Here is a 45,186-nt window from a genome sequence, read left to right as displayed (position 1 = left end):
GTCGCCGCCCGGCGCCACGGGCCGGTCCGCCCGGTCGCGCACGCGGCCCGCGACCCCTCCGCCGGGCCACCCCGCGCTAGGCTGGAGGGCATGTCGGGGCACAGCAAATGGGCGAGCATCAAGCACAAGAAGGCGATCGTCGACTCTCGCCGCGGCAAGATGTTCACGAAGCTCAGCCGCCACATCACCATCGCCGCGAAGGACGGCGGCGGGGACATCATCGGCAACCCGTCGCTCGCGCTGGCCGTCCAGAAGGCCAAGGACGCGTCGATGCCCAAGGACAACATCCAGCGGGCGATCGACAAGGGCACGGGCGCCGGCGCGGACGCCGCGAGCTACGAGAACGTCATGTACGAGGGCTACGGCCCGGGCGGCGTCGCGGTCCTCGTCGAGGCGCTGACCGACAACCGCAACCGCACCGGCGCGGACATCCGCCACATGTTCACGAAGGCCGGCGGCAACCTCGGCGAGCCCGGCTCCGTCGCCTACCTCTTCGACCGCAAGGGCGTCATCGTCGTCGACGGGTCCAAGCACGACGAGGACGCCCTGATGGTCGCCATCGAGGCGGGCGCGGACGACATCGAGGACGAGGACGGCACGTTCGTCGTCGTCACCGAGCCGACGGCCCTGCCCGACGTGCAGAAGGCGCTCGACGCCGACGGCATCGCCTACGAGTCCGCCGAGCTCGTCTACCGCCCCCAGGTCCGCACCCCGCTGGACGAGGAGGCCGCCGAGAAGCTCGCCAAGCTGATCGACGCGCTGGACGACAACGACGACGTCTCCGAGGTCCACGCGAACTTCGACGTCGACGACGACGTCCTCGAGCGGGTCTTCGGCTAGCGGCCGACCCGTGAGCACCGGGGCGCCGCTGCGCGTCCTCGCGATCTCGAGCCTCTACCCGCCGCACCACCTCGGCGGGTACGAGCTCGTCCACCGCGGCGTCGACGAGCTCCTGCGGGCCGAGGGCGCGGCCGTGCGCGTCCTGGCGACGGACCACCGGGAGCCCGCGGCGACCGACCGCGGCCTCGCCGACGACCCCGACGTCCACCGCGAGCTGCGCTGGTACTGGGACGACCACGAGTTCCCGAGGCTCGGGGCCCGCGAGGTCCTCGCGCTGGAGCGTCACAACCACCGGCTCCTGCGCCGCCACCTGGCCGAGCACCGGCCGGACGTCGTCGTCTTCTGGGCGATGGGCGGCATGAGCCTCTCGCTCGTCGGCGCCGTCCGCTCGGCCGGAGTCCCCGCGGTCTTCGTCGTCCACGACCGCTGGCCGATCTACGGCCCGGTGTTCGACCGCTTCGCGCGGCTCGTGCGCCCGCTGCGCCGCGCAGGCGGGCCGATCGCCCGCGCCCTGGGCAGCGACCGTCCGCGGGGCCCCGAAGGGCCCGTCCTCCTCAACTCGCTGCGGCTCGCGGACGAGCTGGTCCGCACGCAGTCGATCCCGCCCGGGTGGGACGTCGTGGCGCCCGGAGTCCCGCTTCCCGATGCCCCGGCCCCCGAGCGCCCGTGGGGCGGCCGGCTGCTCTGCCTCGGGCGGCTGGACCACCGCAAGGGCGTGGACGTCGTCGTCGACGCGCTCCGCCGCCTGCCCCACGACGTGACGCTGACCGTCGTGGGCGGCGGCGACGAGGCCGTCGCGGACGACCTGCGCCGGCGCGCGGACCGCCTGGGGGTGGGGGACCGCCTCGCGCTCCGGGGCGCCGTCGACCGCAGCGCGCTGCCGGCCCTCTTCGCCGCGCACGACGCGCTCGTCTTCCCCGTCCGCTGGTCCGAGCCGTTCGGGCTCGTGCCGGTCGAGGCGATGTCCTTCGGCGTCCCCGTCGTGTCGACGGCGATCGGCGGGCAGGCCGAGTACCTCCGCGACGGCGAGAACGCCCTGGTCGTCCCCGTGGACGATCCCGGCGCCGTCGCCGACGCCGTCACCCGGCTGTCCGGCGACGCGGCCCTGCGCTCCCGCCTGCGCGCCGGCGGCCTGGCCACGGCGGCGGGCCTCGACGAGCGGACGTTCCAGGCCGAGGTCCGGCGCGTGATCCTCCGGGCCGCCGAACGGTGATCGTCGGTACGAACAGCTGTTCGTGGGAAGGCGTCCGACCCTCCGCGCAGAATGGCGGTGTGGTGACCGTCCTCGGCATCGATCCTGGCCTCGCCAACACGGGCTACGGCGTGGTCCAACGACGCGGGAGCGCGATGGTCGCGCTCGACGGCGGCGTGATCACGACCCGTTCAGGCACCGACCTCGGCCTGCGGCTGGAGGACATCCACCGCACCGTCTGCGCGCTGATCGACCACCACGAGCCCGTCGCGCTCGCCATGGAGAGCCTGTACTTCGGCAAGAACGCCTCGAGCGCCCTGGCCGTCGGGCAGGCGCGCGGCGTCGTGCTCCTGGCCGCCGCCCAGCGCGGCGTCGTCTGCCTGGACTACACCCCGCAGCAGATCAAGGGCGCGGTCTGCGGCAGCGGCGCGGCCGACAAGGCGCAGGTCCAGCGGATGGTCCAGATGCTCCTGCGCCTCGCGACCCCGCCGACGCCCGACCACGCCGCCGACGCCCTGGCCGCCGCGATCTGCCACGCCAACCACGCGCCGCTGCGCGCCGCGGTGGCCCGGTGATCGCGCTCCTGCGGGGCGCCGTCCACGAGCGCGGGCAGGGCAGCGTCGTCCTGCTGACCCCCGGCGGCGTCGGCTACGTCCTCAACTGCTCCAACACGACGCTCGCCGCGCTCCCGGCCGCGGGGCAGGACACGACGCTGCTCTGCCACCTCGCGGTGCGCGAGGACGCCCTGACCCTCTTCGGCTTCGGCAGCGAGCCCGAACGCGACCTCTTCCACCTGCTGCTGACGGTCCAGGCGGTGGGCCCGAAGCTCGCGCTGGCCGTGCTCTCCTCCGGCGGCCCGGACGAGGTCGCCACCAGCATCGCGTCGGGCGACGCCAAGCGCCTGCAGCAGGTGCCCGGCGTCGGCAAGCGCACCGCCGAGCGCATCGTCTCGGAGCTGCAGGACAAGCTCGCCGGCCGCTCGGCCGTCGGCACCGGCACGGGCAGCGCGGCCCGCGGCGTCGTGACGGCGACGCCCACGGACGAGGCCCGCGATGGCCTGCTCGGTCTCGGGCTGTCCCCGGAGGAGGTCGAGACCCTCCTCGCCGTCGCCCACGGCGACACGGCCGCGGCGATCATCGCCGACGCGCTGCGCAGGTCCCGCTCGTGACCCCCGGCGGCGACGGGCTCGGGCCGGGCGCGGGGCGGGGGACGCCGGGGGGGCGCGGGGACGCGGACGCGGCCTGGACGCCCGGCGCCGGCATCCGCACGCCCGACGGCGGCGATGCGGGCGACGAGCTGCGCCTGCCGACGCCCGAGCCGCTGCCGGGGGAGGAGGCCGAGGACCTCTCGCTGCGTCCGCGCAGCCTCGACGAGTTCGTCGGCCAGACGCACGTCCGCGAGCAGCTGAAGATCGCCATCGACGCCGCCCGCGGCCGGGGCGAGACGCTCGACCACGTCCTGCTCGCCGGGCCCCCGGGCCTCGGCAAGACGTCCCTGGCCCGGATCATCGCCGAGGAGATGGAGGCCCCGTTCGTCCCGACCGCCGGCCCCACGTTGGAGCGCAAGGCCGACGTCGCCGCGTTCCTGACGGCCCTGCAGCCCGGCAGCGTCTTCTTCGTCGACGAGCTCCACCGGCTGCCGAAGGCGCTGGAGGAGACGCTCTACCCGGCGATGGAGGACCGGCAGCTACCGGTCACGATCGGCCAGGGCATCGGCGCCCGGATCGTCACGCTGGACCTGCCGCCGTTCACGCTCGTCGGCGCCACGACCCGCGCCGGGCTGCTCACGCGGCCGCTGCGGGACCGCTTCGGCCACCAGCAGCGCCTGGAGCCCTACGAGCTCGACGACCTGGTGTCGATCGTCCGCCGCTCGGCCGGGCTGCTCGGGATGCAGGTGGACGACGAGGGGGCGCGGGCGATGGCGCTGCGCGCCCGCGGGACGCCCCGCGTCGCCAACCGCCTGCTGCGCCGGGTCCGCGACTACGTCGAGGTCCGGGCCGGGGGCCTCGTCACCGCCGCCGCCGCCGCGGACGCCCTGGACCTGCTCGGCGTCGACGCGTTGGGCCTGGACCGCCTGGACCGCGAGATCCTCCGGTGCATCTGCGCGATGTTCGCCGGCGGCCCCGTCGGGCTGTCGACGCTGTCCGCCGCGGTCGGCGAGGAGGCCGACACGATCGAGGACGTCTACGAGCCGTACCTGCTCCAGCAGGGCCTGCTGCAGCGCACGCCCCGGGGCCGGACGGCCACGCCGCTGGCCTACGAGCACCTCGGTCTGGAGACGCCCGAATCCTGAAGGATTCCTGAAGATCCGGTGACCGCCGTGCGACCCGCGGCGACACGCCAGACGACGGCCCGGGGGCCGCGGCTCGGCGTTCCCGGCCGCTCGGTACGCTGGCCGCTGCGTTATGACCGATCGTCGCCGCCAGTCCATAATCCTCGTCTTCGTCGCGCTGTTGGTCATCGCGTCGGTGGTCGTCCTGGTGACGAAGCCCACCAAGAAGGGCCTGGACCTGCAGGGCGGCGTCCAGCTCGTCTATCAAGTGAGCGCGATCAAGGGCGCGACCGTCGACGACGACGCGATCCAGCGCACGATCGACGTGATGCAGGACCGCATCAACCAGTTCGGCGTCGGCGAGGCCGAGATCCAGCGCTCCGGCGACGACCAGATCGTCGTCTCGCTGCCGTCGATCTCGAACACCGAGGAGGCCCAGCGCCGCGTCGGCACGACGGCGCAGCTGGCCTTCTACGACTGGGAGGACAACGTCGTCGGCGCGGGCGGCCGGATCGACCCGACCGACCCGCAGGTGACGGGTGCCAACCTGGGCGGCGCGGGCGCCGGCGGCGCCGAGATCAACAACCAGGTCGCGCTGACGCAATATGGCGCCGTCCTGCGGGCGTCGAAGCTCAAGGCGCAGACCAACCCGCCGGGCACGATCCAGACCCAGACCCGCACGCAGTACTACCTCGTCAACGACGAGAAGAAGACGGTCTACAACCCGGTCCCCGCCGAGCGCATCTCCGACCTGCAGGCGGACATCCGCAACGACCCGATCGCCCGGTCGTTCCTGAACGCCCAGGGCCAGCCCGTCGGCAAGCGCCGCTTCGTCGCGGTGCCCGAGGGCTACCGGGTCATTCAGGCGGCGAACAACATCGACGCCAACGGCAAGATCATCCCGGCCGGCAACCGCTGGTTCATCATCCGGGACCGCCCGGGCCTGCTCGGCAAGGACATCAAGAACGCGGCGCAGGGCGTCGACTCGGGCCTCGGCCGCAGCAACCAGCCGAACGTCTCGTTCGACTTCACGAGCGCCGGCCGCAAGCTCTGGAAGAAGGTCACCCGCGCGATCTCCGAGCGCGGCGCCGAGAACTGCGTCCCGACCCGGGGCCTCAACCGCACGGACCAGGCCGCGGCGTGCAACCAGCACTTCACGATCGTCCTGGACCAGCAGGCGATCTCGTCCCCGACGATCGACTTCCAGGAGTACCCGGAGGGCATCGGCGGCAACTCCGGCTCGCAGATCTCCGGCGCGTTCACGTACGACCAGGCCAAGAGCCTCGCGAACCTCCTGAAGTCCGGCTCGCTGCCGCTGCGCCTCGACGTCATCTCGTCGCAGCAGGTCTCCGCGACCCTGGGCCAGGAAGCCCTGGACCAGGCGCTCGTCGCCGGCCTCGTCGGCTTCGGCATCGTCGCCATCTTCCTGATCGGCTACTACCGCGTCCTGGGCCTGATCGCCGTCGGCGGCCTCGCCGTCTACACGATCTTCTTCCTCGCGATCGTCAAGCTCGTCCCGATCGTCCTGACGCTGCCGGGCATCGCCGGCCTGATCCTCACGATCGCCGTGGCGGCCGACGCCAACATCGTCATCTTCGAACGCGTCAAGGACGAGATGCAGGACGGGAGATCGGTCCCTCGAGCGATCAAGGACGGGTACCGCAAGGGCCTGTCCGCGATCATCGACGGCAACGTCATCACCTTCCTCGTCGCGTTCGTCCTCTTCCTGGTGGCGACGGCCGGCCCGAAGGGCTTCGCGTTCAACCTCGGCATCGGCGTCCTGATCTCGATGTTCACGGCCGTGCTGCTGACGCAGGCGGTCCTGGGCATCCTCGGGCGCTCGAAGCTGATGTCCAGCCCGCGCGCGCTCGGCGCCCGCAACCGGCAGCCGATCTGGCACCGGTTCGACTTCAACGGCGCCGGCCGCTGGTTCTTCGCGCTCTCCGGCGTGATCCTCGCCATCGGCGCGATCGCCGTCGGCTCCCGCGGCATGAACTTCGGGATCGACTTCGAGTCGGGCACGCAGATCGTCGCGACGGTCCCCGAGGGCCGGAAGGCCAACGTCGACCAGGTGCGCGACGCGCTGCGGCCCATCGGCCAGGGCGACGCGAAGATCCAGGAGGTCGACGGCGGAAAGAAGCTGCAGATCCAGACCGAGGACCTGACGCCCGCCGAGCAGGGCCGGGTCAACACCGCGCTGCAGAAGTCGCTGGGCATCCAGCCCAAGGACGTCAGCACGACGTCCGTCGGCCCGACGTTCGGCGAGACCGTCGCGAAGACCGCGGTCATCGCGATCATCGCGTCGTTCATCCTGATCGCCTTCGTCATCTGGTTCCGGTTCGGGCTCCGCTACACCGTCCCGATCCTGATCGCCGTCGTCCACGACCTCCTGATCACGGCGGGCATCTACGCCCTCACCGGTGCCGAGGTCACCGCCTCCACGGTCGCGGCGCTCCTGACCATCATCGGCTACTCGCTGTACGACACGATCATCGTGTTCGACCGCGTGCGCGAGAACCTCAAGCGGCTCCCGTCCGCGGCGTTCTCGCAGATCGTCAACCGCTCGATGAGCGAGGTCCTCGGCCGGTCGCTGATCACCTCGTTCTCGGTCGGCCTGCCGACGCTCGCCCTGTTCATCTTCGGCGGCGACACGCTGAAGGACTTCGCGCTGGCGATGCTCGTCGGCACGATCTCCGGCGCCTACTCGTCGGTCTTCATCGCCGCCCCGGTGCTCACCGAGTGGATGGAGCGCGTCCCCGCGTTCAAGGCCCGCAAGGCGCGTCTCGTCGCGGCCAACGGCGGCACGCTGCCGCCGTACCCGGAGAAGGCGTCCGCCAAGGAGATCGACCTCGACGCGGCCAAGAAGCGCCGCGCCGCACGCGTCACCGCGCCGGACGAGGCCGGGCAGCCCGTGTCGGCCGCCGAGTTCAACCAGATGGTGGCCGACCTCGGCATCGACGAGGCCAACGCCCAGACCGCCGGCCGGCCGGCGCCGGCCCCGGCGCCCAAGCCGGCACCCGAGCCCGAGGTGGGCGGCCCCGTCCGTCGCGCCAAGGACCTCTCGCCGGAGGAGGTGACGTTCCGGGACGACCCGGTCCGTCGCGCCAAGCCCGGCAAGCCCGGGAAGAAGAAGCGCTGATGCCCGCCCACGACCAGCACCCCGCCCCGCGCGGCACCACGGAGGTCTGACATGGCGATCCTCGTCTGGGTCCTGATCGCGCTCGCGATCTGGCACTTCACCGTCTTCGTCCCCGACCGCTTCGCGGGCGGCATCGTCGGCGCGTTCGCCGTCGCCATCGCCGGCGGCATCATCGGCGGCCTGGTGCTGTCCGGGTTCGACATGCCCTCGCGGCACGCGACGGACGTCGGCACCGTCCTCCTCGGCATTCCCGGGACCCTGATCGCGCTCGTGCTGCTCTGGCTCGCCGGCGCCCGCCGCGAGGCCCGCGAGGCCGCCGCGACCGACGCCGCCTGAGACGCAGAGGGTCCCGGCGGGCGGGGTCGCATCCGCGCGGCCTGCCGTCCGTCCCGGGGCCTACCCTCCACCGGTGCGCTTCGAGATCCCGCCCGCGCCGGCCGCCCAGGTCGCCGCCCTGCAGCAGGCCCTCGGCGTCGGCCGCATCTGCGCCGAGGTCCTGGTCCGCCGGGGCTTCTCCGAGCCGGCCGCCGCAGCGCACTTCCTCGCGGCGGACGAGCACCCGCCGCTGAGCGCCTTCCGGGGCCTCGAGGACGCGGCCCAGGTGCTCCTGCGCCACGCCCGCCAGGGGTCCCGGATCGTCGTCCACGGCGACTACGACTGCGACGGCGTCTGCGCCACCGCGACCCTCGTCCGCGCGCTGCGCCAGATCGGCGCGCAGGCCGACTGGTTCCTGCCGCACCGCGTCGAGGACGGCTACGGCCTGAACGAGCGCACCGTCCGGCGCCTGGCCGCCGACGGCACCGGGCTCGTCGTCACGGTCGACTGCGGCATCACGTCCGTCGACGAGGCCGCGCTGGCCACGGAGCTGGGCCTCGAGCTCGTCGTCACCGACCACCACCGCCCGCGCGCCGACGGCGTGCTCCCCGCGGTCCCGATCGTCCACCCCGGCGACGGGCGCTACCCGTACCCGCAGCTCTGCGGTGCGGCGGTCGCCTGGCGGCTCGCCGGGGCGCTCCTGCAGGCCGCCGGCCACGACCCCGCGGACGCGGACGTCGATCTCGACATCGTCGCGCTGGCGACCGTCGCCGACGTCGTGCCGCTGACGGGCGAGAACCGCTGGATCGTCCGCCAGGGCCTCCGCGCGATCGCGGACTCGCGCCGCCCCGGCCTGCGCGCGCTGCTCGACGTCTCCCACACCCCGCCGGCCGACATCGACGCGACCGCCGTCGCGTTCCGGCTGGCGCCGCGGGTCAACGCCGCCGGCCGGATCGGCCGCGCCGACGTGGGGGTCGAGCTGTTCCTCGCGGCCGACGAGGACGAGGCGCGCAGGCTGGCCGACCGCCTGGACCGCGCGAACCTCGACCGCCGCGAGGTCGAGCGGCGGATCCTCGACGAGGCCGTCGCCCAGGCCACCGCCCAGGGTCCGCAGCCCGCCTACGTGCTCGCGGGCGAGGACTGGCACCCCGGGGTCGTCGGCATCGTCGCGTCGCGGATCGTCGAGCGCTTCGGCCGCCCCGCGGTGCTGCTGGGCCGCAACGGCGACGAGCTGACCGGCTCGGCCCGCTCCGTCCCGGGCTTCGACCTGCTCGCCGGCCTGGACGCCTGCGCCGAGCACCTGCTCCGCCACGGCGGCCACCGCGCCGCCGCGGGCCTCGCGCTGGACCCCGACCGGCTCCCCGCGTTCACCGCCGCGCTGCGGGCCTACGCGGACGTCCACCTTGACGAGGCCGCGCTGGAGCCCGCCGAGCAGGTCGACGCCGTCGTCGGCGGCGCCCAGCTGGGCATGGCGCTGGCCGACGAGCTCTCCGCGCTCGGGCCGTTCGGCGAGGGCAACCCCGAGCCCGTCCTGCTCGTGCCCTCCGGCCGCGCGGAGGGCGTGCGGCCGCTCGGCGCCGCCGGGGCCCACATCGCCTTCACGCTCGCGTCCGGGTCCTCGCGGATCGCGGCCGTGGCGTTCGGCCGGGACCGGATTCCCGGGGCCAGCGAGGGTGCTGCCTACGCGGGCGGCCCGATCGCCGGGACGTACGTGCTGGAGCGCCATTCCTTCCGCGGCAACGTCACGCCGCGCCTGCGGGTCCGCGAGCTCGCCCCGCCCGCCCCGGACGCGATCGACCGGCTCGACGGCGCCGCCGCCGACGCCGCCCTGGCGGTGCTCGAGGCCGAGGGCGGCCTGCCGCTCGCGCCGGCCGGCGGCGGCCGCGGGGCCTGGGCCGCCCGCTTCACGGACCGCTCGGAGTCCGGGGCCGCGGCGGCCGTCGCGGCGCTGGTCGGCACCGGGGAACCCGTGACGGTGGTCGTCGCCGACGCCGTCCGGCGCGCCGGCCCGCTGGGCCTCGTCGTCGGCGGCTTCGCGCTCACCGACTGGTGGAGCGTGGCCCGCACGCCGCGCTCGCTCGACGGCACGGTGCACCTCGTCGCGCTCGATCCGCCGAGCGACGCGGCCCACGTCGCGGTGCTCGACGTGCTGGCCGGCGTGCAGGCCTGGAGGGCATGGGGGGACCCTGAGCTACGATTCACCGTAGATGCGATCGGACGCGAACACGACCTGCGGAGCGGGGCGACCGCGCTCTACCGCCGCGTGCGCCGCGACGGGCCGACGCCGGTGGGCGCCCTCGCCGAGCCCGACCTCCCCGGCTGGTGGCTCGGGATCCTCCTCCGCGTCCTCGAGGAGTCGGGTGCGCTGGTCGTCGATCGCGCCGAGCGCCTGGTCGCGCTGGGCGACGGACCCGTCCGGCCGCTCGAGGACGGGCCGACGGCCCGCGCGTGGGCCGCTCGCGGCCGGGAGCGTCACGCATGGCTGACCGGGACGCGACCGGACCCGGTGCCGGCGCGGTGACCGCCCCCGGCGACCACGACCTGCACGCGGGCGCCGTGGACCACGCCCGTGGCCGAGTACCGGTCACCGACGAGCGCTCGCGCGACCGCGTGGGCCTGTCCGCCGCCGATCTGGCGTCGGGCCGCGGGGGAGGGCCGGGCCACGAACCACAGATGCCGCCGATCCACGCAGACGACGTCGCCGGGGCCGCCCAGGAGGGCGAGGTCCTGACGGCCGAGGAGCTCTCGCTCCGGGCGGACCTGCACGCCGTGATCGCCGAGCACGCCGAGGAGGACCGCGCGTCGATCGACGTCGATCGGGTCGACGACGCGTTCCGCTTCTCGTGCCTGCACCACCGCGAGCAGCGCCGCAAGTCGGGCGAGCCGTTCATCGCCCACCCCGTCGAGGTCGCGAAGATCTGCGCGGGGATGCACCTCGACACCGAGGCCGTCGTCGCGGCGCTCCTGCACGACACCGTCGAGGACACCGCCGCCGAGCTCGAGGAGATCGAGTCCCGCTACGGCCGCACCGTGCGGCTGCTGGTCGACGGCGTCACGAAGCTCGACGGCATCGCCTTCACCTCGCGAGACGAGGCGCAGGCCGAGAACTACCGCAAGATGGTCGTGGCGATGGCCGCGGACGTCCGCGTCATCCTCATCAAGCTCGCCGACCGGCTGCACAACGCCCGCACGCTCGCGGCGCACAAGCGGCCGAAGCAGCTCGAGATCGCGAAGGAGACCCTCGAGGTCTACGCGCCGATCGCTCACCGCCTCGGCATCCACGCGATCAAGTGGGAGCTCGAGGACCTCGCGTTCGCGACCCTGCACCCGCGCAAGTACCAGGAGATCAAGGGGCTGGTGAACCAGCAGCGCGGCGAGCGCGAGGTCTACGTCGCCGCCGCCGGCGAGTACCTGGCCAAGGAGCTGGAGGGCGTCGGCATCGAGGCCGAGATCTCCGGCCGGGCCAAGCACTTCTACTCGATCTACCAGAAGATGACCCGCAAGGGCCGGGAGTTCAACGAGATCTACGACCTGACGGCGATGCGTGTCGTGGTCGACTCGGTGAACGACTGCTACGGCGCGATCGGCGTCATCCACTCGCTGTGGAAGCCGCTCCCGCGGCGGTTCAAGGACTTCGTCGCGATGCCGAAGGCCAACATGTACCAGTCGCTGCACACGACGGTCGTGGGGCCCGAGGGCCAGCCGCTGGAGATCCAGATCCGCACGCAGGACATGCAGCGGACGGCCGAGTTCGGCGTCGCCGCCCACTGGATCTACAAGCAGCGCTCCCCCCAGGACAGCGCGACGGGCGCGACGAGCACCAACGGCTCGGGCACCCCGTCGGTCGACGAGATCCGCTCCGACGGCGATCGCTTCACGTGGCTGCGGGCGATGCTCGACACGTCGCGGGACAACGACGACCCGCAGGAGTTCATGGACGACCTGAAGGTCGCCCTGTTCGAGGACGAGGTCTACGTCTTCACGCCGAAGGGCGACGTCAAGTCGCTCTCCCGCGGCGCCACGCCCGTCGACTTCGCCTACGAGGTCCACACCGACGTCGGTCACCGCTGCGTCGGCGCCAAGGTCAACGGCAAGATCGTCCCGCTGAGCTACACGCTGCGCTCGGGTGACATCGTCGACGTCCTGACCGCCAACCGCGAGCGCGGCCCGTCCCGCGATTGGCTGACGCTGGCCCAGACCAGCCGGGCGCGGTCGAAGATCAAGGCGTGGTTCAAGGCCGCCGGCCGCGAGGACTCCGAGCACCTCGGCCGCGAGCTCCTGCAGGAGCAGCTGCGCAAGGCCGGACTGCCGGCCCAGCGCCTCGTCGGCTCGCCGCTCCTGGCCGACGTCATCAAGGAGATGGGCTACCGGAAGGGCGATGACTTCTACATCGCCCTCGGTGGCGGCAAGGTCTCTCCGCACGTCGTCGTCAACAAGGTCCTCAAGCACCTCAAGGAGGGCGAGGCCGCCGACGACGAGCCCGCGGGCCCCGTCGAGGCGCTGCTGCGCCCGGACGTCGTCCGCCGGCAGCCGACCGGCTCGGCCAAGAGCTATGGCGTCTCCGTCGACGGCGTCGGCGACGTCATGCTGCGCATGGCCAAGTGCTGCCGCCCCGTGCCCGGCGACCCGATCGTCGGCTACGTCTCGCTCGGCCGCGGCATCACGATCCACCGCGACGACTGCCCCAACGCGCAGCAGCTGCGCAAGGACCCGGACCGCTTCGTCCCGGTCGACTGGGCCGGGCAGCACCAGCAGTCGTTCAAGGTCGAGGTCCAGGTCGACGGCTACGACCGTCACCGCCTGCTCGAGGACCTGACGAGGGTCTTCGCCGAGGCCGGCGTCAACATCGTCTCCGCCGTCTGCACGACGACGCCGCCGATGGTCCGCAACCGCTTCGTCGTCGAGGTGGGGGACACCAAGGTCCTGCGCACGACGATCAACCGCCTCCGCAACACCGAGTCGGTCTTCGACGCGTTCCGGATCACCCCGTCGGTCTGAGGGGGAGGACGTGCGGGCCTCGCCCCGAGCTTCTCGGGGCGAGGCGGACCGTACGGTGTGAGGGCTCGGGGCACCCTGAGGCGTGCCTCGTCGCCAGGCCGCCTGCCGTCCGGCGCCGTCCGGGCGCAGGGGACGCGGTGAGCCGCCCGTACGTGCTCGACGTCCTGCCGGTCGACGGCGTCCTCGTGGGATCGACGTCCCGCAGGGCTCCCGATTAACCTCCCGGACCGTGCCGCCTTCCGACACCACCGCTCCCGCCGCGTCCCCCGACCGCGAGGCGCTGCTCGCCCAGGCCCTCGGGCAGCCGTGGTACCACACGATCGAGGTCGCGCCCGGGCGCTTCACCGACGGGACGGTCGACCACCGGGAGATGACGCCGAAGCTGCTGCCGGCCGTCCTGTCGGGCAAGCGCTGCCTCGACGTCGGCACGTTCGACGGGTACTTCGCGTTCGCGATGGAGGAGCGCGGCGCGTCCGAGGTCGCCGCCGTGGACCTCGAGACGTTCGACCAGGCCGAGTGGCCGCCCCGCAACCGTCCGCACCTGCTGGCCAACGGCGGCGACGCCGAGCCGGGCGAGCGGTTCAAGATCGCGGCGAAGCTGCGCGACTCGAAGGTCCGCCGGGCGCTGACGCCGATCTACGACATCTCGCCGGCGACCGTCGGCGGGCCGTTCGACCACGTCGTCCTCTCCGACCTGCTGCTCCACGTCCGCGACCCCGTCGGCGCACTCGAGGCCGTCCGCACCGTGATCGCCCCCGGCGGTCGCCTGCTGGTCGCGGAGGAGGTCAACGTCCGCCTCTCGCTCGCGTCCCCGCGCCGCGCCGCCGCGAAGCTCCAGACCGGCTGGACGGACTACGGCTGGTGGCAGGCGAACGTCGCCGGCCTCTGGCAGTGGCTGCACCAGGCGGGCTTCCGCATCGAGAAGCGCGCCTTCTACACCCTGAACGCCAAGGGCGCCATGCGCCGCCTGCACGTCGCCTACGAGGTCACGCCCGACCCGACGGCGCCGCAGGCGGGCTGAGGCGCCCGGCGGCCCTGCGCCTTCGCCGGCCGCGCGTTCCCGCCGGCCGCCGCGCCCCGGCCGGCCCGCGCCCCGGCCGGCGACGCCACGCCGCGAGGCGCCCGGGCCGCCGCGCCCGTCAGGCGACGATCAGCAGCCCGCCGGGCGCGATCCCGATCTCGGCCCGGTCCGTGACGCCGACGTAGTCGCCGTCGACCTGGAACGGCAGCGGCCGCTCGTCCGCGGTCCGCACGACCGCCGAGGTCAGGCCGGGGAACGCCTCGACGGCGCGGTGCCTGCCGAGGTCCAGCGACGGGATCAGCGCTCGGATCGTGATCCCCGGCATGACCGTCGGGCGGGAGTGGCGCAGGATCGCGCCGGCGAGCGTGCCGGAGTCCAGCGACTGGTCGGGGAGCAGGCGGACGGGGCGGCTGGCGAAGTACGTGAACTCCGGGGCGTTCTGGAAGACCGCCGTCACGCCCGGGAGCGAGCGGCCGTCGGGCAGCTCCAGGATCATCTGCGGCGGGTGGCGGACGTAGTGGCGGTTGAAGGTGCTCACGGCCGCCGCGGCGTAGAACCACGGCCCGAACCGTGCCTTGAGCTTCGGCCGCTGGTCGACGCGGTCGACGACGCTGGCGTCCAGGCCGACCCCGGCCGCGAAGGTGAACCAGCGGTCGCCGATCCGCCCGACGTCGACCGCGCGGGTCTCCCAGCGGTCCGCGAGCGACAGCACGTGCTCGGTCGCGTCGACGATGTCGCCCGGCATCCCGATCAGGCGGTGGAAGACGTTCGTCGCGCCGCCGGGCAGCGGCACGAGGGGCACCCCGGTGCCCACGAGCCCGTTGGCGGCCTCGTTGACGGTGCCGTCGCCGCCGAGCGTGACGACGGCGTCCGCGCCGGACTCCGCGGCGATCCGGGCCAGCTCGGTGGCGTGGCGCGGTCCCTCGGTGTCGACGGGTTCGACCTCGAAGCGGTGCGACAGCGCGTGGACCACGAGGCTGCGCAGGCGCGGCGACGTGGTCGTCGCGTTCGGGTTGACGATCACCGCGAGACGCCGGCGCCGGGACGAGGTGAGCGCGGAGGCGTCGGGGGAGGGCGCGGAGACGTTCACGACTCTCAGCAACACCGCCGGGCGCCGCTCGTTACGCGCGAGCGGCCGGACCGGGGGCCGAAGTACCATCGGCGCGGTGAGCGCACCCGAGGATCCCGAGCTCCGTCGCATCGCCCGCTTCTGGGACGCCCGGGCCAAGGAGGACGCCCGGCGCTACTCCACTCCCGGAGGCGTGCGCGTCGACGACGAGACGTTCAACGCCGCGGGCGAGGCCGTCCTGCACGCGCTGGAGCACGACCTCGGCTGGTTCGCCGATGGTGCCGCCCGCGCGCTGGACCTCGGCTGCGGGGTGGGACGCCTGACGCGTGCGCTCGCCGGTCGCGCGGACGAGGTGCTCGCCGTCGACATCTCGCCCCGGATGCTCGAGGTGGCGCAGGCCCGGCTCCGCGACGTCGAGAACGTCACCTGGCACACGGCCGACGCCGGCGACCTGCCGCGGCTGCCCCCCGCCACGATCGACGCGGCGCTGGCGATCGGCGTCCTGACGCACCTGCCGACCGCGAAGCACGTCGCGGCCGCGATCGACGAGCTCGGCCGGCTGCTGCGCCCCGGCGGCATCGCGGCGTTCGACGTCCGCTCGGGCCCACAGCCGCTCGCGCTGCCGGGAGAGGACGATCTCCCCGTGCACGTCATCGGCCACCCGCTGTGGCACGGCGCCGCAATCGATCTCGAGACCCTCGCGGCGCTCGCGCACCAGGCGGACCTGATCGTCGAGCGGATCGAGGGTTCCGGCAGCGCCCGGTGCCTCGTCCTCGTGCGTCGCGACGACGTCTGAGCGTCCAGCGCGCCTGGACGCCCGACGGTCCGCCGCCGCCCGGGGAGCGGACGGACTGGCCCCGTCGTCTGCGCCGAAGTGGCGGGCATCACTGGTACCGTGGCGACCGGTTCCCCGTCCCGCCAGAACGTCGTACGCCCATGCATCCTTCCGCCTCCCACCGCTCACCGAGCCTCCGCCGCGCCCGCCGCGTGCTTTTGGGCGGCGCCCTGACGATCGGCGTCGCCGCCGCACTGCCGTCCGGCGCCTCCGCTGCTCCCGCGACGTGGTCCGAGTTCGCGCCGCTCGCGCTGCCGCAGCCCGGCAAGGTCTGGCAGGCCACCGACCAGAAGATGATCATGGTCGCCATCCCCGGCGGCGGCTGGGGCGCCGGCACCAACACGCTGCTCGACCTCTACGGCTACATGGACTGGTGGTCCAAGCTCGCCCAGTCCAAGGGGATCAGCGTCCACGTGATCACGAGCCGCGAGGGCGGTTTCGCCGGAGCCGTCCCGCTGGAGATCGCCGACCTCGGGGCCGCGCTGGGCAAGGTCCACACCGACAACCCGGGCGTGCCGATCTGCGTCTACGGCCTGTCGTCGGGCGGCCACCTCGCCGCGATGCTCCAGATCCTCCGGCCGGACATCACGCAGTGCGTCGTCTCCGACGGCGGTCCGCTCGACATGGAGGCCTTCTTCCAGGACTCCAGCGAGCTGCGCGGCATCACGCTCGGCGACTTCTTCCAGGGCCAGGTCGCACAGACCGCGGTGCGGGAGTGGTTCAACACGCCCGAGCACCCGGACAACGTCTCCCGGCTGGACCCGTCGACCCAGACCAACCGGATCGGCGACCTGTTCGCGATCGAGGCCGGCCCGAACCCCGACGGCAGCGCGGCGGATCGCTCCGTCGGCGACCGCCAGGGCGAGTCGATCCGCTCGAAGATCCCGAACCGGACGACCGTGCGCTACGTCCACGCGGCCTTGGACGGCCAGGACTCGCTGCCGACGGCCCACAACCTCTACTCCACGTTCCTCGACGGCTCGCCCGGCGGCGCCGAGGCCACGGAGGCCCGCAAGATCTACACGGAGGCCGCCGACTGGATGCTCAAGCAGGCGGCCAAGGCCAAGGCCGCGAGCGCCGCGCTCACGCCGCAGGTCGCCGTCACGCCGCCCGCCCCGGTCGTCGCACCCCAGCGTCTGGCGATCTCGCTGCGCAGCCTGGCGGTCCGTCCCGACGCCCGGGGCCGCGTCCCGGTGAAGATCCGCTGCACGGGCGCCACGACGGCCTGCAAGGGCACGGTGCGCCTGACCTTCGGCGGCGTGGCGTCCAAGGCGACGTCGTACAAGGTCACGACGAAGAAGAGCACCTTCGCCACGGTGCTGGTCCCGCTGGCCGCGCGCCAGATCGCCTACCTGACGCCCCGTCGCAGCGTGACCGCGCGCGTGCGGCTCACCGGCACGTCGCCCGGCGCGAAGGCCGTCACGCGCAACACGAACATCAGCGTCGTGCGTACCCTGGCCCTGGCCCGCAAGGACGCCGCCGCGAAGAAGCAGGCCGCGGCGGCCAAGAAGAAGAAGGCCGCGGCCAAGAAGAGGTAGGGCGTCTCGGCGCCGATCTCAGCGCCGCCCCTGCAGGGCCGTCCCCGGCCGGGGACGGTTCGCTCCGGTCCGTCCGCTCGGTCGCGCATGGCGACCGGCACGGCCCGAGACCGCCGGGATCGCCGTCAGAGGACGATCGTGCCGGTGCGCAGGCACCCGGCGGCCAGGGACGCGGTCTCGACCGCGTCGCCGGCCAGGAGCCCGGCCGCGAACGCGGGCTGCGCCCGCCGGCCCAGCCCACGGGACCGCCGCTCGAGCCCGACCGCATAGGGCGCCAGGGCCGCCGCGCCGAGCCGCGACGCGCGGCGCGACCCCGTGATCCGTCCCAGGGCCAGGAGCACGAGGCCCGCGGCCGCCAGGTCGCAGCCGGGCCGGTGCGCGCCGAGGAAGACGCCGCGCTTCAGGACGGTCGAGCGGACCTCGGGACAGCGCGCCACGATCCGGCAGAACGCGCCGGCCCGCGCCCGCTCCCGGGCCGCACCGCGCCATCCGCGTGGCGTCACCGGATGCTCGACCACCGCGTCGGGCGCCCAGATCAGCGGCGCACCGGCGCGCACGAGGTCCCAGCCGAAGGCGACGTCCTCGCCCATCTCCTTGCCGCCCTGCGGGCGCGGGCCTGCGGAGAAGCCGCCCACCGCCACGACGTCGCTGCGACGCGCCGCCAGGTTCGCCGTCTCGTGGAGGCCGCTCGGGATCGGCCGCTGGACCGTGCGGTCGAACGGGCCGACGTCGGCGCCCGGCGGCACCCGGATCGGGCCCTGGACGACCGCCCGCCCACCCCGCAGCGGCGCGACGAGCGCCGCCAACCACCCCGCCACGGGCGCGCAGTCGGCGTCGGTGAACGCCACGAACTCGCCGGTCGCGACGGCGAGCGCGGCGTTGCGGGCCGCAGCGGGCCCCTCTGCGACGGGCAGGCGCACGAGCGTCACGGGGATCGGCGCGACCCGCACGACGGCGGCGACGTCGTCGCGGGAGCCGTCGTCGGCGACCACGACCTCGAACGCCGGGGCGCCCACCTGCCGCCCCAGCGCGCCCAGCAGACCGGCGAGGTCCGCTGCGGCGTCGCGGACGGGCACCACGACGGTGACGACGGGGTCGGGCACGCCGGACACGCTACCTCGCGCCCGGTGCCGACGGACGCGCCGGACGCCGTCGACGGGGTCGCGGGATCGGCCGACCAGAACGCGACGCCGGGCGAGGGAGAGCCCGTAGAGTGGCGCGCGTGAACGACTCCGGGCATATGGCGAGGTTCTGGGACGAGCGGGCCCGCGAGAACGCCCTGTTCTACGTCGACAACCGGCTGGACTACAAGACCGGCTCGTACGCGTCCGACGACCCCGACGACTTCTGGACCAAGGGCCGGCGGGACTTCGACGCGATCCTCGAGGCGGTCGGCGCGCCCGAGATCGGCCCCGACGACGCCCTGCTGGACATCGGCTGCGGCGTCGGCCGGATGACCCGGGCGGCGGCGGCGAAGGCCCGCCAGGTGACCGGCATCGACGTCAGCGCCGAGATGGTCGAGCTCGCCCGGCACGAGCTGCGTGACCTGCAGAACGTCGAGCTCCTGGTGGGCGACGGGACGGGCCTGACCGGAGTCGCGGACGCGAGCGTCGACGTCGTCTTCTCCGTCGTCGTCTTCCAGCACATCCCCGACCCGGAGATCACGCTCGGCTACGTGCGCGAGATCGGCCGGGTGCTGCGCCCGGGCGGCTGGGCGGCGTTCCAGGTCTCCGACGACCCGGCCGTCCACGAGATGGACCTCCCGCGTGCGGGCGGCCTCCGCGGCGCCGTCGCGCGCCTGCGCGGCACCGAGCCCCGCGGCCAGGACGACCCGGCCTGGCGCGGCTCGGCGGTCGACCTGGCGCGGCTCGCCGCGGTGGCGCAGGAGTCGGGCACCGCGGTGGCCAACGTCGTCGGCCGCGGCACGCAGTTCTGTTACGTGCTCCTGCGCCGCGAGGCCTGACCGCCACCCGCACCGCGGTCCACCGCGGCGCCCGCGACACTGTGGCGCCGAGACCCGCGGGGCGGGAACCGTGCCTAGGCGGAGCGCGAGCCGAGCTGCGGCGTGATCCCGGCCGCCGCGGCGCCCTACAGCAGGTCGTTGCGGCGGAACCACCAGACCATGCTCACGAGGATCGTGACCATGACCCCCATCAGGACCCAGAACGCGCCGGAGTCCGCCTCGCCCGGAACCTTGACGTTCATCCCGAAGACCGATGCGATCAGCGTCAGCGGCAGCACGATCACGGTGATCGCGGTCAGGACCTTCAGGGAGTCGCTCTGGGCGTGCGCGAGCACCGACTCGTTGGAGCCCTCGAGCGCCTCCGCGACCTCCTTGAAGTTCTCGAGCATGTCCCAGACGCGCTCGGAGGCGTCGTTGATGTCGTCGAAGTAGAGCTCCTCGTCCTCGACGAGGTAGCGCCGCGCCGCGTTGAGGTCCTTCAGCGCCGTCCGCTGCGGCCGGACGATCTTGCGGAAGTTGATGATCTCCTGCTTCACGTTGGAGATGTCGCGGACGATCTCCTTCGAGCGGCCCTCGAAGATGTCCTCCTCGAGGCTCTCCAGCTTGTTGCCGATCTTGCGCAGCATCGGGAACGACGCGTCCACGCACTCGTCGACGATGCGGTAGAGCAGGTAGCCGGCGCCGCGGGAGAAGTGGCGCTCGCGCTCCTCCTCGCGATCCTCGACGCGCGAGAACAGGTAGTCGATCGTCCGCAGCGGCCGGTTGGGGATCGTGATGACGAAGTCCGGCCCGATGAAGACGTCGAGCTCGAGCGCGTTGAGCCGGCCGACGTTCTTGTCGTAGTCCGGGAAGTGCAGCACGATGAACAGGTAGTCGTCGTACTTGTCGACCTTCGGCCGCTGGTTGCGGGACGAGACGTCCTCGTAGTCCAGCGCGTGGAAGTCGAAGTGCTCGTGCAGCCACGCCATCTCGACGCGGCTGGAGCGGCCGAGGTTGATCCACCGGAGACCATGGGCCTCGACGATGTCGATCTGTGGCGTGTCGGGCTCGCCCTGGCCCGAGGAGGTGGTCTCAGCGGGCCGGGAGCCGAACCCGAAGCGCGGACGGGGAAACGTCGGCATCGGGACTGAGGGGTTCGTCGTCGACGGCGGGCACGGTCCTACCAGTCTACTCCGCGCCTCTCTCTGTACCGTGCACGCCCATGACTCCCTCGACCGCGCCCGCGGCCGCCCCCACCGCCGCCGAGGTGCGCGCCGCCGTGGACGCGGTGCCGCTCTGGTACCACTCGATCGATCTGCCCCACGGGATCTCGACGCCCGGCTGGTTCGACCTGCGGCCGATCATCGACACGATGCCGTGGCCGGACCTGCGGGGCAAGCGCTGCCTGGACGTCGGCACGTGGGACGGGCACCTCGCGTTCGAGATGGAGCGCCGCGGCGCGTCCGAGGTCGTCGCGATCGACCTGAAGGACCAGTCGCAGTGGGACATCCCCACCCGCGGCCGGCCGCTCGCCACCCCGGCGCTCGAGGGCATGGTCGGCGAGGACAAGGCCGCCGGCTTCTCGACCGCTCACCGGCTGCTGGGCTCGAAGGTCGAACGCCGCGCGATCTCCGTCTACGACCTCTCGGTCGAGGAGGTCGGCGAGTTCGACTTCGCGATCTGCGGCAGCCTGATGCTGCACCTGCAGAACCCCGTCAAGGCGATGGAGGCGATCCGCAAGGTCACGACCGGCCACTTCCTCTCCGCCGAGATGCTCCGCGTCCGCGCGACGCTCCAGCATCCGCGTCGCGCCGTCGCGCTGCTCGAGGCCGACGAGGGCCTCGTCCAGTGGTGGCACCCCAACCTCGCGGCGCACCGCCGGATGGTCTGGGCCGCCGGCTTCGTCGTCGAGAAGCAGAGCCGCCCGTACGTGATCCGCCTGGGCGAGGGCCACCCGCCGGAGGACACCCTGAAGGAGCGCGCCTTCGCCCTCGGGCGCCGCGCGCTGTTCGGCCACCAGGGCCTGCCGCACGTGTCGCTGCTGGCCCGCGTCGACCACACCGTCGACGCGGTCGCCCGCTGACGGGATAGGCGGGGGGCCTCGCCGCCCCGAGCGTCCCGGGCAGGGGGTGCGTCGGACCGGGGCGAGGCTCGTGGCGCCCGCGGACGTGCTGCACAGCCCGGACATCCGGGGTTCATTGATACGCTCCGCAACGAGCACCGATCAACACATCCAGAGGGGGGGAGGGACTGGCCCGTTGAACCCCCGGCAACCACCGCGAAATCGCCGACGCGGAGAGGTGCCAATTCCAGAGAGATGTGTGGCTGGACCAGTACGGACCTCCGCCACACCCTTTCGGCGGAGGACCGACGAGGAGTTCAGCCCATGTCTGCCAGTTCCCTGACCTGTCGCGAGTGCGGCAGCACGTACCCGCTCGAGGCGCATTTCGTCTGCTCGAAGTGCTTCGGTCCGCTCGAGGTGAAGTACGAGGAGCACCCCTCCAAGGGTGACCCCGAGGCCATCCGCCGTCGCATCCAGGCGGGCCCGCAGAACATCTGGCGCTACGCCGACTTCCTGCCCGTCGACCGCGTGCCCGTGCTGGCCGCGAGCGGCCCGGGCCAGACGGCCGGACTCGAGGGCCTGCCGGCCGGCAGCACCCCGCTGGTGCGCGCCGACAACCTCGCCAAGGAGCTCGGGCTCCGCGAGGTCTGGGTGAAGAACGACGCCGCCAACCCGACGCACTCCTTCAAGGACCGCGTCGTCGCCGTCGCCGCCGCCCGCGCCAAGGAGCTCGGCTTCACGACGCTCGCCTGCGCGTCGACCGGCAACCTCGCCAACGCGGTGGCCGCCGCCGGCGCCGCCCTGGGGATGCCCGTCTACGTCTTCATCCCGGCGGACCTCGAGGAGCAGAAGATCCTCGCGACCGGTGTCTACGGCGCCACGGTCGTCACCGTCCGCGGCAACTACGACGACGTCAACCGGCTCTGCACCGAGATCGCCGGCGAGCGGCCCGACTGGGCGTTCGTGAACGTCAACATGCGCCCCTACTACGCCGAGGGCTCCAAGACCCTGGCGTACGAGATCGCCGAGCAGCTGGGCTGGCAGACGCCGGACCGCATCGTCGCGCCGATCGCCTCCGGGTCGCTGTTCACGAAGATCGGCAAGGGCTTCGCCGAGTGGCAGGAGCTCGGGCTGCTGGACGCCGACAAGGCGCTGCCGATCATGAGCGGCGCGCAGGCCGCCGGCTGCAACCCGGTCGCCCACGCGTTCGAGCAGGGCCAGGACGTCTGCCGTCCGGTCAAGCCGAACACGATCGCCAAGTCCCTCGCCATCGGCAACCCCGCCGACGGCCCCTACGCGATCGAGCTGGCCCGCAAGACGGCCGGCACGATCGACCAGGTCACCGACGACGAGATCCGCGCGGGCATCGCGCTGCTCGCGCGGACGACCGGCATCTTCACCGAGACCGCCGGCGGGGTGACGACGGCGGTGCTCAAGAAGCTCGCCGACTCCGGCCGGATCGGGGCCGACGAGCGCGTGGTCATCGTGATCACGGGCGAGGGCCTCAAGACGTTGGATGCGGTCCGTGGCTCCTTCGAGTGCCGCGAGATCGACGCCAACTTCGACCAGTTCGAAGCGACCGCGGAACACCGCACGGAGGTGTCGGTCTGATGGCCGAAGTCACGTTCAAGATCCCGACCCAGCTGCGCGCCGCCACCGGCGGCGAAGGCACGGTCAAGGCGGAGGGGACCACGGTCCAGACGGCCCTGGAGTCCCTCTTCACCGCCCACCCGGAGCTCCGCTCGAGCCTGACCGACGACGCCGGCGACCTGCGCCGATTCGTCAACGTCTATCTCGACGGCGAGGACATCCGCTTCGGCGACGGCCTCGGCACGGCGGTCACCGACCGCCAGGAGTTGCAGATCCTCCCCGCCGTCGCCGGCGGTCGGTAGGGCTCGCGGTCACCCGCCGGTCCGCTTCGCGCGGCCGTGACGGGTGGCCCTTTGAAGGCGACGGCACGCCGGCGGTCGGTAGGGCTCGCGGTCACCCGCCGGCCCGCAGCACGCGGCCGTGACGGGTGGCCCGTTGAAGGCGACGGCACGCCGGCGGTCGGTAGGACTCGCGGTCACCCGCCGGCCCGCAGCACGCGGGTCAGCCCCGTCAGTCGCCCGACGCGGCCTTGGCGTAGGCCGGCCGCGTCGCGGTGCGCCGCGACGGCGTGCGGCGGTGCGCCCAGGCGATCGCCGGACGCTCGACGAAGCGCCACAGCAGCATCGCCAGCGCGAGGCTGATCCCGACGACGACGAGCACCGCCAGGGCGGGGTCGCGCGGGAAGGCCTCGAACGACCGCAGGACCTTGATCACCGGGTAGTGCACGAGGTAGAGGCCGTAGGAGTACGCGCCGAACCGCTGGAGCGGGCCGCGCTCCATGATCACGGCGCCCACCGGGCGGCCGGCCACGATCGCGCCGATGACCATCGCGAAGCCGATCGTCACGGGCGTGTCGATCAGCGCCTGGCGCCAGGCCTCGGGGCCGAGCCCGTAGATGCGGGCGGCGGTCTCGGTCGCGACGAGCGCGACGCCGGCGGCGGCCAGGGCCGTCGCGGGGCCGACGGTGAGCCGCCGACCGTGCGTCAGGACGGCGACGAGCATGCCCGCGCCGAACGAGCCCATCCGGACGGGCAGGGTGTCGGTCGTCGTGCCGGGCCAGCCGTGCAGCGTCCCCTGGCCGATCAGCCAGCAGCCGAGCGCGGCGATCAGCAGGCACACGGCCGCGAGCACCCGCCGGCGCGCGGCCGGGCGACGCAGCCGCCGGCAGGCCCGCGCGGCGGCGAGCCCGAGCAGCGGGACGGCGACGTAGAAGGAGACTTCGACCGCCACGCTCCAGGTCGGCGGATCGATCCCGCCGTGGGTGCCCTCGCGGTAGTTCTGGAGGAACACCAGGTAGGACATGACCTCGGACGCCGGCTGCGCCGCGGGGTGCTCGAGGAACGCCAGCAGGAGCGCGGAGGCGAGGATCACCAGCCAGTACGCCGGGACGATCCGCGCACCGCGCCGCAGCGCGTACGGCCACAGGCGCGGCTGCGCGCGGCCGTCGAGCGCTGCGGCCGCGAACGGCCGGAAGATCAGGAAGCCTGAGAGCACGAAGAACAGGGGCATCCCCAGGCGCCCCTCTCCCAGGAGCCCGTTGAGGAGGCGTCCGTCCGGCGCGGCGCCGTCGCCCTTCACGTACAGCCACACGTGACCGACCGCGACACCGAGTGCTGCGGTACCGCGAAGCCCGTCGAGGGCGCTGACGTGGGGGACCGTCGGCCGCGCCGGGGAGGAACCACCCGGCGTCGAGTACGAACTGGAGTCCGTGATGTGTCGGAGTCTTACAAAGACCTTGGCGCCCGCGGCGCACCCCCTGTCGGCCCTCGCGCGCGCCGGCGTCGCTCGCGGGCGCGACGCCACCGCCGGACGGCGCGACGGTCTGCGACGATCGCCGGGTGCGCGACATCGAGATCCGTGGGGACATGGTCCGCCTCGGCCAGCTGCTGAAGCTCTCCGGCGTCGTCGACTCCGGGGGCGAGGCGAAGGCCGCTCTCGGCGAGGGCCTCGTGACGGTCAACGGCGAGCCCGAGGAGCGCCGCGGGCGGCAGCTCCACGACGGCGACGTGGTGGCCTTCGAGGACGAGATCCTGCGCATCGTCGCTGCAAACTGAGGGGTTCCGTCCGGTAGGCGCTCTACGGTGCCGCCATGCTGACGCCCTCCGCCGCCGACCCGAACTGGGCGGCCGGCGACCTCCTCGAGCACGCCCGGCGGCTCGCGGCCCTGGCGTCCTCACCGGTCGACCGCAGCTCACCGGAGAGCCCCGTCGTCGTGGGCGTCCGCGAGCTCCACGCCCGGTGCGTGCGGCTCGAGGTCGACCCGGTGGTCGCCGAGGTGCCCGCGCGGCAGCGCGCCCGGCTCGCCGAGGCCTTCGACCGTCTGGCGTGCGCGTCGGACGATCTCGCGTCGATCGTGCTGCTGCGGTGCACGGGAGAGGAGCACGTCGCCGGCGACGCCGCCCCCGACCTGCCGGCGCTGCTGGCCCGGGTCGCCGAGCGCCACGACCACGTCGTCGCGCTGCTCGGCCGCGCGGGCGTCCGGCGCACGTACCCGACGTCCTGAGCGGCGGTCCCGGGGGCACGGACTTCCGACCGCCGGCGGAGCGGCGATCGCGGGGGCGTCACGGCCGGTGGACGACGCCGGGAGGTGCCCGGGAGCAGGGCGTTCTCATTCGACTCTCACGGTGCTGGTCGCATCCTCGACTACGCTCGACGGACCGCCCGGTGCCGCAACGCACCGGCTTCCCCCGACAGGCGCCGCCCGCGGTCGGTCGCCGTTCGCAGGAGACTCGAATGATCCGCATCGCCCCGGCCGTCCTGGTCGGCATCGTCGCGGTCGCCGCCGCCCCCTCGGCCGCCACCGCCGCCACGAAGGCCCCCGCCGTCACGAAGCCGTCTGTCGCGACGGGCCTCGCCGGCAGCATCACGCCGCAGAGCGCCACCGTCACCGGTCGCGTCGATCCCGGCGGCGCCGGCACCGCCTACCGCTTCGAGTACGGGACCAGCAAGAAGTACGGCGCCAAGACCGCCCGCGCCAGCGCCGGCGCCGGGGTCTCCCCGGTCGCCGCGACGGCCGGGATCTCGGGCCTGAAGTCCGCGACCGTCTACCACTTCCGCATCGTCGCCAACAACCGCAAGGGCACCGTCCGCGGCGCCGACCGGACGTTCAAGACGCCGGTCCAGCCGCTCGGCTTCACGGTCGCTGCCAACCCGAGCGTCGTGCCCTTCGGCGGCGCGACGACCATCGCCGGCACCCTCGGTGGCACCAACAGCACGGGCCGCGAGGTCCAGCTGCAGCAGAACCCGTGGCCGTACACGGGCGGCTTCCAGCCCGCCGGCAACGTCCAGCTGACCTCGTCGACCGGCGCGTTCGCCTTCCCGCTGCTCGGCCTCGGCATCAACACCCAGTACCGCGTCGTGACGACCGGCAAGTCGCCCGTCGCCTCCGCCGTCGTCGGCACCCAGGTCGGCGTGATCGTCACCACGAACGTCAAGCGCAAGGTCCGTCCGCGCGGCACCCTCCGCTTCTCCGGCCGGGTCCGCCCGGCCCGCGTCGGCGACGCGATCGGCGTCCAGCGCCTGTCGGGCGACAAGTGGATCACCCTCAAGGGCTCCCGCACGACGGCCGGCACCGACCAGTACGCCAAGTACGCGGTCCGCGTCCGGATCAAGCACAGCGGCACCTACCGCGTCTTCGTCCAGGTCAAGGACGGCAGCTTCCAGTCGCTCCCGGGCGCCTCGGTGAACATCGCGCTGCGCCGCTGAGCAAGGACAGGTGCTGCGCGCCCGCGGTGTTCGACCTCGGACACCGCGGGTACCGTCAGTCCCATGAAGCGCGTGCTGTCGGTCGTTCCCGTCCTCCTGGTCGTCGGAGCGTTCGCGGGCTGCGCCAAGAACCCGCCGATCCAGGAGACGGACACGCCCGCACCGCTGGTGACGACCCCAGGGTCGAGGACGCCGTGACCGCGGGCGTCAGAACGCGTCGACGTGCCGGCCGCGACCGACACCGGCCAGAGCGGACCGGGACGGCGGCTGCCGTTCGGCGGCGCCGGACACGGTCACCGCCCGGCGGGCGGCGGGACGACATTGGCGACGTGATGCGCTCATGACCAACGCCTTCCGCTCCGCCGTCGAGGCCCACGACCCCGACGCCTTCCCGGCGCTCCTCGCACCCGAGGTCGTGTTCCCCTACGACCTGAAGGCCCTCGCCGCCGAGATGGTCGGGCACTTCTGGCCGATCCCGCACGCCCAGCTCTACCGCGACGCCCCCAGCTGGCCGAACGCGGCCTCCTCACCGAGCAGACGGGCCGCCGCCGCGTCTTCGACCTGACTCCCGCCGGCCGCGAGGCCCTGAACGCCCGGCTCGCCGACGAGGCGACGAGCGACCCGGAGACCCGCGACCCGGCCCTCCTGAAGCTCTCCTCCGCCGAGCTCGCCGGCCCAGACGCCGTGATCGCCCTGGCCGAGGGTTAGTCCCGCCGCCACCGCGAATGGCTGACGACCTACCGCGACCGTCGCGCGGCGCTCGACCCCTCGGACCCGGCAACGCCCTCGCGCGCCCGAGTGCTGGCCCTCGCGATCCTGCACGAAGAGGCGCACGTGTCGTTCTGGTCGGACCTCGCGGACCCGAAGGCGGGGGAGAGGCTGGCGGATCCGGCGGTGGCGGCGGTCGGGGTGGCGGGCGACGTACAGCGGCCGTTCCAGCTCGTGGGCGTCGGGACATCGGCTCGCCCGAAGCTGGCACGAGACATCGCGCTCAGGCGGCCGGGCGACGACACCGACTCCGGGCGCAGCGGACCGCACGCGGGAATGCGAAGGCGTGATCGCACGTCTTCGGCGACGACCTGGGATGCGTCGACGGCTGGCGGCGGTGCCCTACGACCCGTATCATGATGATGTCCATGGATCTCGCGGAGCATTTCCGACGCAACGTGCAGGAACATCAGCAGGCCATGAGGATTCTCGGCCACCCGGTTTCCCCGACGTCGCCGAGCTCGCAGACCTCAACCGAGCGATCCACGACGACGCGGGACAGCCCGAGCGATTCGCGCTCGACCAACGCGCGCCGCTCTTAGGTGTCCTGCAGGAGGCCGCAGTGGCCTACTCGCGAGACGTCGACGGGGTCATCCGAACGGCGAGCATGTTGGCGTTCGGGATCGCGAGATCCCAGAGCTTCCGCGACGGGAATCGCCGGACGGCGTACTGGGCGGCGCACGGCTTCTTTGAGGTGAACGGCCTAGGCCACCTGATGGGTACTGACGATCACATGGTCGCCCGGTACCTGAACCAGATGGTCGAGGCACAGGGCCGAGGCCGTCCACACGACGTGACCGTCGAGAAGTTCGTCGACCTGTTCACGCGCCGACTTTCCGACCGCCGGCCCCGTCGCAGCTGAGCGTTGCCTGTAGGCCGACGAGGCGTTCGGATCGTCGGCTGCCGCGCCGGCGTGGTCGGTTTGGGGTACGGGGACGGGCTGTCGTGCCACCCAACGGGCCGGAGGACCCGACGTCAACCCTCCGGAACGACGAAACCCCAGCCACCGACTGGGGTTTCGAGGAGCGCGCCCGGCAAGATTCGAACTTGCGACTTTCTGCTCCGGAGGCAGACACTCTATCCACTGAGCTACGGGCGCCGGTGGACCGGTGGCCGGTCCGCGACGCAGTGTAGCGGGCCCGCCCGACGGTCGGCGAGGCGGTGACGCGAGGGGGGTTCGAACCCGCCACCGCGCGACCACGGCTCGGGCACACCGGAGCCGAACCCGCCGGCGAGCACCGCTTTGCCCCACGCGAGCCCGCCCACCCGACCACCCACCGACTACCCTCGGCCGCGTGAATCTGGAGGTCCTCTTCGTCGGCACCGGCGGCTCCGCTCCCACGGCGCGCCGTGGGCTGCCCGCCACGCTCGTCCGGCGCGGCGGCGAGGACGTGCTGATCGACTGCGGCGAGGGGACGCAGCGGCAGATGATGCGGTCCAGCGGGCTGGTCGAGCTCGACCTCGTGCTCCTCACCCACCTGCACGCGGACCACTGGCTCGGGCTGCCCGGGCTGCTGAAGACGTTCGACCTGCGGGACCGGACCGCGCCGCTGACGATCGCCGGACCGGTCGGCACGACCGCGGCGATCGAGGGGCTCCACCGGCTCGCCGGCGGGGTGCGCTACCCGCTGGAGGTGCTCGACCTCGAGCCCGGCGACGAGCTGCGGCGCGACGGCTGGACCGCGGAGACGATCGGCGTCCAGCACCGCACGACGGCGATCGGATGGACGCTGGCGGAGGACGACCGGCCCGGGCGCTTCGACGTCGAGGCCGCCCGTGCGCTCGGGATCGGCGTCGACGACCCGCGCGAGTTCGGCCGGCTGCAGGCGGGGGAGACGATCCGCGACGTCCGGCCCGAGCAGGTCACGGGGGAGAAGCGGTTCGGCCGCCGGCTCGTCTTCTCCGGCGACACGAAGCCGTGCGACGCCGTCCGCCGCGCGGCCTGGCGCTGCGACCTGCTCGTCCACGAGGCCACGTTCCTCACCGAGCACGAGGCCCGCGCCCGCAAGACCGGGCACAGCACCGCCGCCCAGGCCGCGACGCTCGCGGCCGAGGCAGAGGTCGGGCTGCTCGCGCTCACGCACCTGTCCGCCCGGCACCGGCCGACGGACGCGCTGGCCGAGGCCCGCGCGGTCTTCGAGCACACGGTGCTGCCGCGGGACTTCGACGTCGTCGAGGTGCCGTTCCCTGAGCGTGGCGACCCCGTCCTGCTCCCCGGCGCAGGGCGTCCGCCGCGCGGCACGACCCCCGCAACCGGCGGTCCCGACCGGAGTGGAGCGACCTCACTCGACGATCCCGAGGACGACGCCGACGACGCTGCTAGCCTCCCGTCCGCTCGTTAAGCCGGTCCAGAGAGGCCGGGACGATCCCATCGCATGCCTTTTGAGACCACCGTCCTCGACGGCGCCGACATGGCGCGCACCCTCGCGCGTATCGCCCACGAGATCGTGGAGGGGCATCCCGACCCCGCCAAGGTCGTCCTCGTCGGCATCCACACCCGCGGCGCCGTGCTCGCCGCCCGGCTGCAGGAGCGCCTGAGCGCCCTGCTGAACCTCGAGGTCCCGCTCGGCGACCTCGACATCGCCTTCTACCGCGACGACCTCGGCGAGGTCGCGGACCTCGCGCCCGCCGGCGACTCCGAGGGCCCGGTCATCCACGCGACGCACCTCGATGGGATCCCGCTCGAGGGGGCCTCCGTCGTCCTCGTCGACGACGTCCTCTTCACGGGTCGCACGATCCGCGCGGCGATCGAGGCGATCTTCGACTACGGCCGCCCCGGCCGGGTCCAGCTCGCCGTCCTCGTCGACCGCGGCCACCGCGAGCTGCCGATCCGCGCGGACTACGTGGGCAAGAACCTGCCGACCGCCGTCGCCGAGCGCGTGAACGTCCGCGTGGCGGAGATCGACGGGCGCGACGAGGTCGCGATCGAGCGCCGACTGCCGCCCCGACCCGAGCAGCCCACGCCACCGGAGGATCGCGCCGCATGAGGCACCTGCTGTCGATCGAGGACCTGGACCGCGCCGGCATCGAGCGGCTCTGCGAACGCGCCGCGAGCTTCGCCGAGGTCGCCGACCGCCCGATCAAGAAGGTCCCGGCGCTCCGCGGCCGCACGGTCCTGAACCTCTTCTACGAGTCCTCCACGCGCACGCGGTCGAGCTTCGAGCTCGCCGCCAAGCGCCTGTCGGCCGACGTCGTGAACTTCGCGGCGTCCGGCTCGTCGGTCGAGAAGGGCGAGTCGCTGCGCGACACCGTCCAGACGCTGGCGGCGCACCGGCCGCACGCGATCGTCGTCCGCACCCCGTGGGCCGGCGCGTCGAAGCTCATCACGCAGTGGACCGACGCGGCAATCGTCAACGCCGGGGACGGCCAGCACGAGCACCCGACGCAGGCGCTGCTGGACATCTACACCCTGCGCTCGCGGCTCGGCTCCCTCGACGGCCTGAACGTCTGGGTCGTCGGCGACGTCCGCCACAGCCGCGTCGCCCGCTCGCTCGTCCTCGGGCTGCAGACGATGGGCGCCAACGTCACCGTCGCCGGGCCCCCGACGCTCGTCCCGCAGGACATCTCCGTCCTGGGCTGTGACGTGCGCTACACGCTCGACGACCTGCCCGAGGCCGACGTCGTGTACGCCCTGCGGATGCAGAACGAGCGCATGAAGCAGGCCTACGTGCCGTCGCTGCGCGAGTACGCCGCGGCGTACCAGATCAACAACCGCCGCCTCGGCGCCCGCCAGCTGCTCATGCACCCGGGCCCGGTCAACCGCGGCGTCGAGCTGGCCGGCGACGTCGTCGACGGTCCGCAGTCGCTGATCCTCGACCAGGTCCGGGCCGGCGTCCTCGTGCGCATGGCCGTCCTCTACGAGGTCCTCGCCTCGGGCGGCGGACCGACCTCCCCGCCCGACGGCCGCCGCGGTCGCGGCGGGTCCGGCGGACGCGACCCCCTCAACCCACCGGAGCTGCACCCCGCATGAGCCTTCAGCCCCTCGTCCGCGCGCCCGCCGCCGACGCCGACGTCCTGGTGCGCCGGGTCCACGTCCTGGACCCCCGCGCCGGCATCGACGCGCCACACGACGTCCTCGTCCGCGGGGGCGTCGTCGCCGAGATCGGCGCGCCGGGCTCGATCGAGCCGCCCGCGGACGCCGAGCAGATCGACGGCGAGGGCCTGCACCTCTTCCCGGGCTTCGTGGATCCGCACGTGCACCTGCGCACGCCGGGCCAGGAGTACAAGGAGGACCTCGAGACCGGCACCCGCGCCGCCGCGGCCGGCGGCTACTGCGCGGTCGTCGCGATGCCGAACACCTCCCCGGTCGTCGACTCCAGCTCGCTGCTGGGGTCCCTGCGCGACCTCGCCTCGCGCCTGGCGCGGATCCCGGTCGGCTTCACCGCCGCGATCACGCTCGGGCTCGAGGGCCACCACCTGACCGAGATGAACGAGCTGCGCGAGGCCGGCGCCGTCGCGTTCACCGACGACGGCCGCCCGGTCACCGACGCGGGCGTCCTGCGCAAGGCCATCCAGTACCAGCGCCTCTGCGGCGGCATCATCGCGCTGCACGAGGAGGACCCCTCCCTGTCCGCCGGCGGGTCGATGCGCGAGGGCTCCGTCTCCGCGCGCCTGGGCATCCAGGGCGTGCCGTGGCTCTCGGAGTCCACGATGGTCGCCCGCGACGCCGCGCTCGCCGGCTACGAGGACGGGCGCCTGCACTTCCAGCACCTCTCCTGCGTCGCCTCGGTCGACGCGCTGCGCGACGCCAAGGCCCGCGGCTTCAAGGTCTCCGGCGAGGCGTCGCCGCACCACCTCTGCCTGACGCACGAGGCCGTCCGCGACCTCGACACGTCGATGAAGATGAACCCGCCGCTGGGCTTCGAGGAGGACCGGCAGGCGCTCATCGAGGGCGTGCGCGACGGGACGATCGAGACGATCGCCACCGACCACGCGCCGCACGCCCGCGACGAGAAGGAGATGCCCTTCGAGCAGGCGCCGATGGGCACCACGGGCCTGGAGAGCGCCTTCGCGGCCGTCTACTCCGAGCTCGTCCTCCCGGGCATCCTGCCGCTGTCGATCGTCGTCGACCGGCTGATCGGCGGCGCGGCGCTGATGGACCTGCCGACGCCCACGGTCGCCGTCGGGGCGCGGGCGAACCTCTGCCTCGTCGACCTGCAGCGCGAGTGGACCGTGGGCGAGCACGGCTACGAGAGCCGCTCGAGCAACTGCTGCTTCCACGGCCGCCGCTTCCACGGCCGCGTCCTCATGACCGTCGCCGACGGCGCCGTCGCCTACCGCGAGCGCAGCTTCGCGGTCCACGCCGCCTAGCGGCCCGAACCACCCCTTCCCCGGAGCACCCAGCACCGCATGACCGACGCCGCCGCCCTCGCCGGGCTGAACCCCGACCGCACCGCCCTGGTCGTCATCGACGTCCAGGAGGCGTTCCGTCCCGCGATCGACGGCTTCGACCGCGTCGTGGAGCGCAGCGTGCGCGCGATCAAGGGCGCCGTCGCGCTGGGGCTGCCGGTCGTCGTCACCGAGCAGTACCCGCAGGGGCTGGGGGAGACGGTCCCCGAGATCCTCGCGGCGCTGCCCGAGGGGACGGAGCGGCACCCGAAGACCGTGTTCTCGTCCGCCCGCGCCCGCGGGTTCCACCTCAAGGGTCGCGACCAGGTGGTGCTCGTCGGCATCGAGGCGCACGTCTGCGTCCAGGGCACCGCGCTGGACCTGCTGCGCCAGGGCCTCGCCGTGCACGTCGCGGGCGACGCCGTCGGCTCGCGCACCGCCGAGGACCGCGAGGCCGGCCTGACCCGCGTCGCCCGCGCCGGCGCCCTGGTCGGCACGACCGAGGGGATCCTGCTGGAGCTCCTGGGCGACGCCGACTCCCCGCACTTCAAGACGATCCAGGAGCTCATCCGATGACCGCCACCGACGCTCCCGCGTACCTCCTCCTCGAGGACGGCACGCGCTTCGACGGCACCTCCGTCGGCGCCGCGCTGCCGGGTGCCGGCGACGCCGCCGGCCTCCGCTCGACGGGCGAGGTCGTCTTCACGACCGGCATGTCCGGATACCAGGAGTCCGTCACGGACCCGTCGTTCGCCGGACAGCTGATCGTCTTCACCTACCCGCACGTCGGCAACTACGGCGTCAACGCGACGGCGATGGAGTCCGACCGGATCCACGCCCGCGCGGTGGTCATGCGCGAGGCCGTCGACCGCGACGACGCCCCGCGCGCCGAGCAGGGCTGGCTCTCGTGGCTGAGCGAGAACGGCATCGCCGCGATCTCCGGCGTCGACACCCGCGCGCTGGTCCGCCACATCCGCGACAAGGGCGCGATGCGCGGCGGTGTCTTCGCCGGCGGCGTCCCGCAGGACGAGGCCGCCGCGACGGTCGCCGCCGAGCCGTCGATGGCCGGCCAGGACCTCGCGTCGACCGTGACGCCGGCCGAGGCCCACACGGTCGGCGACGGCGACGGCCCGCTGATCGCCGCGATCGACACCGGCATCAAGCGCTCGATCGTCGACGAGTTCGTCGCCCGCGGCGCGCGCGTGCGCCTGCACCCGCTGACCGACGGCCCCGAGGCGCTGCTCGCCGGCGGCTCCGACGCGATCTTCCTCGCCAACGGCCCCGGCGACCCCGGCGCCGTCGACCACGTGGTGCAGACCGTCCGCCAGGTGCTCGGCAAGAAGCCGGTCTTCGGCATCTGCATGGGCCACCAGCTCGTCTGCCGGGCCGTCGGCCTGACGACGTTCAAGATGGAGTTCGGCCACCGCGGCGCGAACCACCCCGTCAAGGACCTGACGACCGGCCGCGTCGAGATCACGAGCCAGAACCACGGCTTCGCGGTCCAGACCCCGGACGGCACCGGCCACATCGACGGGGACGAGCCCGTCCGCTGGGAGACCGACTTCGGCCCCGCGGAGCTCTCGCACCTGAACCTCTACGACCGCACGGTCGAGGGGCTCGTGCTGCCCGAGGCCAACGCGGCCACGGTGCAGTACCACCCGGAGGCCGCGCCGGGACCGAACGACGCGAGCTACCTCTTCGACCGCTTCCTCGACCGCATCCGCGAAGGGGCGTCGATCGCCGACGTCAACCGCCAGACCGGCGACGCCGCCGCGGCACGCGCCGGGATCGCCGACGACACCACCACGACCGACGGGACGCCCGCCTGATGCCGCGCCGCACCGACATCCGCCGGATCATGATCCTGGGCTCCGGCCCGATCGTGATCGGGCAGGCCGCCGAGTTCGACTACTCCGGCGCCCAGGCCTGCAAGGTCCTCCGCGAGGAGGGCTTCGAGATCGTCCTGGTCAACTCGAACCCGGCGACGATCATGACCGACCCGGAGTACGCCGAGAAGACGTACGTCGAGCCGCTGCTCCCGGGCCCCGTCGCGAAGATCATCGAGAAGGAGCGCCCCGACGCGCTGCTCCCGACCCTCGGCGGCCAGACGGCGCTCAACCTCGCCAAGGCGCTGCACGAGGACGGGACGCTCGAGAAGTTCGGCGTCGAGCTGATCGGCGCGAACTACGACGCGATCAACTGCGCGGAGGACCGCGACCTCTTCGCGCAGGCGATGGCGCAGGCCGGGTTGAAGATGCCCGCGTCGCTGATCGTCCGCGGCAAGGAGGGCGACTCCGCCGACGGCGCGAAGATCGCCACCGAGGAGATCGACCGCCAGATCGACGAGGCGCTGACGATCACCGGCCTGCCCGCGATCGTCCGCCCGGCGTTCACGCTCGGCGGCCGCGGCGGCGGCATCGCCCGCACCGAGGACGAGTTCCGCCAGATCATCCGCGGCGGCATCGACGCGTCCCCGATCGGGCAGGTCCTCGTCGACCAGTCCGTCATCGGCTGGGGCGAGTACGAGCTCGAGGTGATGCGCGACAACGGCGACAACGTCGTGATCGTCTGCTCGATCGAGAACATCGACCCGATGGGCGTCCACACCGGCGACTCCGTCACGGTCGCGCCGCAGCAGACGCTGACGGACCGGCTCTACCAGCAGCTCCGCGACCAGGCCATCCGCGTCATCCGCGCGGTGGGGGTCGAGACGGGCGGCTCGAACGTGCAGTTCGCGGTCAACCCGGAGACGGAGGAGATCCTCATCATCGAGATGAACCCCCGCGTCTCCCGCTCCTCCGCCCTGGCGTCAAAGGCGACCGGCTTCCCGATCGCGAAGATCGCCGCGCGCCTGGCCGTCGGCTACCGCCTGGACGAGATCACCAACGACATCACGAAGGCGACGCCCGCCGCCTTCGAGCCCACCATCGACTACGTCGTCGTGAAGTGGCCGCGGTTCGCGTTCGAGAAGTTCCCCGGCGTCGACGAGACGCTCTCGACGCACATGAAGTCCGTCGGCGAGGCCATGTCGATCGGCCGCACCTTCGGCCAGGCGTTCGTCAAGGCGCTGCGCTCCCGGGAGCTGGACCGCACGCCGCCGATCGCGGACGATGCGACGGCGGAGGAGCTCGTCGAGCGGATCCGGCAGCCGCGCACGGAGCGCTACGACGTCCTGCTCGAGGCGGTCCGCCGCGGCGCGACCGACGAGCAGCTGCACGAGTCCACCGGCATCGACCGCTGGTACCTGCACGAGTTCCGCCGGATCGCCCTGGGCGAGGACCCGACGCCGACCGACGGCGCCGGCGGCTCCGCCACGCCCGGCGACCCGACCGGGCTGGTCCGCACGTTCAAGTCGGTCGACACCTGCGCCGCCGAGTTCGCGGCCCAGACGCCGTACTTCTACTCCGGCTGGGAGCGCCCCGACCAGGACGGCAACCCGCGCCACGAGGTCGACCGCGGCGACAACCCGTCGGTCGTGATCCTCGGCTCGGGCCCCAACCGCATCGGCCAGGGCATCGAGTTCGACTACTGCTGCGTGCACGCGGCGACCACCGTCAAGGACTCCGGTCGCGACGCGGTGATGATCAACTGCAACCCCGAGACGGTCTCGACCGACTACGACACGTCGACGCGCCTGTACTTCGAGCCGCTGACCCTCGACGACGTCCTCGGCGTCCTGCAGGTGGAGCAGCCGGAGGGCGTCATCGTCCAGTTCGGCGGCCAGACGCCGCTGCGGCTCGCACAGGGCCTCCAGGACGCGGGGATCAAGATCCTCGGCACGAGCGTCGAGGCGATCGACCGGGCCGAGGAGCGGACCGCCTTCGGCGACGTCCTCTCCAAGCTCGGCTTCAAGGCCCCGCCCTACGCGACCGCCCAGGGCCTCGACGGCGCGCTCGCCGCCGCGGAGGAGGTCGGCTTCCCGCTCCTCGTCCGCCCGAGCTACGTTCTCGGCGGCCGCGCCATGGAGATCGTCTACGGCCCCGACGGCCTGACCTCGTACCTCGAGCGCGAGGCCGACATCACGGCCGGCAAGCCGATCTTCCTCGACCGCTTCCTCGAGAACGCCATCGAGGTCGACGTCGACGCGCTCTGCGACCGCGAGTCGGTCTGGGTCGGCGGCATCATGCAGCACGTCGAGGAGGCCGGCATCCACTCCGGCGACTCCGCCTGCGCCCTGCCGCCGTTCTCCCTGAGCGACGACCTGATCGAGGAGATCCGCCGGCAGACGCGCGGCATCGCGCTCGAGCTCGGCGTCTGTGGCCTGATCAACATCCAGTTCGCGGTCTACGAGGGCGAGGTCTACGTCATCGAGGCCAACCCGCGCGCGTCGCGGACGGTGCCGTTCGTCTCCAAGGCGATCGGCGTGCCGCTGGCGAAGATGGCCGTGCGGATCATGCTCGGCGAGACGATCGCCGACCTGCAGCTGCCGGCCGAGGCCGGGGGCCAGGGGTCGCTCGGCCACGTCGCGGTCAAGGAGGCCGTCCTGCCGTTCGACCGCTTCGTCGGCTCCGACGGCCTGCTCGGCCCGGAGATGCGCTCGACGGGCGAGGTCATGGGCGTCGCCCACGACTTCCCCTCGGCGTTCGCGAAGGCGTCGGCCGCGGCCGGTTCGCCGCTGCCGGACTCCGGCACGGTGTTCGTCTCCGTCACCGACGCGGACAAGCCGTTCGCGATCGAGGTCGCCACCCGCTTCCACGAGCTCGGCTTCTCGCTGCTGGCCACTGCCGGCACCCGCGACGCGCTCGTCGGCGCCGGGATCCCGTGCGACGTCGTCGCCAAGCTGCAGGACGTGACCGAGGACGGCGACGGGCCCGGCACCGCGGTCTCGCGGATCGCGGCCGGCGAGGTCGCCGTCGTCATCAACACCCCGACGGGCTCCGGCGCGCGCACCGACGGCTACGAGATCCGCCGCGCGGCGATCACCGCCGGCGTGCCGTGCCTGACCACCGTGTCGGCCGGCCACGCCGCCGTCCTGGCGATCGCCTCGGCCCGCGAGGGCGAACCCAGCGTCGTCGCGCTGCAGGAGCTCGTCCGGTGAGCGCGGGCGACCCGACCGGGACGGCCACGAGCGTCGCGGGGGTCGCCCTGGAGCACCCCGTGCTGAACGCCGCGGGCACCGCCAAGTCGCGCGACGACGTCGCCCGGCTGGCGCGGTCGCCGGTGGCGGCGGTGACGCTCGGCTCGATCACCAAGGAGCCGCGGGACGGCAACGCGGGGGAGGTCTACGCCTCCCGCTCCGGCTACGCGGTCAACGCGCTGGGCATGCCCAACCGCGGGTCGGCGTTCTACCGCGACCTGCTGCCGGAGCTCGCCGCCACGACCCGCGCCGCCGGCAAGCCGCTGATCGTGTCGGTCGCGGGGTTCTCGCCAGACGAGTGCGGCGAGCTGGCGCACCTCGCCGGCGACGGCGGGGCGGACCTCGTCGAGCTGAACCTCGGCTGCCCCAACGTCTGGTCCGAGGGCGAGCAGGAGCGGATCATGTCCTTCGACCCCGAGCTCGTCTCGCGGTCGCTGCGTGCCGCCGCCGGGACCGCCGTCCCGGTCGGCGTCAAGCTCTCGCCGCTGTCGGATCCCGTGCTGCTCGCCGAGGTCGCGTCGGCGGCCGCCGACGCCGGCGCCCGGTTCGTCGTCAGCTGCAACACCTTTCCCAACGGCCTCGTCGTGCGGACGGACGGACGACCCGCGATCGACGTCGGATTCGGCGGCGTCTCGGGTGGCGCGATGAAGCCGATCGCGCTGGGACAAGTCGCCCAACTGCGGTCGCTGCTGCCCACGGAGGTCGACATCGTCGGCTGCGGGGGCGTCCGCAGCGGGCAGGACGTCCGGGACCTGCTGGCCGCAGGAGCAGCGGCCGTCGGCCTGGCGACGACGTACTGGGACGCCGCGGAGGACCCCGGCGTGTTCACGGATCTCCTCGCCGACTGGCTCGGCTAGACGTTCGGAGCATCCTTCGGGACCGAATTTCTGCTAGCCGCAACGGCACCAACACTCGACGTGCAGGGCCATACCTGCACCTCGACTCGAGGTCGAGGTGAGTTGGCGTCCGGGGGCCGCGAAGGACGCGGCGGCCGGGTAGACTCGCCCCGCGATGTCGACCGCCGCCAACGCCCCTTCCAAGTCCTCGGCCACACCGGAGCGGTCGCTCAACCAGCGCATGGACGCGCTGCAGCGTGCGAACGAGGTCCGCTCCCAGCGCGCGGCGCTCAAGCGCGACCTGAAGTCCGGTCGTCAGTCGATCGACCGGCTCCTGATGGACCCACCCGAGTGGCTCGAGACGGCGAAGGTCGTGGACATGCTGCTGGCGGTCCCGAAGTACGGCCGGGTGCGCGCGGGCAAGATCCTGCAGCAGTGCCGCATCTCCGCCTCGAAGACCATCGGCGGACTGACGCCGCGCCAGCGCGCCGAGCTCGTGCAGTCGCTGCGCAGCCCGCGCGGCTGAGCGGCGGGTCCTCGTGGCTCGCGTCTTCGTCATCACCGGCCCCTCGGGGGTCGGGAAGGGCACGCTCATCCGCCGGCTCCGCGAGAGCCACCCCGAGCTCCGCCTCTCGGTCTCCGCCACCACGCGCCCGATGCGCGAGGGCGAGGAGCACGGCCGCGACTACTGGTTCCTCGACGAGGACGAGTTCGCCCGTCGGGTCGAGGACGGCGACTTCGTGGAGCACGCCGAGTACGCCGGCCGCCGCTACGGCACGCTGCGCGAGGAGCTCGACCGCCACCTCGGCGAGGGCGCTCCGGTGGTCCTCGAGATCGAGGTCCAGGGTGCCCGCCAGATCCGCGAGACGATGCCGGAGGCCGTCCAGGTCTTCGTCGTCCCGCCGTCGTTCGAGGTCCTGCAGCAGCGGCTCGAGGGCCGCGGCACCGACGGCGCGGACACGATCGCCCGGCGGCTCGACGTCTCCCGGACGGAGCTCGAGAGCCAGCACGAGTTCGACCACCGGATCGTCAACGACGACCTCGAGTCGACGGTCTCGGAGCTCGAGGCGCTCGTCAGCGCGCAGCTCCCGGCGACCAACGGCGCCTGATCCCGGGACCGCCCCGGCGGTCCTCCGGCGCCGCCCGCCGCGACCCCGATCCGGGGCCGCCGGTGGACCGCGCTACACTTGGTCTGTGATCTCTCCGCGCATGGACCAGCTGCTCGACCACGTCGACTCGAACTACGCGTCGGTCCTCGTGGCGGCGAAGCGGGCCCGGCAGATCAACGCCTATTACCACAACCTCGGTGAGGGCGCCTTCGACGAGTTCCCGCCCCCGATGGTGGAGACGGCGTCGAAGAACTACCTGACGATCGCCCTCGAAGAGGTCGCGGCCGGCAAGATCACCTACCGCTACCGGTAGGTCGCACGGCCGCCCGCGGGCGGCCGGCAAGAACGTCGTACGGACGCCGCCTCGAGCGGCGTTCGTCGTTCGTGGGGTCGATCGTCGACCCGTGGCCCAGCGGACGCGGCGCTCCTGTCGTGTCACTGCGGCGGCCCGACGCGCGGCGCACCGGGCGGCTTCTAGAACGTTTCCGGGAAACTCCTGGACATGGCTCGGCTGCTCCTCGGCGTCACCGGCGGCATCGCCGCGTACAAGTCCGTCCTGCTCGTGCGCCTGGCCACCGCGGCCGGCCACCAGGTGCGCGTGATCCAGACGCCGACGTCGCAACGCTTCGTCGCGCCGGAGACCTTCCGCGCCATCACGGGCGCGCCGGTGCTCACGGACGAGTTCGAGCCCGATCCGCTCCGCGGCGCGTTCCCCGGCGACCCGCTGCCGACGCACGCGGCGATCAGCCACCTCGCGCTCGTCGAGAACGCCGACGCCTTCCTGATCGCCCCGGCGACCGCCAACGCGATCGCGGGCCTGGCCACCGGCCGCGCCGACTCGCTGCTGAGCTCCGCGTACCTGGCCGCCGACTGCCCCGTGCTCGTCGCACCGGCGATGAACCACCGCATGTGGCACCACCCGGCCACCGTCCGCAACGTCGCGCGCCTCCGCGAGGACGGCGCGGTCGTGATCGACCCCGGCAGCGGCGCGCTGGCGTCCAAGGGCGAGCACGGCGACGGCCGGGTCGCCGAGCCGGACGAGCTGCTCGCCGCGGTCGAGTCGGCCTTCGCCGGCGGCTCCGCGGCATCCTCGGCCGGGGCTCCGGTCGCGCAGGACCTCGCGGGCGTCCGGGTGCTCGTCTCCGCCGGTGGGACCCGCGAGCCGATCGACGCGGTCCGCTTCGTCGGCAACCGCTCGTCCGGGCGCATGGGCTACGCGGTCGCCGAGCGCGCCGCGGCCCGTGGCGCCACGGTCACCGTCGCGGCGGCGAACGTCGGCCTGCCCGACCCCGCCGGCTGCACCGTCGTGCCGGTGTCGACGGCCGAGGAGCTGCGCGTCGCCTGCGCCACCGCGTTCGACGACGCCGACGTCCTCGTCATGGCCGCGGCCGTCGCGGACTTCCGGCCCGTCGACCCGAGCGCCGGCAAGATCAAGAAGCAGGGCCGGACGGGGATGACGATCGAGCTCGAGGCGACGGCCGACATCCTGATCGAGCTCTCGGGCCGCCGGCGCGACGGGCAGACGCTCGTCGGCTTCGCCGCGGAGCACGGCGACCAGGCGGTCGTGCACGCCCGGGACAAGCTCGTGCGCAAGGGCCTCGACGCCGTCGTCGTCAACGACGTCTCCCAGCCGGGGATCGCGTTCGACGCCGCCGACAACGCCGTCACGATCGTCACCGCCGCCGGCGACCGCGTGGTCGCCCGCGCCGCGAAGGCCGACATCGCCGACGCGATCCTCGACGACGTCGTCGCCGCCCGGGCGCGCTGACCGCCCGGACGCGACGCCCGCCATCGGGACCGCCGCGTTTGGCAGACTCGGGGGCATGTCCGAGGAGCCCTCCGCCTACGAGCTGTACCGCTCCGGCGTCGGCCTGCTGGAGCAGGGAGACCACCACGCCGCCGCCCTGCCACTGCGCCGCGCGCGCGACCTGGAGCCGACGACGGGGATGGTGCGCGAGGCGCTCGGACGCGCCCTCTTCGGCGCGCAGCGCTACCACGAGGCCGCCGACGAGTTCGGTGCCCTGGTCGAGCTCGAGCCGGTCAACCACTACGCCCAGTTCTGCCTCGGCCGGGCGCTGCAGCTGCAGGGCCGCCACGCCGAGGCCCGGCCGCCGCTGACGCTCGCGGCGCTGCTGCAGCCCGACCGCCGCGACTACCGCGTCTACCGCGACCGCACGATCGCGGCCCTGGACGGGGGCGCCGCGCACGTCGGCCACGACCACCCGGCTGACGGGCTGCCTCCGGAGCAGGGGAGACGCCGGTCCGGCGAGGGTCCGTGGGGGGCGCCGGCGGACGGGCTCCCCGAGGACCCCGGCGGCGGCGAGTAGTGACCCACCGAGCGGAGGGGCCCGCAGGCCACCGGGGACGTGTGACGCCCGCCGGGCCCGCTCGCCGGTCCTCGCGTTGCCCGCTCAGGCCCACTCCGGCCGGGTCGCCACGGCCCGCGCCGCCTCCGCCGCGCTGAGCAGCCGGCCCAGCAGCGCGTCGAGCGCCTCGTCGTCCGCGGCGCCGAGCGGCAGCTCCCCGTGGACCCACGTCGCGCCGGCGGCCGAGCTGCCGAAGCGCACGAGCCGCAGGTCGCGCCGGTTGCGGTGCAGGAGCCAGGACGGGTCGATGGTCCCCGGCGGAGCGACCTCGGCCTGGACCGCGAGCAGGCCCTCGACGACCCGGGCCCCGACGTGCAGCGGCCAGTCGCCGCAGGGGACCGTGAAGCCGCGCTCCAGCGGCGCTGGGCGGTGGGGCTCCACGCCGATCCGCGCGAGCACCCGGTCCAGCGCCGCGAACGCCGCACGCGCCGCCGGCGGCCCGCCGCCGCCGACCGCGTGGTCGTCCGCACGTGAGCCCGAAGCTTCCTGCATGCGCCGATGGTACGATCAACACGTGGTGTCTTCGGGCACCGCTCCGCAGCAACCTTCGAAGTGGGCACGGAGCCCGCTTTTTTTGTGGCCGAACCCATCATGACCGCCCCCATCCAGGACATCGTCGAGGACCAGCTCCGGGCCGTAGAGCCCGAGGTCGAGGTCCTGCTGGCCGAGGTCATCGGCGGCGGCACGCTGCGCGTGCTCATCGACCATCCGGACGGCGTGACGCTCGACTTGTGCGTCCGCGTGACGCACGGTCTCGAGAGCCTCCGCGAGCAGTACGCGGTCGAGGTCTCCTCCCCGGGGACCGACCGGCCGCTGGTCAAGCCGGAGCACTACCGCCGCTACACGGGCCGCAAGGTCAAGGTCCGTACGCGGCAGCCCATCGCGGTGGCGGGCGGGGACTCGGACGAGCCCCGCAAGTCGTTCACGGGGGAGCTCGTCGGCAGCGACGAGCACGCAGTCACCTTGGCGGCCGACGGGGGCGTCGTGACGATCCCCTACGCCGAGATCCATCGCAGCAACCTCGTCGAGGAGTAGGAGCGAGATGTCCCGCGAGATCGTAGACGCCATGCGCGCCCTGGCGCGCGAGAAGAACATCCCCGAGGAGCGGCTCATCGCCGCGCTCGAGGACGCCCTCCTCTCTGCGTACAAGAAGCAGCCCGACGCCGCGAAGTACGCCCGCGTCGAGCTCGACACCGAGAACGGCGAGTACCGGGTCATCGAGCTGCTCGTGCCCGAGATGCTCGAGGCCGGCCTGATCGTCGACACCATCGACGAGCAGAGCTACGAGGACCCCGAGACGGGCGAGTGGATCGAGCCGACCGAGATCGAGATCCCGGCCGAGAAGCTCGTCGAGCACCGGGACGAGATCCCGGAGCAGGACGTCACGCCCGACGACTTCGGTCGCATCGCCGCGCAGACCGCCAAGCAGGTCATCCTGCAGCGGATCCGCGAGGCCGAGCGCGACATGATGTACGACGAGTTCGCGGACCGCGTCGGCGAGATGGTCACCGGCATCGTCCAGCAGTCGGACAACCGCTACACGCTGCTGCAGCTCCGCGACCGCGTCGAGGCCCTGCTGCCGCGCTCCGAGCAGGTCTTCGGCGAGCGCTACGACCACAACCAGCGCCTGAAGGCGGTGATCAAGGAGGTCTCGCAGTCCGCGAAGGGCCCGTCGATCATCGTCTCCCGCCGCGACCCCGAGGTCATCCGCGCGCTCTTCGAGCTCGAGGTCCCCGAGATCGCCGACGGCCTGGTGGAGATCACCGGCGTCGCCCGCGAGCCGGGCTACCGCTCGAAGATCGCGGTCGTCTCGCACGCCTCCGGCGTCGATCCCGTCGGCGCGTGCGTCGGCCCCCGTGGCTCCCGCGTCCGCATGGTCGTGTCGGAGCTCAAGGGCGAGAAGATCGACATCATCCCCTTCAACGACGAGCCCGGGCGCTTCATCGCCAAGGCTCTGTCGCCCGCGCAGGTGCGCGAGGTCTTCATCGACGACGAGCTCCGTCAGGCGACGGTCATCGTTCCCGACGAGGACCTGACGAAGGCGATCGGCCGCGAGGGGCAGAACGTGCGGCTCGCCGCGCGCCTGACCGGCTGGCGGATCGACATCAAGAAGGCCAGCGACGCGCTCGCCCAGGCCGCGGGTGGGGGGGCAGGCAATCCTGACGTGGAGGAGGGCGAGGAGGAGCCGATCGGCGACGGCCGCTGCTCCGCCGTCCTCACGAGCGGCCGCCGCTGCCCGAACGCCTCGCTGCCGGGCTCCATCTTCTGCGGTCTCCCGATGCACCAGGCGCTGGTGCGCTTCGGTGCCGTCGAGGTGGCGCTCCTCGAGGACCTGCCGGAGGACGAGCTCGACGCGCTCGCCGACCCGGACAAGTCCCAGGAGGACGTCCAGGACATCGTCACGCGCGCCGAGGAGGCGTACGCCGAGCGCGTCGCAGCCGAGGGTCCCGTGGAGCAGGTGGACGACGCCGGCGAGCCGCTCGAGGTCGAGGAGCTCGAGGTCGGTGAGGACGGCGAGGTCCTCGTGGGCGAGGACGGCGAGGTGACCGAGGTCGACGAGGAGTTCGTCGGCGAGGCCACCGAGGAGGCCGTCCTGGCCGGCGAGCAGCAGGACGAGGGCGCCCTCGCAGAGGGCGACGTGGAGGACGTACCGTCGACGTAGGCGGACATCAGCCCGAGAGGCGCTGCGTCGGTTGCGACCGACGCAGGCCCCAGGCGGAGCTCCTCCGCCTCGCCGTCGTGGCGGACCACGTGGTCCGCGACGACGCGCGCCGGCTCCCAGGACGAGGCGCGTACGTGTGCGATCACACGTGCGCCCAGGAGGCCGTCAAACGGCGCGCATTCAACCGCGCGTTCCGACGGCCCATCAGCAACGACCCGGACTTTCTACACTCTTTTATTTGATGGCGAAGAAGCGCGTTCACGAGATCGCCAAGGCCCATGGCCTCCCGAGCAAGACGGTGCTCGATGCCCTCCAAGCGGACGGGCACGACATCGCAACGGCGTCGTCCTCGGTCGACGAGGGCGTCGCGGTGCGTCTGATTCAGGCCAAGGGCTCCGAGCTGAAGAGCTCGGCGGCGACAGACGAGGCTCCCGGAACCCCGGCGAAGCCCGAGACTGCGACGGCCCCCGCGGCCGTCGCTCCGACCCCCGCGGCGGCTGCGAAGCCCGCCGCACCGGCCGCC

General features: G+C 73.2%; 43 protein-coding genes, 1 tRNA gene, 1 pseudogene and 1 riboswitch. Of the genes and pseudogenes, 39 read left to right on the top strand and 6 right to left on the bottom strand.

All coding sequences use genetic code 11. The annotated features are described in order from the left end of the window. The first annotated feature begins 90 nt into the window (after positions 1 to 90). The 10 genes from AB0L40_RS07270 to AB0L40_RS07225 all read left to right on the top strand — a co-directional run bounded on the left by AB0L40_RS07270 (position 91) and on the right by AB0L40_RS07225 (position 13,776). Complete coding sequence (locus tag AB0L40_RS07270; protein WP_364351399.1) at positions 91 to 840, top strand: YebC/PmpR family DNA-binding transcriptional regulator; 750 nt, start codon at positions 91 to 93, stop codon at positions 838 to 840. Between the two features lie 10 nt (positions 841 to 850). Beyond that, positions 851 to 2,053: a glycosyltransferase gene (locus tag AB0L40_RS07265; RefSeq protein ID WP_364351396.1), complete on the top strand. Its 1,203-nt coding sequence runs from the start codon at positions 851 to 853 to the stop codon at positions 2,051 to 2,053. A gap of 59 nt (positions 2,054 to 2,112) precedes the next feature. After that, entirely contained in the window at positions 2,113 to 2,607 is a 495-nt protein-coding gene (gene ruvC, locus AB0L40_RS07260; RefSeq protein WP_364351393.1) for a crossover junction endodeoxyribonuclease RuvC, read from the top strand. Further along, positions 2,604 to 3,200, top strand: coding sequence for a Holliday junction branch migration protein RuvA (gene ruvA / locus AB0L40_RS07255; protein ID WP_364351390.1), 597 nt, complete (start codon positions 2,604 to 2,606; stop codon positions 3,198 to 3,200). Before ruvC ends, ruvA begins: the two co-directional genes overlap by 4 nt. A gap of 128 nt (positions 3,201 to 3,328) precedes the next feature. Next, on the top strand, positions 3,329 to 4,324 hold the full coding sequence (gene ruvB / locus AB0L40_RS07250; protein ID WP_364351402.1) for a Holliday junction branch migration DNA helicase RuvB: 996 nt from the start codon (positions 3,329 to 3,331) through the stop codon (positions 4,322 to 4,324). A gap of 112 nt (positions 4,325 to 4,436) precedes the next feature. Next, positions 4,437 to 7,442 carry a protein translocase subunit SecD gene (secD, locus tag AB0L40_RS07245; protein WP_364351387.1) on the top strand — a complete coding sequence of 1,002 codons (3,006 nt, stop codon included), beginning with the start codon at positions 4,437 to 4,439 and terminating at the stop codon, positions 7,440 to 7,442. A gap of 51 nt (positions 7,443 to 7,493) precedes the next feature. Continuing rightward, positions 7,494 to 7,778, top strand: a complete 285-nt coding sequence (locus AB0L40_RS07240) for a hypothetical protein (RefSeq protein WP_364351384.1) — start codon at positions 7,494 to 7,496, stop codon at positions 7,776 to 7,778. A 73-nt stretch (positions 7,779 to 7,851) separates the two neighbouring features. Further along, the gene (gene recJ / locus AB0L40_RS07235; protein WP_364351381.1) at positions 7,852 to 10,278 is read left to right on the top strand and encodes a single-stranded-DNA-specific exonuclease RecJ; all 2,427 of its coding nucleotides are present in this window, start codon (positions 7,852 to 7,854) and stop codon (positions 10,276 to 10,278) included. After that, complete coding sequence (locus AB0L40_RS07230) at positions 10,236 to 12,755, top strand: bifunctional (p)ppGpp synthetase/guanosine-3',5'-bis(diphosphate) 3'-pyrophosphohydrolase (protein WP_364351378.1); 2,520 nt, start codon at positions 10,236 to 10,238, stop codon at positions 12,753 to 12,755. The genes recJ and AB0L40_RS07230 overlap by 43 nt, the downstream gene beginning before the upstream one ends. A 229-nt stretch (positions 12,756 to 12,984) precedes the next feature. Next, a complete protein-coding gene (locus tag AB0L40_RS07225; RefSeq protein ID WP_364351375.1) occupies positions 12,985 to 13,776 on the top strand; it encodes a methyltransferase domain-containing protein in 792 nt (263 codons plus the stop codon). A gap of 118 nt (positions 13,777 to 13,894) precedes the next feature. Here the strand turns inward: AB0L40_RS07225 and AB0L40_RS07220 are convergent, their stop codons facing one another. After that, positions 13,895 to 14,881: a diacylglycerol kinase family protein gene (locus AB0L40_RS07220; protein WP_364351372.1), complete on the bottom strand. Its 987-nt coding sequence runs from the start codon at positions 14,879 to 14,881 to the stop codon at positions 13,895 to 13,897. A 61-nt stretch (positions 14,882 to 14,942) separates the two neighbouring features. On the opposite strand from AB0L40_RS07220, the gene AB0L40_RS07215 reads away from it, so the two are divergent. Beyond that, the gene (locus tag AB0L40_RS07215; RefSeq protein ID WP_364351369.1) at positions 14,943 to 15,641 is read left to right on the top strand and encodes a class I SAM-dependent methyltransferase; all 699 of its coding nucleotides are present in this window, start codon (positions 14,943 to 14,945) and stop codon (positions 15,639 to 15,641) included. Positions 15,642 to 15,781: 140 nt separating this feature from the next. Continuing rightward, a complete protein-coding gene (locus AB0L40_RS07210) occupies positions 15,782 to 17,218 on the top strand; it encodes a hypothetical protein (RefSeq protein ID WP_364351366.1) in 1,437 nt (478 codons plus the stop codon). A 125-nt stretch (positions 17,219 to 17,343) separates the two neighbouring features. On the opposite strand, the gene AB0L40_RS07205 is transcribed toward AB0L40_RS07210, so the two are convergent. Further along, complete coding sequence (locus tag AB0L40_RS07205; protein ID WP_364351363.1) at positions 17,344 to 18,321, bottom strand: glycosyltransferase; 978 nt, start codon at positions 18,319 to 18,321, stop codon at positions 17,344 to 17,346. Between the two features lie 119 nt (positions 18,322 to 18,440). On the opposite strand from AB0L40_RS07205, the gene AB0L40_RS07200 reads away from it, so the two are divergent. Further along, entirely contained in the window at positions 18,441 to 19,181 is a 741-nt protein-coding gene (locus AB0L40_RS07200; protein WP_364351360.1) for a class I SAM-dependent methyltransferase, read from the top strand. A gap of 125 nt (positions 19,182 to 19,306) precedes the next feature. Here the strand turns inward: AB0L40_RS07200 and AB0L40_RS07195 are convergent, their stop codons facing one another. Further along, on the bottom strand, positions 19,307 to 20,302 hold the full coding sequence (locus AB0L40_RS07195; protein WP_364351357.1) for a magnesium transporter CorA family protein: 996 nt from the start codon (positions 20,300 to 20,302) through the stop codon (positions 19,307 to 19,309). 80 nt (positions 20,303 to 20,382) lie between these two features. Between AB0L40_RS07195 and AB0L40_RS07190 the strand changes: the two genes are divergently transcribed. From AB0L40_RS07190 to AB0L40_RS07180, 3 genes are all read left to right on the top strand, one after another. Next, on the top strand, positions 20,383 to 21,243 hold the full coding sequence (locus AB0L40_RS07190; RefSeq protein ID WP_364351354.1) for a methyltransferase domain-containing protein: 861 nt from the start codon (positions 20,383 to 20,385) through the stop codon (positions 21,241 to 21,243). A 143-nt stretch (positions 21,244 to 21,386) separates the two neighbouring features. Beyond that, positions 21,387 to 21,484, top strand: a riboswitch (SAM riboswitch). A 62-nt stretch (positions 21,485 to 21,546) separates the two neighbouring features. Next, positions 21,547 to 22,833 (top strand): threonine synthase, encoded by a 1,287-nt coding sequence (gene thrC / locus AB0L40_RS07185; RefSeq protein ID WP_364351351.1) that lies wholly within the window; start codon positions 21,547 to 21,549, stop codon positions 22,831 to 22,833. Further along, positions 22,833 to 23,114 (top strand): ubiquitin-like small modifier protein 1, encoded by a 282-nt coding sequence (locus tag AB0L40_RS07180; protein ID WP_364351348.1) that lies wholly within the window; start codon positions 22,833 to 22,835, stop codon positions 23,112 to 23,114. The genes thrC and AB0L40_RS07180 overlap by 1 nt, the downstream gene beginning before the upstream one ends. Before the next feature lie 208 nt (positions 23,115 to 23,322). On the opposite strand, the gene AB0L40_RS07175 is transcribed toward AB0L40_RS07180, so the two are convergent. Then, on the bottom strand, positions 23,323 to 24,615 hold the full coding sequence (locus AB0L40_RS07175) for an acyltransferase (RefSeq protein WP_364351345.1): 1,293 nt from the start codon (positions 24,613 to 24,615) through the stop codon (positions 23,323 to 23,325). A 35-nt stretch (positions 24,616 to 24,650) separates the two neighbouring features. On the opposite strand from AB0L40_RS07175, the gene AB0L40_RS07170 reads away from it, so the two are divergent. The 6 genes from AB0L40_RS07170 (at position 24,651) to AB0L40_RS07145 (ending at position 28,147) form a co-directional block, all read left to right on the top strand. Continuing rightward, positions 24,651 to 24,866 (top strand): RNA-binding S4 domain-containing protein, encoded by a 216-nt coding sequence (locus AB0L40_RS07170; protein ID WP_364351342.1) that lies wholly within the window; start codon positions 24,651 to 24,653, stop codon positions 24,864 to 24,866. A gap of 35 nt (positions 24,867 to 24,901) precedes the next feature. Next, a complete protein-coding gene (locus tag AB0L40_RS07165) occupies positions 24,902 to 25,315 on the top strand; it encodes a hypothetical protein (RefSeq protein WP_364351339.1) in 414 nt (137 codons plus the stop codon). A 230-nt stretch (positions 25,316 to 25,545) separates the two neighbouring features. Further along, positions 25,546 to 26,517 carry a hypothetical protein gene (locus AB0L40_RS07160; RefSeq protein ID WP_364351336.1) on the top strand — a complete coding sequence of 324 codons (972 nt, stop codon included), beginning with the start codon at positions 25,546 to 25,548 and terminating at the stop codon, positions 26,515 to 26,517. A 63-nt stretch (positions 26,518 to 26,580) separates the two neighbouring features. Further along, positions 26,581 to 26,715, top strand: coding sequence for a hypothetical protein (locus AB0L40_RS07155; RefSeq protein WP_364351333.1), 135 nt, complete (start codon positions 26,581 to 26,583; stop codon positions 26,713 to 26,715). Positions 26,716 to 26,857: 142 nt separating this feature from the next. Further along, entirely contained in the window at positions 26,858 to 27,082 is a 225-nt protein-coding gene (locus AB0L40_RS07150) for a hypothetical protein (RefSeq protein ID WP_364351330.1), read from the top strand. Positions 27,083 to 27,601: 519 nt separating this feature from the next. Next, the gene (locus AB0L40_RS07145) at positions 27,602 to 28,147 is read left to right on the top strand and encodes a hypothetical protein (protein ID WP_364351327.1); all 546 of its coding nucleotides are present in this window, start codon (positions 27,602 to 27,604) and stop codon (positions 28,145 to 28,147) included. Between the two features lie 164 nt (positions 28,148 to 28,311). On the opposite strand, the gene AB0L40_RS07140 is transcribed toward AB0L40_RS07145, so the two are convergent. After that, positions 28,312 to 28,384, bottom strand: a tRNA-Arg gene (locus AB0L40_RS07140). Between the two features lie 196 nt (positions 28,385 to 28,580). Here AB0L40_RS07140 and AB0L40_RS07135 point away from each other — a divergent pair. From AB0L40_RS07135 to AB0L40_RS07075, 13 genes are all read left to right on the top strand, one after another. Then, positions 28,581 to 29,627, top strand: coding sequence for a ribonuclease Z (locus AB0L40_RS07135; protein ID WP_364351324.1), 1,047 nt, complete (start codon positions 28,581 to 28,583; stop codon positions 29,625 to 29,627). A gap of 33 nt (positions 29,628 to 29,660) precedes the next feature. Next, on the top strand, positions 29,661 to 30,272 hold the full coding sequence (gene pyrR / locus AB0L40_RS07130; RefSeq protein ID WP_364351321.1) for a bifunctional pyr operon transcriptional regulator/uracil phosphoribosyltransferase PyrR: 612 nt from the start codon (positions 29,661 to 29,663) through the stop codon (positions 30,270 to 30,272). Continuing rightward, entirely contained in the window at positions 30,269 to 31,255 is a 987-nt protein-coding gene (locus tag AB0L40_RS07125) for an aspartate carbamoyltransferase catalytic subunit (protein WP_364351318.1), read from the top strand. Before pyrR ends, AB0L40_RS07125 begins: the two co-directional genes overlap by 4 nt. Beyond that, positions 31,252 to 32,595, top strand: a complete 1,344-nt coding sequence (locus tag AB0L40_RS07120) for a dihydroorotase (protein ID WP_364351315.1) — start codon at positions 31,252 to 31,254, stop codon at positions 32,593 to 32,595. Before AB0L40_RS07125 ends, AB0L40_RS07120 begins: the two co-directional genes overlap by 4 nt. Positions 32,596 to 32,634: 39 nt before the next feature. Then, complete coding sequence (locus AB0L40_RS07115) at positions 32,635 to 33,189, top strand: isochorismatase family protein (RefSeq protein WP_364351312.1); 555 nt, start codon at positions 32,635 to 32,637, stop codon at positions 33,187 to 33,189. Further along, positions 33,186 to 34,442 carry a glutamine-hydrolyzing carbamoyl-phosphate synthase small subunit gene (gene carA, locus AB0L40_RS07110; RefSeq protein WP_364351309.1) on the top strand — a complete coding sequence of 419 codons (1,257 nt, stop codon included), beginning with the start codon at positions 33,186 to 33,188 and terminating at the stop codon, positions 34,440 to 34,442. The genes AB0L40_RS07115 and carA overlap by 4 nt, the downstream gene beginning before the upstream one ends. Next, complete coding sequence (gene carB, locus AB0L40_RS07105) at positions 34,442 to 37,651, top strand: carbamoyl-phosphate synthase large subunit (protein ID WP_364351306.1); 3,210 nt, start codon at positions 34,442 to 34,444, stop codon at positions 37,649 to 37,651. Before carA ends, carB begins: the two co-directional genes overlap by 1 nt. Beyond that, positions 37,648 to 38,547 (top strand): tRNA-dihydrouridine synthase, encoded by a 900-nt coding sequence (locus tag AB0L40_RS07100; protein WP_364351303.1) that lies wholly within the window; start codon positions 37,648 to 37,650, stop codon positions 38,545 to 38,547. Before carB ends, AB0L40_RS07100 begins: the two co-directional genes overlap by 4 nt. A gap of 154 nt (positions 38,548 to 38,701) precedes the next feature. Then, complete coding sequence (gene mihF / locus AB0L40_RS07095; protein ID WP_364351300.1) at positions 38,702 to 39,052, top strand: integration host factor, actinobacterial type; 351 nt, start codon at positions 38,702 to 38,704, stop codon at positions 39,050 to 39,052. Positions 39,053 to 39,065: 13 nt separating this feature from the next. Beyond that, positions 39,066 to 39,635: a guanylate kinase gene (gmk, locus tag AB0L40_RS07090; RefSeq protein WP_364351297.1), complete on the top strand. Its 570-nt coding sequence runs from the start codon at positions 39,066 to 39,068 to the stop codon at positions 39,633 to 39,635. Between the two features lie 85 nt (positions 39,636 to 39,720). After that, the gene (gene rpoZ / locus AB0L40_RS07085) at positions 39,721 to 39,948 is read left to right on the top strand and encodes a DNA-directed RNA polymerase subunit omega (RefSeq protein WP_364351294.1); all 228 of its coding nucleotides are present in this window, start codon (positions 39,721 to 39,723) and stop codon (positions 39,946 to 39,948) included. A gap of 189 nt (positions 39,949 to 40,137) precedes the next feature. Next, positions 40,138 to 41,403 (top strand): bifunctional phosphopantothenoylcysteine decarboxylase/phosphopantothenate--cysteine ligase CoaBC, encoded by a 1,266-nt coding sequence (gene coaBC / locus AB0L40_RS07080; protein WP_364351291.1) that lies wholly within the window; start codon positions 40,138 to 40,140, stop codon positions 41,401 to 41,403. Between the two features lie 55 nt (positions 41,404 to 41,458). Further along, positions 41,459 to 41,962, top strand: coding sequence for a tetratricopeptide repeat protein (locus tag AB0L40_RS07075; RefSeq protein WP_364351288.1), 504 nt, complete (start codon positions 41,459 to 41,461; stop codon positions 41,960 to 41,962). Positions 41,963 to 42,046: 84 nt separating this feature from the next. Here the strand turns inward: AB0L40_RS07075 and AB0L40_RS07070 are convergent, their stop codons facing one another. Next, complete coding sequence (locus AB0L40_RS07070) at positions 42,047 to 42,493, bottom strand: hypothetical protein (protein WP_364351285.1); 447 nt, start codon at positions 42,491 to 42,493, stop codon at positions 42,047 to 42,049. A gap of 99 nt (positions 42,494 to 42,592) precedes the next feature. Here AB0L40_RS07070 and rimP point away from each other — a divergent pair, with 99 nt between their 5' ends. From rimP to AB0L40_RS07050, 4 genes and pseudogenes are all read left to right on the top strand, one after another. Further along, complete coding sequence (gene rimP / locus AB0L40_RS07065) at positions 42,593 to 43,036, top strand: ribosome maturation factor RimP (RefSeq protein WP_364351282.1); 444 nt, start codon at positions 42,593 to 42,595, stop codon at positions 43,034 to 43,036. A 7-nt stretch (positions 43,037 to 43,043) separates the two neighbouring features. Continuing rightward, positions 43,044 to 44,663 (top strand): transcription termination factor NusA, encoded by a 1,620-nt coding sequence (gene nusA, locus AB0L40_RS07060; protein ID WP_364351279.1) that lies wholly within the window; start codon positions 43,044 to 43,046, stop codon positions 44,661 to 44,663. A 29-nt stretch (positions 44,664 to 44,692) separates the two neighbouring features. After that, positions 44,693 to 44,905: pseudogene (locus AB0L40_RS07055) on the top strand (DUF448 domain-containing protein); the annotation flags it as partial. Beyond that, the coding region (locus AB0L40_RS07050; RefSeq protein WP_364351276.1) for a translation initiation factor IF-2 N-terminal domain-containing protein at positions 44,905 to 45,186 on the top strand (282 nt) is incomplete at its 3' end. The pseudogene AB0L40_RS07055 and the gene AB0L40_RS07050, both read left to right, overlap by 1 nt.

The sequence above is a fragment of the Patulibacter sp. NPDC049589 genome, assembly GCF_040675535.1.
GTDB lineage: Bacteria > Actinomycetota > Thermoleophilia > Solirubrobacterales > Solirubrobacteraceae > Patulibacter.
This window is presented reverse-complemented; position numbering and strand designations above follow the sequence as displayed.

What these genes read in the sequence shown, in the direction of transcription:
- rimP (WP_364351282.1), top strand. Translation starts at nt 42,593, where the DNA reads ATGACCGCCCCCATCCAGGACATCGTCGAGGACCAGCTCCGGGCCGTA.
- AB0L40_RS07075 (WP_364351288.1), top strand. Translation starts at nt 41,459, where the DNA reads ATGTCCGAGGAGCCCTCCGCCTACGAGCTGTACCGCTCCGGCGTCGGC.
- AB0L40_RS07155 (WP_364351333.1), top strand. Translation starts at nt 26,581, where the DNA reads ATGAAGCGCGTGCTGTCGGTCGTTCCCGTCCTCCTGGTCGTCGGAGCG.
- secD (WP_364351387.1), top strand. Translation starts at nt 4,437, where the DNA reads ATGACCGATCGTCGCCGCCAGTCCATAATCCTCGTCTTCGTCGCGCTG.
- AB0L40_RS07180 (WP_364351348.1), top strand. Translation starts at nt 22,833, where the DNA reads ATGGCCGAAGTCACGTTCAAGATCCCGACCCAGCTGCGCGCCGCCACC.
- coaBC (WP_364351291.1), top strand. Translation starts at nt 40,138, where the DNA reads ATGGCTCGGCTGCTCCTCGGCGTCACCGGCGGCATCGCCGCGTACAAG.
- AB0L40_RS07160 (WP_364351336.1), top strand. Translation starts at nt 25,546, where the DNA reads ATGATCCGCATCGCCCCGGCCGTCCTGGTCGGCATCGTCGCGGTCGCC.
- nusA (WP_364351279.1), top strand. Translation starts at nt 43,044, where the DNA reads ATGTCCCGCGAGATCGTAGACGCCATGCGCGCCCTGGCGCGCGAGAAG.
- carB (WP_364351306.1), top strand. Translation starts at nt 34,442, where the DNA reads ATGCCGCGCCGCACCGACATCCGCCGGATCATGATCCTGGGCTCCGGC.
- AB0L40_RS07230 (WP_364351378.1), top strand. Translation starts at nt 10,236, where the DNA reads ATGGCTGACCGGGACGCGACCGGACCCGGTGCCGGCGCGGTGACCGCC.
- pyrR (WP_364351321.1), top strand. Translation starts at nt 29,661, where the DNA reads ATGCCTTTTGAGACCACCGTCCTCGACGGCGCCGACATGGCGCGCACC.
- carA (WP_364351309.1), top strand. Translation starts at nt 33,186, where the DNA reads ATGACCGCCACCGACGCTCCCGCGTACCTCCTCCTCGAGGACGGCACG.
- AB0L40_RS07270 (WP_364351399.1), top strand. Translation starts at nt 91, where the DNA reads ATGTCGGGGCACAGCAAATGGGCGAGCATCAAGCACAAGAAGGCGATC.
- AB0L40_RS07120 (WP_364351315.1), top strand. Translation starts at nt 31,252, where the DNA reads ATGAGCCTTCAGCCCCTCGTCCGCGCGCCCGCCGCCGACGCCGACGTC.
- thrC (WP_364351351.1), top strand. Translation starts at nt 21,547, where the DNA reads ATGTCTGCCAGTTCCCTGACCTGTCGCGAGTGCGGCAGCACGTACCCG.
- AB0L40_RS07115 (WP_364351312.1), top strand. Translation starts at nt 32,635, where the DNA reads ATGACCGACGCCGCCGCCCTCGCCGGGCTGAACCCCGACCGCACCGCC.
- AB0L40_RS07210 (WP_364351366.1), top strand. Translation starts at nt 15,782, where the DNA reads ATGCATCCTTCCGCCTCCCACCGCTCACCGAGCCTCCGCCGCGCCCGC.
- AB0L40_RS07195 (WP_364351357.1), bottom strand. Translation starts at nt 20,302, where the DNA reads ATGCCGACGTTTCCCCGTCCGCGCTTCGGGTTCGGCTCCCGGCCCGCT.
- AB0L40_RS07190 (WP_364351354.1), top strand. Translation starts at nt 20,383, where the DNA reads ATGACTCCCTCGACCGCGCCCGCGGCCGCCCCCACCGCCGCCGAGGTG.
- AB0L40_RS07240 (WP_364351384.1), top strand. Translation starts at nt 7,494, where the DNA reads ATGGCGATCCTCGTCTGGGTCCTGATCGCGCTCGCGATCTGGCACTTC.
- AB0L40_RS07150 (WP_364351330.1), top strand. Translation starts at nt 26,858, where the DNA reads ATGACCAACGCCTTCCGCTCCGCCGTCGAGGCCCACGACCCCGACGCC.
- AB0L40_RS07145 (WP_364351327.1), top strand. Translation starts at nt 27,602, where the DNA reads ATGCGTCGACGGCTGGCGGCGGTGCCCTACGACCCGTATCATGATGAT.
- AB0L40_RS07070 (WP_364351285.1), bottom strand. Translation starts at nt 42,493, where the DNA reads ATGCAGGAAGCTTCGGGCTCACGTGCGGACGACCACGCGGTCGGCGGC.
- mihF (WP_364351300.1), top strand. Translation starts at nt 38,702, where the DNA reads ATGTCGACCGCCGCCAACGCCCCTTCCAAGTCCTCGGCCACACCGGAG.
- AB0L40_RS07165 (WP_364351339.1), top strand. Translation starts at nt 24,902, where the DNA reads ATGCTGACGCCCTCCGCCGCCGACCCGAACTGGGCGGCCGGCGACCTC.
- AB0L40_RS07125 (WP_364351318.1), top strand. Translation starts at nt 30,269, where the DNA reads ATGAGGCACCTGCTGTCGATCGAGGACCTGGACCGCGCCGGCATCGAG.